We start from the raw sequence: 57,671 nt of genomic DNA on the forward strand, positions 1-57,671 counted from the left end.
CGCAGACCCGGCTGGTCTACCTGGCCGATCGCGAAGCCGATCTGCTTGACCTCATGCGAGGCGCGCGCGATTTGGGCAACCCCGCCGACTGGCTGCTGCGTGCCAAGCACAACCGCGCCCTGCCCGAGGGCGACCGCTTGTGGGATCGGGTGCTGGCGAGCGCACCGCTGGGCGAGATCCGCTTCGTTCTGCCGGCGGGGCGCGGACGGGAGGCGCGCGAGGTCCATCAACAGCTTTACGCGCAACGGGTCACCCTCCCGGACGGGCGCCGCGGCACCCTGGAGGCGACCTGCGTGATCGCCCGTGAAGTCGAGGCTCCAGAGGGCGTCAAACCCATCGAGTGGCGGCTGCTGACCAACCGCGAGGCCACCACCCTGGAGGCCGCCGTCGAACTGATCGAGTGGTACCGGGCACGCTGGGAAATTGAAATGCTCTTTTTGGTGCTCAAGGAAGGCTGCCGGGTGGAAGCCCTGCAACTGGGCACCATGGCCCGCTTGGAGCGCGCCTTGGCGTTATTCCTGGTGGTGAGCTGGCGCATCGCCCGCTTGATGCGCCTGGGACGCACCGTCCCCGATTTGGACGCGGGCTTGCTGCTGGAAACCGAGGAGTGGCAGGCGGCGTACATCCTGGCGAAGAAACCTGTCCCCAAGGATCCGCCACGTCTCAACGAGGTGATTCGACTGATCGCCCGCCTGGGCGGATTCCTCGGTCGCAAGGGCGATGGCGAGCCCGGCTTGAAGACGATCTGGCTGGGCATGCAGCGCATCATGGATTTCGCGGCTGGAATCAAATATGCCAAATATGCCAAATATGCCAGGGAGATGCCGGACACGTAAAGTTGTGTGTAATGGGATGCATTAAACCAGCCGTCATCGCGGAACTGCATTTCGTAACCTTCATGGGTTACAGCCAGAGCATTGTTCATATTATATATCTCCTTGATATTAGTTGATTACTTCTCCCAGATACTATCACCCATGACACAGGAGGATTCTATCTGTAATTAGTGTAAATTATTGATTATTATAGAATATTTCATAGCGCAAGAGCTGCCCAAGAGGCGATTTAACGTCAAATCGCCTCTTGTAGTCGTACCGTGAGCTTTGCAGCAAGAACCTGACGTACTAAGACAGTGCCTATTTGCTGGTTCCCGATTCTTGACCGACTGGGCGGCGCACATCGGGAAACAACTGATGGACAGCATCTAGGCATGATCATTTTCACCTCGCGATGCGTTATCCCCTTTGAAGTGTTATGCACGCAGCTTCGTCTTCGTCTTCGTCTTCGTCTTCGTCTTCTTGACCGAACGGAGGCTGCGAGAACAACTCGAATGGATGCTGATTCCAATCCGGCTTCCACAGCAGATCCAGAACCTGCTTGTGCTTGAAGTCAACGGCAGTCGCGTGACCCGAGCCAGTGACGACGCGCCAGTCGCCATCGGGTTGCCACACCTGACCCAACACACAAGCCACTGGAGCGACGTAGAAGCAGGAATGCCTCGGCACCCACCATTCCGGACTCTCGTATGGTTGCGGTTCGAATAATTGTTTCGATCCGTCAGCCAACTTTTGCAGCATGCCGATGAAGGCGGGGTTGAGATTCAACTCCTCGCCAGCTTCCGCCACTAGGTCGCCATGAAAGGCCAGAACAGCGTAAGGATCATCCTCGTACAACGCCTTTTCAATACGATTCCAGATGACCTCGATATGTCCGTCGGACGGCGTTAGCTCCCAAGCCGCAGGATGCTCACCATCCAGCGCCAGCGCCAAGCACCAAGGTTTATCCAGTTCGTCAGCCGGCCAGTAATGCTCATCGATCCACTTTCGGATGCATCGCTGTAGTACGCGCACGACAGCCGGATGTTCCATCAATGGCCGTAGCTTAGACCACAAGGCATGCGTGTCCACGATAGCGAATTCTTGGGGATCGAGCGTTGCAGCACGACGTGGACCAATGTGACGAATGGGGTAAGTGATTCTCTTTTGAATGGTTTTCATATTGCCTCTTAAGTTATTGCGTCATATACTAAATCGAGTACATGACATTAATGGTTTTGTGATTTGGTTTAGGCGTGCTCACACCAATAAATGAGTCGATTCACCTACGATTCAGTAAAGAGTAACAAGCTCCGCTGGGAACTCATGCTTACGCAGCAAAATTTTTCTCTCTACGGTGATCGTCATTGAATCAAATCATAGTCGGGGCGATACCATCTGGCGGCTATCGACTAGCCTGACTCAGAGATGAGTCAAATCGTGATTGTTTAAAAAAATAGCATATTTATATCCTCAGGGTGATTGAATGACCAAGATTTTCGGCTCTTAATACATAATTAATTCATTGTAATTTTTGTAGTTGCTAATTACATTTAGTTCAAGAAGTAATTGTTTCAAGAGATTAAAAATCAAAGATTTGCTTAGGCTAGCATTGATTTTTATTGCGTTACGAAGCGCCTATGTTTTACATTTACTTGCACAAAACATGAGACGCAACTTTCTTTTCTCGCGCTGGCGCGCAGAATGAGTTTTTTAGCGGCATTCCGCCAGTTGGTTGGCACTCGATGTTGAGCCAATGTGCTTGGCTCTTAGAACGATGTTGCGAATATCATGCTCTGGGGACGATGCCTCGGAACAAAGCTCAACTCGCTATGTTCCTGCTGGCAAGTGTTCATCAGTTGCTCATGTCTGCCAGCAACCCGTCCTCAACTTCATAAAGGTGCGCCAGCACGAGAATAGGCACGACTTTAAATCGTAACCTTCATTTGGCACGATATGCTGCACGCATTTCATCAGAAGTCATGCTGTTTCCTCTGTTTAAAAATTCATTAAGTGCGCCAGCACGAGCTTAGACCCACATTCTTTATAGTGAGTGTGGCCATCAACAACTCATTAAGTGCGCCAGCACGAGCTTAGACCCACATTCTTTATAGTGAGTGTGGCCATCAACAACTCATTAAGTGCGCCAGCACGAGCTTAGCGATTCAAAAGGATTAGCAAAGCAAATGACAAGATAGAAAAAAATAGCTTGACAGGGCTTCTGTTAGGCGAGTACATTTTAATAAGCGCGTAAGCGCTGAATTAAGCCCATTTGGCGCGCCAGCGCGAGAAAAGAAAAAGAAAAGTAATCAAGATGTCATTCTTGAAAATACTTTTTGCATTCCAGATTATTGTCAATAGCTTTTTTACCGCAATAGTTCAGCGCCCCTAGCATTGAATTCGGGTGGGGGGGTTAAAGGGTTAGTGAGGGTTGTTTTTCGTCGGATAAAAAAATGCTGGCGCCCGTGTCACCGAAGCGTCTTGCGCCTTGCGCTTGTGAAGGTTTCAATCCATTGCCGACGGTTCGTCGTGCCCCAACAGCATTCATCACAGATGGCAGAAATAGAGCATGGATATCGAAACGATAAAGACGCAGCTTGAGTTTTATACCCAGACTTTCCCAGAAGACGCGCTACGAGCTGCCATTGCACAACGCGAGGCGATTACTCCCCTCCTATTGGCATCGCTACAAGCCGTAGCCGACTCGCCGGATGAGGTCGCAGGCAAACCCAGCCTGATGCTTCATCTCTACGCGATGTATCTCTTGGCACAGTTCCGAGAGCAGGCAGCCTACCCGCTGCTTGTGAAGTTTTTCTCAACGCCTGGCGAAATATCGCTCGATGCCACGGGCGACGTGATCACTGAAGACTTGGGCCGGATACTCGCCTCCGTGTGTCAGAGAGAGATAGCGCCCATACAGCGAATGATTGAAGACCCTGCGGTCAATGAGTATGTACGCAGTGCCAGCCTGCGAGCGTTGACTGTACTGGTCGTGGAAGAAGAACTACCGAGAGAGCAGGTTATCGATTATTTTCGTACCCTGTTTCATGGCAAGTTGGAACGAGAATCGGACTATATTTTGTCGGCACTTATCAGCGAGTGTTGTGACTTGTACCCAGAGGAACTGCTGCAAGAGATTGAGCGTGCTTTTGACGATGATTTAGTGGACTTGTCTTATATCCGCATGGACAGCGTCCGCAACGCTTTGATGGAAGGCAAAGAGGAGGTCTTACAAAAAACGAAACAGCGTCGAGGCAATTTGATCTACGACACGATTGCCGAAATGCGTTGGTGGGCATGTTTCAAACCGGACACCGATACTCCTGCGACTACATACCGACCGACAACGAAACACGTCATGACCAAAACGGACAAGGTCGGTCGAAATGACCCTTGCCCCTGTGGCAGTGGGAAGAAGTATAAGAAATGCTGTCTGCATTAAGCGACGGCATGGCTATCGGTGGTTGTGCCTTGCTCTAGGCTCTAGGTTCAAGCGCTTCGTTGTGAGTGCGTCGAGGGTGGCGCGTGGCGCTGAGAATGACGAAGATTTGATGTTCGGTCGCAAGAAGCAACCGAACATCCCGTTAGAGTTAGGCGGCCTTCATGGCGTATCGCGATTCAATCAAGGATTCACCCGCACGGTGCCAAAGCACAGCCGTGGTATCGGGCGGATTCCATAACGCATGATCGTTGCTGATGTGGTACTCCAGTACAAAGCGATCCGCCAATTCATCAAAGGACTGAATCGTCCTGTCACTGATGGAGTAAGGCTCTGTAAGAATCACACGCGGTGCTCTATCGCCGACTCGTCGCCAGTAGCTCACATGATCCCAACCAGCATCACGGTGGCAGATTCGAGCATCTGGAATTCGGTCTTGCTTTGAGAGTACGCCTTCCACACTCAGGGTATGCAGCGAACGCTGTCTCACTGGACATGAGATCAGATCGTAGCGATCCATGAAACGGATGACCCGCTGTAAAGCCGCGAGCTTCTTCTCGGCATGTGCCCGGTTCCAATGCAAACGTTCCAACGCTCCCGCGTGTGGGTGATGCTTCGCATAGTGACTGATCGGCTTTTTAGCTTCGATGATCTCAGTCAGAGTCCCAGTGTCGAAGCTGATTTTAACTTCTTGTTTTAACATTTAATATTCTCCTATCCAGATTGATGACGCCCACCACGATAGGGTGGGCGCCTCCCTTGGTTAATGGATTACAGGCGTCTCAGACCCAGGTCTAGGACGAGGTTGGCGTGGTGACGGCCTCTGGTCGTTATCTTCGCGCTCGCTGTCGTTTTTCGCCGAGCGGGAATCAACCCCCAACAACCCTTTAACCCCCCATTTTTCGGCAGTCTGCGAGGCATCAACTCCCAGACACCAACGTTTGGATTTCCGGGATTTCGAGTCAGGGTTGCCCTGTTGCACGATACGCAGCCCATCGACACGGCGTTCCTTGTGTTTGGCAATCCAGGCGCCGAGAATGCGGTTGTTAATCCCTCGGTGGTCGCCGGCAACCGCATGAAGCGCTTCCTTGAGGTCGCTGTATGCTGCCCGCGTCTCCTCCGACGCGAGGTGGATCTCATAGTCAACCCCGACAAGTTGCTCGACCGTCACCGGCTTGGTTCCAAACACATCGTGCCAAGCACGTAGCAGATTGCGCAGATTGGTGGTTTGCGGATCGTCTTCATACGCCCGTTCTGTCGCTTTGAGCGGATCGGCGAAGCGATCATCCCAAGTGGACACCCAACACACCGTCTGTCGCACCAGGTCATCCCAGGTCTCGAACGACGCAGTACGCCCCTTGCCGAGCCGCGGCCTTCCAGCGGTGATGTAAGCACGCATCAGCGTTAAGGCGGCTGCTACCAGCTCTTGTCGACGACTGATGACGGTTTCGACCGGACAGAAATCGAACTCGCGGGCATAGGGCTTCTCGACTTGCGGATCGATCCGCGCAATCAGGATACGTCGACAGGTATCCCCAACCAGCCTCAGACTGTTACCCGTAGTCAGAAACAGCGCACGGTTGGGTAGCGCCAAGGTCTCCGACGCACCTAATACCCGGTCCGAGAAGGTCGGAGCCGTGAGAAAGGCATCGATGGACGCATTTCCGAGAGGATCACGCACGTTATCCCAGAGCAGCACCTTGGTCCCATCACGCAATGCAGCAAACAGCCGTTTCCGGGATTCATCGTCTTGATTCCCAGCCGGTGGCAACGCTGGCACTTTGTGGCCGAGCGTGAGCGCACCGATGGCTTGGGCCAGTAAGGTCTTTCCTGAACCTGCCGTTGGGGCGTCGATGCCAAATCCAGGGGCAGTGGGCAGACTTGCACGCACGGTTGCCGTCAAGATCGCGGCCAACAGCACACCCTGATCGACGTTATCGACCAACGGGAATCTGCAAAACGGCGCCCAGAGCTGTTCCAAGGCGTTGACCGCCTGTTCCGGTGTCGGTGCCGGCGAGATAAACGGCAGATCCGGCGTATTCGCTGCCAGCAGCAGCTTGGAGCCATGGTCATAACCGGGCTCATTCAGCAGCGACCCATCAGAACGCAGCGTCGGTGCCGTCATCACAGCGTCCAGTTTGGGCAGTCCGCGTTCTCCTTGCTTCGCGAGAATGCGCTGCGCCACAAAGGTCGGGGCGTTCTTTGCCTGTTCCACCCACTCGCCTTCCTTCAGTGTCCGCGCGTAGTAGTCCGCGATCCGATCCAGGTGATCCATCATCCAATGTTGATCGACGACTTTTGCGGAGGCTGATGACGCGCCATCGTGCGTAATCCGCGCGAGTGCGTCGCCGTACTCGAACAGATCGCCTCGCTCTCGAAGCAGATCGAGCGTGTTATCGACGGCCTGATCTCGGCTGCCTTCACGAAGCTGAATGCGTCGCGTTGGGCGAAGTAGCTCGAAGCGCCGGCCACCATGGGCATGACTGTACAGATAGGGTTGACCGCCGCTACGCAGGTTGGCCCAGGCAATACGCGCGTCTCCGTGGTAGTCCGGTTCTAGCGGATCAGCAAAGCATTTGCCATGCCATCGCTCCGGATTGTCGAGTAATTCGCGAACCGTGACTTCTTTGTGGTCGCTGGTGTGGAGCAGAAAATCCAGTGGGAGCATCTGCTTTCGTGACGCACAATCCAGCACATCGCGCGCTTCGTCGATGGTGATGCCGCGTTTCTCCGAGAGCTTCGGTGCTTGCAGATCCAGCCATGCGTCACGCGCAAGTGCCAGTGCTCCGGCCATGGCTTCACGCGCCCGTTTTCGTGCCGCCGTCGCTTTCGAGACGACACCCTGATCGGCTTCGGCGATGAGCAGACGGAGATCGAAACGTGCCGCAGGATCGCCATCCACAAAGGCATTGGGAACCCGACGCGCCAAGCCTTCGCCAAGATCCGGACCAGCGGCGAAGTCGAGCCGTTCGGGTTGCCAGACTGCCGCGTCGAATAACGTGCGTTCCAACGCCTGTCCGGCTGCACCCACGTCGATTCGACCAAGCCCATTGGCCCAACAGAGGTTGACCAGCGCCTGTCCGGCTTCTGGGATCAAGGCTGCATCGCTCACGAGCAGATAGAGCCGTTGGCCGCACAGTTCTGTCAGTGCGCGTCCATCCGCCGTCACGATCCCGCTGGAAGCACTGGCGCGCCAAGCGATTCCAGCCGTTGCCAGACTGGGTGCCACACGACGTAGGGCGGCGATCAGTTCCTTTGGCCGGTATTCCGCAGACTTGGCGTCGTGATCCAACATCATGATTCCAGGGCCACGCCGAAAGCCAAAGTAGCGACGGGTGCGGGTGATACATCCGTCGCCTTCTTTGCGATTCGATTCCGTGGTGACTATTGTTGACGGATGGTCTGCCGCGATGCCATAGATGATCGCTTCTGCTGGGGCCAACCGATCAAGCAGCGCCAGGAATTCGTTCATATCATGAACAATCGCGTGTTCGGCATACCCCTTGATGAGCTGACCACCTGGTTGCTTGACGAGTTCATCGTTTTCATCCAGTTCATAATGCTTAGTCAATCGCTTAGGATCAATCGATGCAATATGAGTGAACAGAATGTCGCCTGTTGGATGCGAAGGCTGAACAGGCTCGCTGACCAGCATGTGTTGGTCAGGCGTGGTATCATTATGGTTGTATTGCGTTTGATCATTGCCGCCTGTCCGGGCGGCATCTTTTTGTGTCGTCTCCATTAGCAAGCCTCCTTGCGCTGTTGCGCAAGCCAGGCTTCTTCGTCCGAGACGAGAATGCGTTTGCTGCCACCGACCTTGATGGTGGCGGGCATACGACCGAGCTTGGCGTTCCTGTAGTAGGTTGCCCTGTCAATACGGTACTTGTCGCAGAATTCTGCGACGGTTATGACATTAAAGGGTTGGTCTTTCATAATAAAAGTCACCTGTTTTATTAAATTCGACAGGTGCCTTGTCAGGGCAGGCAGTCGCCAACTGCATGTGCTTTGGCCAGTGGCTAGCTGGTCCAGGGGCTTGATCATCCCCTTTGCGGACATCCCCGGTTGATCAAACCGGATCTTCGTCCCTTCTGCGTACAGCGTTACGACGTAGGAGGCTTTGATCCTCGTTCCCTTATTATCAGCTTGTCGTTTAGCCGGAACCCTGCTTCTGTTTGGTGCATTCCGGTGCAGGCTACGGAATAAGGTTGCATTATAGCACACTATTTCCGACTTGTGAGTATGGTTATTGGCGCGGTAAACAGTTCTTGGATAGAGGATCTTGAAATTTGATGGTTGAGTGACTGGATCGCTGGTCTGGTTGTCAGCGTCTGACAGCCTTTCGGTGCCTGAATGTGGCGGGGGGATATCTTTGGTCATTGCCTTCGCTCGTCATGCCGTTCGCAGAATGCCTCGGCGTTGAGCGAAGGATGATTGGGCAAGTTGGGCAATACTAGACATTAGGAGGCGCGAGAGGAGGGCAACGAATTGCCCTGCCAACAGTGATATAATGTCAAATAATTTAGTGAGTTAATTGTTTGATGCGGTCGTTTTGCTTGGTCATTAGCAATTTCTGTCTGATTGGCTCCAACATGTTCTTTGCATCAAAATATTTCATTGTTCTGATAATGCGCCGTACATGCTCCTTAGAATAGCTTTCTGCATTGCATTCTTTCTTGAGTTTCGGGTTAGCTTCAGTGATTTGTGTTGCAAACCAGTTGATAGATATCTTGGTCTTGTTTGATTTCTGAAGGAACTCTTTATCTTGGTTCATGAAGCGATAGGCTTCGTAGACAGAAAGCGATTTTATTACAGTCTCTATTTTTATCGTCTTGCCTTGAAATTGGTAAAAGTTTTCAGGAATGCCAAGCGACTCGGATGTGATTCTCCCTTGATGGTCGTTGTCCTCGGAAGGCAAGTTCTCAAAAAACCGAGTGATCCGACTCAGTAATCCTGGCTTTGCATCATCGACAGTATCTTCGGTTGCCTGATCTTCCTCTTGGGAACGAGACTCTGCTTGACGCTGATTGACCAGCCATACGACGTTTGCAATTTGCACAGGGAGAGGAATCGGGAGAGCCAACAGGCCAATGGATAGATTCTTGGCTAATCCCGATAGTGTTGGTATAGCTGGCGACGACTCAGTCATTGTTTTTCCATAGTGATAGAAAAGAAATGAATAAGATATTAGTAGCTTGCATGAAGGCGAGTCTGTGAGCTAGTTCACAGCCGCGACGCGAAAGACAGTCAAAAACGGCACGAGCAGGCCGGCAGGCCGGCAGGCCGTAGTCTCTATATTTTCAATTGGTTAGTAGGCTGCAAAAGGTTCCTCGACCTTCAGCAGCACAATTTCCGCAGTTGAGCGCCGTATTCTTTCAACACGTTGCTTGTGTGTTACGGCTAACCCGTTGTAATGCCCAATTTGCCCAAGGATTCTGTGGCCTGAAGCCGGCGCATTCCGCGTCCGGCATTTGGCACCGTGACCGCTTAGCTTCCACATGAACACGCTCGATCTCAACGAAGCCGCCGCTTTCTTGCGGATGCACCCCGAAACGCTACGCCGTCGCGCTGTCGCAGGAGAGATTCCAGGGGCGCGCGCCAGTAAGGCATGGGTATTTCTCGATGAGGATCTGGCAACGTGGTTGCGTGCGCAGTACGCTAATCATGCGCGAGCGGCAGAGCCAAGTACGAGGATCAAGACATGCTCTACCGCCGACCTAACAGCAGTCACTGGTGGACTCGTTTCACCACACCAGACGGCAAAGAAGTACGAAGAAGCACTGGCACGGAAACCAAGAAAGACGCTGAGGAGTATGAGGCAAAGCTGAAGCAAGAGTTATGGCGTATCGCTCGCCTTGGCGAGAAGCCGAAGCACTCATGGCAAGAGGCTGTAGTCAGATTCTGCGAGGAAACCGCGCACAAGCATAGCCACGAAGATGATTTGTGCAATCTGCGGTGGATTGGACCTCACCTGAAACAGCTCTATCTCGATCAGATCGACATCGATGTGATTGAAAAGATTATCAAAATCAGAAAAGCGGGAGGCGCGAAAAACGCGACAATCAACCGTACACTTGCCATGATCCGCGTCATTCTTCGCCGTGCTGAACGCAAATGGCGCTGGATTGATCGCGCGCCAGCGATCAGTCTCCTGCCGGAGCCGAGGCGACGTATTCGCTGGTTAACCCGCGAAGAGGCGAATCGACTGATAGCCGAGTTGCCCGAGCATTTGGCCGACATGGTGAGGTTTAGTCTTGCCACTGGCCTTCGTGAGGCAAACGTGACTGGCCTAGAATGGAATCAAATCGACCTGGAGCGGCGCGTAGCCTGGGTTCACGCAGATCAAGCGAAGGCAAAGAAGGCGATTGGCATTCCGCTGAACCGCGATGCGGTTCTTGTGTTACGACGTTGGCAGGGTAGGCATCCTACGCGGGTCTTCTGCTATCCGCTCAAACGCAATGGGATCGCAGTGTTGATGCCGATTGATAAGGCGGGCACTGCTGCATGGCGCAAAGCCCTACAGCGAGCAGGCATTGAACAGTTTCGCTGGCACGATCTGCGGCACACATGGGCATCCTGGCATGTCCAATCAGGAACACCCCTGAACGTGCTTCAGGAGCTTGGGGGGTGGGAGTCGTCCGAGATGGTGCAGCGCTATGCCCATCTGGCACCGGAACATTTGTCGGAACATGCGTCTCGCATCGAGACACCGCTCCGCACATTTTCCGGCACACAAGAAAACGGCCTACACCAAAACTGATGTAAGCCGTTGATTTTATGGTGCGCCCTGCGCGACTCGAACGCGCGACCACCTAATTAAAAGTCAGATGCTCTACCAACTGAGCTAAGGGCGCCGGGATTGAGCATTATAGTTGGTATTCTTTTTTTTTCAAGCAAGAGATTCAATCGATCACCCTTTCGGGTCGTGCGCGGGAACGGTGGACACTGTACTGAACCGCCGTAAGCGCAGGCTGTTCGTGATCACAAAGAGGCTCGACAGGCTCATGGCCCCAGCCGCCAGCATTGGATTGAGCAGCCAGCCGGTCAGCGGATAGAAAACCCCGGCGGCAAGCGGAATGAGGGCGACGTTGTAGCCATAGGCCCAGAAGAAATTGAGCCGGATGGTGCGCAGCGTGCGTCGCGCCAGCGCGATGGCGTTGGCCGCGCCGCGCAGATCCCCCTGCATCAGAATGACCTCGCCCGCCTCTACCGCGATGTCGGTTCCAGTGCCGATGGCGATCCCCGCGTCGGCTTGGGCGAGTGCCGGGGCGTCGTTGATCCCGTCGCCGACGAAGGCGACCCGCCGACCCGCGGCCTGCAGACGTTTGACCTCGGCCGATTTGTCCGCCGGCAGCACTTCCGCCAGGACATGCTCAATGCCGACCTGCCGGGCGACGGCCGCGGCGGTTTGTCGGCCGTCGCCGGTCAGCATCGCCACCTCAAGCCCGAGCGCGCGCAACTGCGCGATGGCGGACTGGCTGTCGGGCTTGATCGGATCCGTTACCACCAGCACGGCAATCAGCCGGTCGTCGGCGGCGACATAGATGGGGGTCTGGCCCGCCGCGTCGAGACGCTCGGCGACTCCCGCCGCCGCGTCCAGGGGCACCGCCAAACGATCCATCCAACGCCGCGCGCCGACGGCGATCCGCTGCGCCTCGACCCGCGCCCGGATCCCGTAACCGGGGACCGCCTCGATCTCGACGGCGGGCGCGAGCGACAATGTCCGCGCCTTGGCCGCCGCGACAATGGCCGCCGCGATGGGATGTTCGCTGTGACGCTCGACGGCGGCCGCCAGCGCGAGCGCCTCCGCTTCAGGGAGGCCATAGGCGATCAATTCGGTGAGTGCGGGACGGCCTTCGGTCAGGGTGCCGGTCTTGTCCAGAACGATGGTGTCGACCCGCGCCAGGGTTTCCAATGCCGAGCCATTGCGGAACAGGATGCCCATGGCCGCGCCGCGTCCGCTGGCGACCATGATCGCGGTGGGGGTCGCGAGCCCCATGGCGCAGGGACAGGCGATCAGTAATACGCTGACTGCGGTCACAAAGGCGTAGCTCAGGGCGGGCGTCGGACCGAGCCAAAGCCAGACCCCGAAGGTCAGCAGCGCGGCGGCCATAACCAGCGGCACGAAGACCGCCGCGATGCGGTCGGCCACGCGCTGAATCGGCGGCTTGCCAGACTGGGCGTCCTCGACCATCTGAATGATCCGGGCCAACACCGTCTCCGCGCCCACGCGGGTTGCACGATAGAGGAAGGCGCCGGTCTGGTTGATGGTGCCGCCGATGACGTCGTCTCCAGGGCGCTTGCGCACCGGCAACGGTTCGCCGCTGAGCATGGACTCGTCGAGATGGCTGGTGCCCTCGGTCAGGGTGCCGTCGACCGGGATGCGTTCGCCCGGTCGCACCCGAATGAGGTCGCCGGGCACGACCGCGTCGATCGGAATGTCGCTTTCGCCGTTCGCGCGCAGGATTCGGGCGGTTTTGGGTTGCAGCTTCACCAGGCGCTGGATGGCCTGTGAGGTTCGGCCCTTGGCGAGCGCCTCCAGATAACGCCCAAACAGGATCAGGGTCACGATCACGGCGGCGGCCTCGAAATAGAGGTTGGCCGTACCGGCGGGGAAGCGCTCGGGGATAGTCAAGGCCAGCACTGAGTACAGATAGGCCGCGCTGCTGCCCAGCATCACCAGACTGTCCATGCCGGGGCTGAAATGACGCAACTCGGTCAGGCCGCGCGTGAGAAAACGCCTGCCCGCCCAGAACAGGACCGGCGTCGCGAGCGCGAGTTCGAGCCAGTGCCACAGCATCCTGGGCGCGAGCCGGGTCATCAGGCCATCCAATCCCGGCGCCACCATCGGCCCCATGCCGATCAGCACCAGCGGCAGGGTCAAGATGACCGCGAAGCGCAGATCGCGGGTGAGCTGGACCATTTCCTGTTCTTTGCGCTCCTGATCCGTCTCCGCGGTCTCCTCGGGCTCACGGGGCTCGTAACCCGCGGCGCGAATGGCCTGGGCGATGCGCGCACGGCTGATCGTGGCGGGCCGGTAGGTCACGGTCGCGGATTCGGTGGTCAGATTGACCGTCGCCTCGATGACGCCGGGCAGTGCCTGGATGGCGCGTTCCACCCGCGCGACACAGGAAGCGCAGCTCATGCCGCCGACGCTAAGACGTATTTGCCGGGTCATCTCGCTGCGGCCTGTTGCAGGTTCAGCGCGCAAGCGGCAGCGAAACAGGGCGCCGTTTGCCGGATCGACTGAGTGGTCAAGTCTATCTTCACACAGGTCAATCTCCCGCCGATCAATCCGGCAACTCTCATTCGGCTTTCGTTGTCGTTGTCGTTGTCGTTGTCGAATCGAATAACGACAACGACAACGACAACGACAACGACAACGACAACGACAACGACAACGATCATCGCGGATGCCCCCGCTCCAAACCGCCGTGCATTGGTTTGATTTGCGCTCCCTCGCTGGTCGCGATTGGAAGGCATTGACCGGTTATTTGCGGGGAATCGCCTAAAGCCCCAGCGGTCGCCGCCAATATCCGGTCATCTCCAGATAACCGCGCCCGATCTCGTGGTCGGCCTCGAACAGACGTGCCGCGCCCTCCCAATAGACCACGCCGGTGGACCGGCGTCCGTCGAGTTCCTGGTCGTCCATCAGCGGACGCAGCGACAGCCGACGGTCGGCGATGTCGATCCGCCACTCGACCGGATAGTCGGCGCCGGTGCGGGGCGATTGCCAGCGCCGCCCCGGCAGGAAGCGCACCTGATCGGGGGACAGGATTTGCGTTGGCTGTTCGCCCTGTTGCAGCGTGCCGCCGGCCCAGAGGGTCGAACCGTCGCGTCGGCGCATCCGAAACGCCATCAGCGAGCCGCCATCGTCCAGGTTGATGCCGATCCAGTCCCAGCCCTGTGCCTCTTCTGGGAGGATTTCGCTCGACCATTCGTGATCCAGCCAGGCCCGTCCGGTCACGGTTCGATCCGCATCGGCCAGACGCAGCCGGCCGCTGACCGCGAGTTGCGGACGGCTGTAGTAGAAGCTCGCATTGGCAGGATCCGGGGTTTTCTGGCTGAAACCGTCGCGGCCATTGAGCTGCGGGGGGCCATCGGACGTCAGGGTCAGATCCAGTTCGAAGTCATCCGCCCGGATGCGGGTCCGGTAGGCGCCATCCGCCAGCGTCAACGACCAGTCGTCGATCCAGGCGCGGGTCTGTCCGACCGTCGCGCCGGCGAGCGGATCGAGCGCGCGCTCGACCCGCTCGGCGTGCCGCAGGTGTCCGGTGTCCGGATCGGCGATGGCGGCATGGGCGAGGATGAGCTGACGCGGCGCGAAGCGACTCGGGTTGTCCGCGCCGATGCCGGTCCCGACCCGGAAGAAGGTGACCTGAAAACCACGTTCACGACCCTGCTCGTCGGTCAGCCAGCCGGTGATGTACCACCATTCGGTACGCTGCTCGGGATGGGCGCCATGATCGGCGGGAAATATGAGTTGGCGCCCTTCCAGCACGGGCGCGAAATCCTCCGCGCGGGCGGACGCGAGCAGGGCCAGACCGAGCCAGCAGACTGCGGCGAGCAGGATCCGGGTTGCGCGTGCGGTGCCTGTCGTCCCAAAAAGGTTGGTCAGCCGCCAGCAACCAGCCACCAGCCGTTGTGTTGCGGAGGTTTTCGCTGGTCGAAGCCTTTCCCCGATGGGTGCATTCCGGCAAGCAAGGCGCGATGGCCAAGTGTCTGATTCAAACAAGCTGGCCGCTGGAGGCTGGAAGCTGACGGCTCTTTTCAGATTCATCGCTACCAGTCCTCCCGCACCGCCAGTACCGCGTCCTGACGCATCGCCTGAGCGCCGGACAGACGCGCGGCGAGTGCCGCAAGCAAGATCAGCGACAGGCTGAAGATCAGCAGCAGTCCGACCGGAAGCTGCAAATCCATGCTCCAGTGGAAACTCTGCCGATTGACGACCTCGATCAGTACCAGCGCGATGGCCCCGCCCGCGAGCAGTCCGATGACGACGCCGACGGCGGCGGAGAGCGCGGCCTCGGTCGCCAGAAGCAGACCGATCTGGCGACGGCGCAGACCGAGATGACGCAGGATGCCGAATTCCTTGCGACGGCTGGTCGCCAGCGCGGCGAAGGTGGTGCCGATGCCGAACAGACCGATCAGAACCGCCACCGCCTCCATCAGATAGGTCACCAGAAAGGTGCGGTCGAAGACGCCCAGGATCATGGCGCGCAGCGTGCCGGGCAGGATCATCTCGCTGAGCTGTTCGCCGAGCGTGGCGCGAATCGCCGTCATCACCGGCTCGGGCGCGGTTCCGTCGGTCAACGTCAGCCCCAGATCATTGGTGCGGGTATCGCCGGTCAGGGCGCGATAATCGGCGATCTCGATCACGACCGAGCCCTGCTGACGGGCATAGTCGCGCCAGATGCCGGCCACCCGGAAGGGGTGGCTCCGCGCGCCCAGCGGCAGCGAGAGCGGATCGCCGACGCCGAGCCGCAGATGATCGGCCATGGCCTCCGAGATCCAGGCGGGATAGGGCTGATCTGGCCCGGTTGGCGGTTGCAGCGTCCCGGCGACCAGCGGCAGTCCGCCACCGGCGTCGACCTGACGCGCGATCAGCGCGATCGCGCCGCCGGTTTCCCCCAGGCGCAGGGTCTCGAACCGAACCGGACGCACCGCCGCGACGCCCGGCAGCGCGGCCACCCGCGCCACCGACTCGGGATCGAGATAGCCGCTCGCGGTCGCGTCGGAGGCGCGCAAATAGAGATCGGCCGGCAGCATCCTGGTCAGCCAGTCATCCACCGAACCGCGGAAGGAATCGACCATGATCGCCATCGACACCGCCAGCGCGACACTGGCGACCACGCCCGCGCCGGCCACCACCGTCTGTCCTGGCGCGGCGGCGAGACGGGTGCGCGCGAGCCGCCACAGGGTCGAGCGTCCGGGGCGCAGCATGGCCATCGCCGCCACGGTCGCGCCCGGCAGGCTCAGGATGGCGCCGGCCAGGATCAGCAGCACCGCCAGATACCCGAACACCGGCACGCCGGCGATGGACGGCAGCAGACAGATCAGCGCCGCCAGCAGGAGCGCGCCGAGCGCCATGCCCCAGCGTGGCCGCGCCCGATAGACCTCGGCCTCGTCGCCCGCGCGCAAGCCGCGCGCCGGCACCATCCGCGCCGCCTCGCGCGCCGGCAGCCAGGCGCCCGCCAGTCCCGCGAACACCCCCAGCGCAAGATATATCAGCGTCAGGACCGGCTCGACGCGGACCTGGGGCGCGATCCCACGGAAAAATCCCGCGCCCAGATCCCCGCCGATCACGGCGAACGCGAGCGCGGCGAGCAAATAGGCCAGCAGACAGCCGAGCAGTCCACCGATCAGCCCGAGCACGGCGCCCTCGGCGAGAAGGCCGTGCCAGAGACTGTCGCGATCGAGTCCGAGCGCGCGCAGAAAGGCGAACTCCTGACGCCGGCGCACGACCGCGAGCAGTTGCGTCGAAAACACCAGAAAGCCACCGGTCAAGAGGGCGATGGCCGCGAGCATGGTGAGGTTGACCCGATAGGCGCGCGACAAACCCAGCACCTCGGAGGCCGCGTCGTCGGGGGTCAGGACCGCGACGCCGGGCGGGAGCAGCGCCGCCAGTCGCGCCTGCGCCAGCGCGCGGGTCACGCCGGGCGCGAGCCGCAGATCGACGCGGGTGAGCTGGCCGATCCGCTCGAAGGTCTGCTGGGCGGCGGCGATGTCCATCACCGCCAGCGCCTGACCGACCCCGGCGGCCGGCACCGTGCCGGCGATGCGCAGGGTCCGTTCACGCGTTCCGACCTGCACCCGCAGCCGGTCGCCCGTTTTGAGCCCAAGACGCGCCGACGCGGCCGGGCTCAGAAAGAGCGCGTCGGATTGGAGCGCGTCGAGCCGGTCGCCCGCGGCGGGCGCGGCCTCGTCCGGGTTGGCGCTCACTGGAAGCAGCGAGGGCGTGACCGCGCCAATGCGAAAAAGATCGATGCCGAGGATGCGCAGGGGCTCGTCCCGCGCGGGCAGCCGGGTCTCGATCTCCAGCAACGGACTGGCCTGGTCCACCTCCGGACGTTGGGCCAGCCGTGCATAGAGTTCGTCGCTGAAACCGGCGCGCGAACCCAGCACCTGGAGATCGGCCGCGCCGTTGAGCAATCGGATGCCGCGCCCGAATTCGTCGAGCGCGGCCGCATGGATGAGTTGCACCGCCAGCCCCAGCGCCACGCCCAGCGCGATCGCCAGCAGCGAGAGCGAGGTGGCCAGACGGCGACGCCAGAGGCTGGCCAGAAAGACATGACGCAGGGTCGCGTTCATGCGACGACCGGCGCGGCGATGAGCCCACCCTGGGTCAGGTGCAGGATGCGGTCGGCATGGCCCGCCGCCACGACGGAATGCGTCACCAGAATGGCGACGGCACCGGCGGCCTGGATGCGCTCGAACAGCAGTTCGAGCACCCCGGCGGCGCGTCCGGGATCGAGGTTGCCGGTCGGCTCGTCGCACAGCACCAGCGCGGGCTCGTGCACCAGCGCGCGGGCAATGGCGACCCGCTGCATCTCGCCGCCCGAGAGATGACGCGGCCAATCGTCCGCGCGCGGCGCAAGTCCGACCCGTTCGAGCATGACGCGGGCGCGCGCGTCGGCGGTCCGGTCGTCCCGGTCGAGCAGCCAGAGCGGCAGGGCGACATTCTGCGCCAGGGTCAGGTGCGGCAGCAGATGAAACGCCTGGAAGACGAATCCGAAATCCCGCCGGCGCAGCCGCGCAAAGCCGTCCTCGTCGAGCGTCGTCAGATCCGTCTCGCACAGCCGGATGCAGCCGCCGTCGACCGACTCCAGACCCGCGATGCAATTGAGCAGAGTGGACTTGCCGACCCCGGATTCGCCCATGATGGCGACGGATTCGCCCGCCGCCAGGGTCAGCGAGACCCGCTCGAACAGCGGACGGTCGAACGCGGCGTCGAAGCGCTTGGTCAGGTTCTCGATGAACAGCATTGCGTGTCTCGGTCGGTCGGTCGATTCGGTGTCGTCACATCTCAGAGCGCTGATGTGTCGGGTGGACTTGCTGATCGATCCCCGCCTCGGGTGATTTTCGCGATGAGTCGGTTCAAGCATCATCGGGTCGATGCGTTCGCTGAACAAGGGACGACCCGCGAGGGCTTGATCCTGCCCCTGTTTGCCGGACAGCGACTGACCGATCCGCTGTGTTGCACATTCATGTTTCCTTCATCGACGGTTGGTATTCTCCCAGTTCCCGCTTAGGCAAAGACGCTTGGTCGGACACGACCGACCGATCCTCCAGCACGCCGACGTTCCGTGATGGAGTTTCCTCAACGAGATCAATCCGACATGCGAACCCTCAGCCTGCGCCTGAAACTGTTGCTGGCCACCGGGATCATCCTGGTATTCACGGCAGGCACGATCATCGCGGTGGCCACCCTGATCTTCCGCGACTCGATCCAGACCGCCACCGATTCCATGACCGCCAACCTCTCGCGACAGGCCGCGGAGATCATGGGCGAGACGGCACTAGGCACCAGTCAGGAAATCCGCCGGCTGCTGGCCGTCACCATCGCGAGCGCCTCGGTCCTGCAGCAGCAGATCACCAGGTCGGCGGTCGCCGCGAGCAGCGATGCACCGCCCTATGAGCGGGAACAGCTTAAACGGCTGGTCCTTAATACCCTACAGAGCAATCCCTTCGTCAGTGCCGCCTACGCGCAATTCGAGCCGAATGGCTATGACGGCCGGGACAGCGAATACGCCGGAAATCTGTCCCACAGTTCGAAGACTGGCACGATCGAGGTCTATTTCGTGCGCGAAGGCGAAAAGCTGATCTTTCAGGAGACGGAGGATCCGAGCGAAAAATATATCGAAACGCTCAACGAATATGGTCAGCGCGAGGCCGAATGGTATCTCTGTCCGAAGGAGCGTCAGCAGACCTGCATCGTGAATCCTTATCTCTACGAGATCAGCAAGGGTCACGAAGAACTGATGACGAGCATCACCCTGCCGCTTATCGTCGAGCAGCGATTCATCGGCGTGGTCGGTATGGACATCAACCTTTCGGCCCTCCAGGCCGCCGCCGAGGCGATTGCCAAACGGCTGTTTCACGACAAGGGCGATCTGACGTTGGTCAGTCAGGGGGGGCTGATTGCCGCCTCCTCGCGCTTCCCCGATCAGTTAGGCAAGCGGCTGCGGGATGTTGACCCGGAGCTGGCGGCGGCCATCGCGGTGCCCGGCGATAGCAAGAGCGGCGAACTCTGGCTCCACAACCTGCCGATCGAGATTGCGAACGCGACCTGGACCCTCTCGATCGCGGTTCCGCAAGCGGAGATTCTCGCCGACGCCAACGCCCTGGAGCGCGAACTGCGGACCGATGCCCGTACGGCGACCCTCAAGCTGACGGCAGGCGCCCTCGTCATGACCGTGCTTGGACTCCTGGTCATGGTGATTCTGATGCGGACCATCACGCGCCCGCTGGGGCAGCTTGCCCACGGCATGCGGGCGCTGGCCTCGTCGGAAGGCGATCTGACCGCGAAGGTCATGGTGCATCATCACGTCGAATTGATCGATCTCAGTAAGAGCATCAATCGCTTCGTCGACAAGCTGCGCCAGATGATCCTGGTCATGAAGGAGCAAAGTCGGACCCTGTCCGGGCATTCCGCCGATTTAGGCGACTATGCCTGTCAGGTCGGACAGGCCACGGCGACCCAGAATACGCAGATCGACAGCGTCGCGACCGCCATGACCCAGATGTCGAGCACCGCCAGCGAAGTGGCGAATCTCGCCAACCAAACCGCCGAGGCCTCGCGCGAGGCCGCCGAGCACATCGACCAGACTCAGCAGGCGCTCAACGGCACCAGGGACAAAGTCGGGCTGCTTTCGAACTCGGTCGACGAGGCGTCCAGCCAGATGCGTCAGGTCGCCGAGCGCAGCCGGTCGATCGACGGGATTTTGGAGACGATCCGCGAAATCGCCGGGCGCACCAATCTGCTGGCGCTCAACGCGGCGATCGAGGCCGCGCGGGCGGGCGAACAGGGGCGGGGCTTCGCCGTGGTCGCCGAGGAAGTCCGTCATCTGGCCACGCGCACCCAGGAATCGACCAAGGATGTGGACGAACTGATCAAGGGGCTTCAGGGCGACGTGAAACAGGCGGAGCAACTGCTCGACAGCAGCCGCGGCGAGATGGAACAGACCCTGACCTTCACGCATCGCAGCGCGGAACTCCTTGATCGCGCCGTCCTGGATGTCAAGCGGATCGACAGCCATGCTTTACAGGTGGCCACCGCCGCCGAGGAGCAGAGTCAGGTCAGCGAGCATATCAACCGCAGCATCACCGCCATCGGCGATGCCGCTCGGGATCTGGCGCATTTGGCGCAGGTTTCCGAGACGGCGGCCCAGGCGACCCATGGCGCCATCCAGACACTCGACGATCAGCTCAATCTGCTTAAGGCATGAATGAATGGAGACCAAAACCGTCTTTGTATTCGCCGTTATGGGATTGACGAACGCGGCCCATGCGGACTGGTCCGCGACCTTCACCGGCGCGAGCGATTATCTTTTCAATGGCGTGACGCAAACCGATCATCAGCCGGCGGCGCAGGCCAGTCTGGACTGGTCCGGAGCCGGCGGGATCTACGCCGGCGCCTGGGCCTCGAATGTCGATTTCGGCGATGACACGACTGCTGAAGTGGATGGCTACCTCGGGTATAGCGTCGAATATCGCCCCGGTTATTCGATCGATGCCGGGGTTCTTTTTTGACGGTCAACCGTCGAACCCTGACGCGGACTCCTCGAACGGCGAACCGATCAGAGAGCCGCGTGCTTCGCATCCAGTCGTTTCTGCTGTTCTCGCTTCTGCTTGCCGTGTCCGCGGCGGGAGCGGCTCACGCCAAATCCGCCGCGACGCTCTCGCTGACGGAGGCCGAGCGCGCCTTTCTCCAGGCCCATCCGGTGGTGCGTGTCAGCAATGAACTCGACTGGCCGCCCTACGATTTTTTCGAGCACGGGATGCCGCAAGGCTATTCGGTCGATCTCATGAACTTGCTGGCGGCGCGGATCGGTGTCACCTTCGAGTTCGTGCAGGGCGCGACCTGGGACGAACTGGTCGATCGATTGTGCGCCCGCGAAATCGATCTGCTGCAACCCGCCGACAAGCCCCCGAAGGTATTGGATTGCGCGAGTTTCTCGCCGCCGATCATCCAGGGCGCCAACCAGTTTTTGACCCGCCGGGATCATCCGGCGATCCATTCCATTGTCGATCTGTTCGGTTCCATGGCGGCCCTGCCTAAGGGCTGGGAGCAGACCGAATTGTTGAAACAACGCTTCGGCGACAAAATCAGCATCATCGAAACGGCCAACATCGGCGATGCCATCGCGGCCGTAAGCCACGGGCAGGCCGACTTTACCACCGACTTTTCCAACGTTCTGAACTACCACATTGCCCGCTCGGGCTATGTCAACCTGACAGTTCAGGGGGTATGGAGTCTGAAAGACCAGGGCACGGATTCCATTGCGCTCCATATCGCGACCCGCAAGGACTGGCCGACGTTTCAGGCGATCATCGACAAGGCGCTGGCGTCGCTGACACCGGACGAAATCCGGAGCTTGCAGGACAAGTGGTTCGGCGAGTCAGGCAACCAGGCGGCTCGCCTCGCCCTTTCCCCCGAGCAGCGCGACTATCTCCGTCGCAAGGGACCGCTCAGAATGTGCGTCGATCCCGCCTGGATGCCTGTGGAACGCATCACCGAGGATGGCATCCACGAAGGCATCATCGCCGATGTGTTCGCCCGTCTCGCCGAGATGCTTGAAACGAACATCGTGCTGACGCCAACCGCGAACTGGGAGGAATCCCTCGCCTCTGCCAAGGAGCGGCGCTGCGATCTCTTGTCCGGGGCGATCTCGACGCCCTCGCGTCAAACCTTCCTGGACTTTACGACGCCCTATCTCTCGTTCCGCTCCGTGATCGCGACTCAGACCCATCAGGTGTTCATCAACGATTTCGAGTCCGTGCTGGACGAGACCTTCGGCATCGTCCGGGGCTATGCCCTGATCGACGCCTTACGGGCGCGCTATCCCGGCATTCGTCTGCGGGAAGTCGCCAATACCGAGGACGGATTCAGGCAGGTTCAGGAAGGCGGAGTGTTCGGGTTTATCGACGCGCTGCCGACCATTGCCTATCGCATCCAGACTCAGGCGCTCTTCGACATGAAAATCGCCGGGCAACTGGAGGACAGTCAGACTCTCTCCTGGAATCTGTCCATCGCCACCCGCGGCGACGAGCCGTTGCTACGGGAGATTTTTCAGGCCGCCATCGATGCCTTCCCTCAAGCGCAGCGTCAGGACATCGTCAATCGCTGGCTCTCGACCCACTACGAGAAGGTGTTCGATTATGTCCTGATGTGGAAAATCGTCGGCGGGGTTGTCGCCATTGCCGGCACGATGTTGTGGGCGGTGCTGGCCTGGAACCGGCGGCTGGCGAAGCTCAATCGGGAACTCGGGCAGGCGCGTGCGCACATTGCGACACAGAATTACGGATTGGAGCGGCGCGTGACCGAACGCACGCGGGATCTGCGCGAGACCCTGGCACAACTGGAGCGGGCGCAGACCGACCTGGTACAGTCGGAGAAGCTGGCGGCGCTGGGCGATCTGGTCGCCGGCATTGCTCACGAATTGAATACGCCGATCGGCAACGCCGTCATGCTGGCCAGCACCCTGGCCGACCAGGAGTCCAACTTTAGGGAGCGGATGGCGGCAGGGTTAAGCCGTTCCGCCCTGCAACGCTTTATCGATGCCGTGCGCGACAACAGCGACCTGCTCCAGCGCAGTCTGGGGCGTGCGGCCGAACTGATCGGCAGTTTCAAGCAACTCGCCGTCGACCAGGCGAGTTATCAGCGACGTGCATTCGCCCTGGATGAGGTGGTTCGGGAGATCGCCCTGACCCTCCAGCCGCGCCTGCGGCAGTCGCCCGCGACCCTGGACGTGAGTGTCGCGCCAGACCTGCGGCTGGACAGTTTCCCCGGGCCGCTCGGCCAGGTTCTGATGAATTTGATCCAGAACGCGCTGGTGCATGCCTTCGACGGGCGTTCGGCGGGCCGCATTCGCATCGAAAGTCGTCCCGCCGCTCCCGGTCATGTCGGCATCCGGGTCAGCGACGACGGTTGCGGGATCGACCCGGCCAATTTGGGCCGGATTTTCGACCCCTTTTTCACCACCCGGCTGGGTCAGGGCGGCAGCGGACTGGGGCTGCATATCGTCTACAACCTGGTGACGGGGCTGCTCGGCGGCATGATCGCGGTCCACAGCGTTCCCGGCCAGGGCACCGCGTTCGACATCGAATTGCCCTTGATTGCGCCCCTCGCCATGGCGGGGGCTGCCAACGCGAACGGAGCGGGACGCGAACCCCGCCGCGCGACCGGGCCTGCCTCTCACGATCAGTCGCATGAGATAACCGCATGAGCGATGCTCCTTCATTGGATGACGACGACGTCGTCCAGTTTATCGATGACCCTTCGGACCAGGCACCTGCCGCATCCGTCGAGCCCTGGCGCATCCTGATCGTCGACGATGAGGCCGATGTCCATGAGGCGACCCGGCTGACCTTGCGCGACCTGACGATCGAGGGCCGTCCGCTCGCCTTTCTCCATGCCTATTCCGCGCGGGAGGCTTACGCCATCCTCGCGCGCGACCAGACGCTGGCGGTCGTTCTGCTGGACGTCGTCATGGAGTCTGACGACGCCGGGCTGCAACTCGTCCGGCGGATTCGCGACGAACTCGACAACCCGTCCGTCCGCATTATTCTGCGCACGGGCCAACCCGGCTATGCGCCGGAGATCGAAACCATTCGTGCCTATGACATCAACGATTATCGAAGCAAATCCGACCTGACGCGGGTCCGCCTCTTTACCAGCCTCACCGTGGCGATCCGCTCCTACTGGCAGATCCGCCAGATCGAGATGAGCCGGCGCGGTCTGGAACTCATCGTCGCGGCCAGCACCGGCCTGAACCGGCTGCGCGCCCTGCAACAGTTTGCCGAAGGGGTGGTCACCCAGGTCTGCGCCCTGCTCAATATCGCCCCGGAAGGTCTGATCTGCGCCTCGTCCTCCGGCTCGTTCACCGATGAGTCATCGCTCGTCATCGCCGCCGCCGGGCGGTATCGGGAGACGATTCATCGTCCCCTGCCGGAATTGCCCGAAGCGCCGGTCCGCGACGCCCTGCAGCGGTGTCTGGTGGAACGGCGGCATCTCTTCACGCACGGTATCTGTCTGTATTTCAATGTCAGCGAGACCCGGGGCATGGCGGCCTATCTCGATATCGCGCGCGAACCCTGCCCGATGGATCGCCATCTGCTGGAGGTATTCTGCGCCAACGTCTCGGTCGGCTTCGAGAACGTCCTGTTGCACGGCCAGCTTTACGATCTCGCCTATCACGATCAATTGGTGCGTCTGCCCAACCGCAACCGGTTCATTCAACTCATCGAGGAAAAGTGCACCGATCCGGACATGACGCTGGCGCTGCTGGATCTCGACGACTTCGCCGAGATCGCCCTCGCGCTCGACCATCGCTTTGGCGATCTGGTGCTCCAGGCGGTAGCCGTCAGGCTGGGGCAAACCTTTGGGCCGCAGGTCATTCTGGCCCGGGTCGCCGGCGATGCCTTTGGTCTGCTCGGACCGCGGGACGCGCTCAATCCGGACCGTCTTCAGCAGGTGTTTGCCGACCCCCTGACGGTGCACGGCGAAACCATCCGCCTCTCGGCCACCAGCAGCCTGATCCGATTGAACGGAAACCCGGCGCGGGGCGGGGAACTGCTCAAGGACGCCAGCATCGCGCTCAAGCAGGGCAAGCGGTTCGGTCGCGGCAAGGCGAGCTATTTTTCGGACGCCCTCGGCCATGCGGCGCGCGAGCGCATGCGGATGCTGAGCGACCTGCGAACCGCCTTCTCCGCCGAGCGGCTCTCGCTCCTTTTCCAGCCCCAAATCGACCTGGCCAGCGGCAGAACGGTCGGCGCCGAAGCGCTGCTGCGCTGGCAAACCGACGCGGGACAGTGGATTCCCCCGGACCAATTCATCCCGCTCGCCGAACAGTCGGGCCTGATCGTGCCGATTGGCGAATGGGTGCTCCGAACCGCCTGTCAGCGGCTCCACCGTCTGACCGAGCTGGGACACGCCGGGTTTCGGATGGCGATCAATGTCTCGCACGCGCAGTTTCGCGAACCGGGCTTTGTCCCCATGCTGGAGCGCGTGCTCGCCGACTGCCAGGTCGCCGCCGCGCAGGTCGAGCTGGAATTGACCGAGTCGATTGCCATGGAGCACATCGACGCCATCACCGCCAAACTGGCCGAGATCCGGCGACTGGGCGTCGCGATCGCCATCGACGATTTTGGCACCGGTTATTCTTCCTTGAGCGTGCTCAGGCAACTCGACGTCGACCGTCTGAAAATCGACCGCTCCTTTGTGCACGAACTGGACCCATCGCATCCCGAGAGCGGCATCGCGCAACTCATCGTCGCCCTGGGGCATCAGTGCAACCTCATCATGATCGCCGAAGGGGTGGAAACCGAAGCGCAGCGCCGTTGCCTGCTGGCGATGGGCTGCCAGGAGGCCCAGGGGTATTTGTTCGCCCGGCCAATGCCGATCGGGCAACTGGAAGACTGGATGGCGGAGGGCAGCGCCACGAGCCGGTCGACGACATGAGGCAGGGCCAGGGGCTCTGACTGTCGCCTCACGGAATCGGACTGCATGCTCAATCCGGCTTGACCGCGGTGAGCAGGGTCACCGGCATGGCCGGGCGCCAGCCGTCGAAGCGGCCGAGCGGCGAGGCGTGGGCGATGGCGATGCGGGTCAAGTCGCCGCCGATGCGCGCGCGCAGACCGACGAGAAACGCCTCGCTTTGTACCGTGACCGCGTTGGCGACGAGGCGTCCGCCCGGCTTGAGTGCCTGCCAGCAGCGGTCGGCGACGCCGTCGACGGTGAGTCCGCCGCCGATGAAGACGGCATCCGGCGACGCCAGCCCTTCCAGCGCTTCGGGTGCGCGTCCGGCGACCAGATCAAGCTCGGGGACGCCCAGGCGGGCGCGATTCCGCTCGATGAGCGCGCGTCGGGAGGCGTCCGATTCGATGGCGATGGCGCGGCAGCCGCGCTCGGCGCGCATCCATTCGATGCCGATGGAGCCGCAGCCCGCGCCCACGTCCCACAGCCGTTCTCCGGGCAGCGGCGCCAGCCGGGCCAGGGTCGCCGCTCTGATGTCCCGCTTGGTGAGCTGGCCGTCGTGCGCGTAGGCGTCGTCCGGCAGCCCGCAGCGGCGCGACCAAGGCAGGGCGTCCGGGCCGGCGCGACACGCGACCGCGATCAGATTCAGCGTTGCGCCGGGCGGGTGCGTCCAATCCACCGCCAGCCCGTCCAACCGTCGCTCCGCCGGTCCGCCGAGCCGCTCGAAGACGCTGAGCCGGCTGTCGCCGAATCCGCGCGCATCGAGCAGGGCGGCGAGCTGGGCGGGCGTGTGGGCGTCGGCGGAGAGAACCAGAAGACGTGCCCCGTCTGTCAGGTACAGATTGACGCGTTCCAGCGGTCGACCGTGGGCCGGGACGATCCGCGTTTCCTGCACGGGCCAGCCCATCCGCGCGGCCGCCAGCGAGACCGACGCAGGGGCGGGCAGGATGCGCATTTCGTCGGGAGCGATACGCTCCGCGAGGCTGCCGCCGATGCCGTAGAACATGGGATCGCCGCTCGCCAGGACGCAGACCGGGCTGCCGCGCAGGGCGAGCAATTGATCGTAGGCCGCGCCGAAGGGGCTCGGCCAAGGCTGGCGCCGCTGTCCGGCACGCTCAGGAACCAGGGCGAGATGGCGCTCGCCGCCAAAGAGGACGGTGGCCTCGGCGACGGCGCGGCGTGCCTCCTCGCCCAGGCCGGGAAGACCGTCCTCCCCGATCCCGACGATGGTGAGCCAGGCGGTCATCGCGAACGATCCTGCCGGTGGGCGCGGCGCCCGGTCGGCGGAATCCGAGCGAGCATGGAGCGGAAATGGGAAGGAGGCTGCATAAAAATCACCACCGTGGATGGGTAGAGTGACCGCGGCACGACGTTGAAGACTGGGCACGAAAGCCCGTCGGTCACGAAACCCATCGAACCGCTGAACTGGAAGGTAGACTTGAACGCTCCCGGTATCCCTGGAGCCTTTATACATGGTGCAAACCCGCTGCCTCGGCGCGTGAGACCGATGGGTTTCGCGGTGCTCTACCCATCCTACGCTGGCTTGTATCGGCGTCGCTCGCAAGCGGGCTCCTACGTCAAATTGAGAATTGTTGCAAGTAGATGCCAGATTGAAATGGAATTATACTGACCGGCTTATTAAAGCATATCCCTCCCGATCCTCATTCCTCCGGCCAGGACTCCGCCTCGGACAGCCCCGCTGACCCGAACGATTCCACGTTGCCGCGCGACAGAGACTTGCCATGATCGATTACAACCGCGATGCGCACGGCATCTATCGTCAATCCTTCGCCATCATCCGCGCCGAGGCGCGGCTGGAGCGCATCCCGGACGATCTCGAAGCGCTGGCGGTTCGGGTGATCCATGCCTGCGGAATGCCCGAGGTGATCGAGGATCTGGCGTTCTCCCCCGGCGCGGGCGCGGCTGGGCGGGCGGCGCTGGAGGCGGGGGCGCCGATCCTCTGTGACAGTCGCATGGTGGCCGAGGGGATCACCCGCGCCCGTCTCCCCGCCGATAATCCAGTGATCTGCACCCTCCAGGATCCGAGCGTCCCCGCGCTGGCGAGCGAACTCGGCAACACGCGCTCCGCGGCGGCCCTGGAACTGTGGCGCCCGCATCTTGCGGGCGCCGTCGCGGTGCTCGGCAATGCCCCCACGGCCCTGTTCCGCCTGCTGGAGATGCTCGACGCGGGCGCGCCCCTGCCAGCCCTGATCCTCGGCTTTCCGGTCGGCTTCGTCGGCGCGGCCGAATCCAAGGAGGCGCTCGCCGCCGACAGCCGGGGCGTCCCCTTCGTGACCCTGCGCGGGCGACGCGGCGGGAGCGCCATGGCCGCCGCCGCCGTCAACGCGCTTGGGCGGGGTCACTCCTGAGCGGCATGAACGAAGGACGACTCTTTGGCCTGGGCGTCGGTCCGGGCGATCCGGAACTCATCACCCTCAAGGCGCTGCGCTATCTGCGCGCGGCGCCGGTGGTCGCCTACTATGTCGGCAAGGACAAGCGCGGCAACGCCCTGACCAGCGCCCGGCCGCATTTGCGCCCGGACCAGATCCTGCTGCCGCTCGTCTATCCGGTCACGGGCAAAAAGCCCGCGCCGCCCTACGATTACGAGGGCGCGATGCGCGCCTTCTACGACGAGGCCGCCGAGCAGGTCGCGTCCCATCTGAAGGCTGGACGCGACGTGGCCGCGCTCTGTGAGGGCGATCCCTTCTTCTACGGCTCCTTCATGTATCTGCACGACCGTCTGGCGGAGCGCTTCGCGACCGAGGTGGTGCCGGGCGTCTGCTCGGTGGTCGCCAGCGCCTCGGTGTTGCGCACGCCGCTGGTCTATCGCGACCAGCGTCTCCAGGTGCTCTCCGGGACACTGCCCGAGGAACGGCTGACCGAGCTGCTGTCCGGGGTCGAGGCCGCGGCCATCATGAAGCTGGGCAGCAATTTCGAGAAGGTTCGGCGGGTCATCGTCAAGCTCGGGCTGCAGGCGCGGGCGCGCTACGTCGAGCGCGCGACCATGGACGGCGAGCGCATCCGCCCGCTGGCCGAAATCGCGCCCGAGAGCGTGCCCTATTTCTCGATGATCCTCATCCCCGGCGAACGGTGGCGGGGCTGATGGCGGTGCAACCCTTTCAGTCCGCGCGACTGCTCGCGGAGGCGTCCGGGCGGGCAGTGGCCGAGCGTCTCCAGTCGCGCGTCCAGGGCCTGACGCTGAACGCGAGCGATCCGGACGAGACCGCGGACGGACTCGCGCGGCGGCTGCATGACACCTGCCGGGAGCGGCAGCCCTGTGTCTTCGTCGGCTCGCTGGAATGGCTCGTCCTTGCTCTCGCCCCGGCGCTGGTCGGGATGGACCGCGACCAGCTCGCGCCGGTCGTCGCGGTCACGCCCGACGGCGCGGCGGCAATCCCCCTGCTTGGGCTTGGCCGGGGCGCCGAGGCGCTGGCGCGGTCCGTCGCGGACGCGCTGGGCGTGCTCCCGGTCGGACTGGCAACCGAGGGGCTGGGCACAGCCGTTCCGGCGCCCCGGTCGGGTCGGCTGGCGGTGATCGGGATGGGTCCGGGCGCGGCCGATCTGATGGCGCCCGCCGTCCGGGAGGAACTGGATCGCGCCCAGGACATCGTGGGCTATACCACCTATGTCCGGATGGCCGGCCCCTTCCGACCCGACCAGCGTCTCCTCGATTCGGACAACCGCCGCGAGATGGATCGCGCCCGGCTCGCCTTCGAGCTGGCCGCGCAGGGGCGGCATGTCGTGGTCGTCTCCTCCGGCGATCCGGGCGTCTTCGCGATGGCCGCCGCCGTGGTGGAGGCGCTCGACCAATCCGACGACCCGGCCTGGCGGGAGGTCGATCTGGCGATCCTGCCCGGCATCTCGGCCGCCCAGGCCGTCGCCGCCAGGGCCGGCGCGCCGCTCGGCCACGACTTCTGCATGCTGTCGCTTTCCGACAATCTCAAACCCTGGTCCCAGATCGAGCGCAGGCTGGAACACGCCGCGCTCGCCGATCTCGTCATCGCACTCTACAACCCCAGTTCCAAGGCGCGACCCTGGCAGTTGACGCAGGCGCTCGATCTTCTACGGCGTCACCGCGCCCCCTCAACGCCGGTCGTGCTCGGCCGTGATGTCGGGCGTCCGGACGAGTGCGTTACCGTGACCACGCTGGGCGAGGTCCAGCCCGATCAGGTGGACATGCGCACCCTCGTGATCCTGGGCTCGTCGCAGACCCGCCAGTTCCCGCGCCGCGATGGCGGTGCCTGGGTCTATACGCCGCGCTGGTATCCGACCCCGTAGGAGCCCGCTTGCGGGCGATTGGCGGGCGGGTTCGGTCGCTGAATGTTGCTGTTTAAAGCGCCTGCCGACAACAGTCGTCCAGAAATTGCCGCATCTGCTCCATGAGCGACGCATGGATACCCCGCAAAGTCTCTAATCCTGCCGCTTTCTCGATCCGATCACCTTGTGCATGATGTTTGAGTAGCTCCTGGGCCGAGTCATGCAACTGCCGATGAATCTCCGCAATGGACTGAAAGCCTGGTCGTGAGCCATAACTTTCCGTGCCCTTGAGCGCGATCCATTGGCCTAAATGACAAGCGTGAAAATCTAACCGCGACCTGCTCAACCCCTCCGCCCGAAGGTGCTCTTCGAGCGCGCGCATCCAGGCACGGTGCTCGACAATGGCGAACAACAGAGGAAGCTCCTCGCGGCGCAGCGGCGGCTGACGAGTCCAGAGTCGATCCGGCCGCCAGTCACGCACCCACTGCGGTATCGACTCGCCCGACATGGGTCTGGCGATGACATACCCCTGAGCCAGTTCGCAGCCGAGTTGCAGCAGGATCTCGCCTTGCTCCAGACTCTCCACCCCTTCGGCGAGCGCCTGGTGGTGAAAGGCGGCGGCCAGGCCCAGGACACTCTCGACGATCGCCAGATCTTCCGGATCGTCGAGCATGTCGCGCACGAAACTTTGGTCGATCTTGAGCAGACTGACCGCCAGGCGTTTCAGATAGGTCAGCGAGGAATAACCGGTGCCAAAATCGTCCAGGGCACAGAGCACGCCGATCTCCCGGCAGGCATCGATCACGGTCGAGACACGGGTCAGATCTTCCTGCGCACTCGTCTCCAGCACTTCCAGCTCAAGGTCGTTCGGGACGATGTCCGGATGGGCGAGCAGGAGGGCTCGCAGACACGCGACAAAGTTTGTCTGCCGCAACTGGCGGGCGCCGATATTGACACTGACGGGGAGATTCAGACCGCCCGCGCGCCAGTCGTCCATTTGGGTTAACGCCGTCTCGATGACCCATTCGCCGAGATCGATCGCCAGCGGGTGATCTTCGATCACCGGCAAAAACAGCGCCGGGGCCAACAGGCCACGTTCCGGATGTTGCCAACGGACCAGTGCCTCCACACCGATGACCGCGCCAGTCCGCATGTTGACTTTCGGCTGATAATGCAGGATGAATTCGCTGACCGTCAGGGCGCGACGGATTTGCTCCAGGTTGGCGTGATGACCACGGATACTCTGGTCCTGCTCGGCGTCAAAGAAGCAATAGCGATTTTTGCCGGACAGCTTGGCCTGATACATGGCCAGGTCGGCCTGGCGCAGCAGTTGATCCGCGTCGACCTCCTCGGACTGCGGATAGAAGGTGACGCCGATGCTGGCCGAGACCTGTAGGGTAAGACCGTCCACATGCACGGGCTGGGCCGTGGCAATGAGCAAGCGTTTGAGCATCGGCACGCTGCCCGTCTCATCTCCCAGATCGACCAGCACGGCGACGAATTCGTCGCCACCAAGACGGGCCAGGGTGTCGCCCTCGCGCAGACTCTGCTTCATGCGCCCCGCCACGATCATCAGCAATTGATCGCCAGCTTCGTGCCCGTGGCTGTCGTTGATGGCCTTGAAACCGTCCAGATCGAGATAGGCCACCGCCAGGCGTTGCGCGCGCCGCTTGGTCTGCGTCATGGCCTGAAGCAGACGGTAGGAGAGCAGCACGCGGTTGGGCAGCGAGGTCAGCGCATCGTAATGGGCAATATGTTCGAGCTGGCGTTGATGCTCCTTGAGCGCGGTAATGTCGGAAAACAGGGCGACATAGTGCTGGGGGCTGCCCTGCGTATCGCGCACGGCGCTGATGGTTTGCATCTCGGCGTACACTTCGCCGTTCTTGCGACGATTCCAGATTTCGCCGCTCCAGTGGCCAACCTCGATCAGGGTGCGCCACATCGACTCGTAGAACTCGCGCCCCTGTTGTCCCGAGGTGAGCAGGCGCGGATTGCGCCCCAGCACCTCTTCGCGGGCGTAACTGGTGATGCGGGTAAAGGCATCATTGACATCGATGATCGTGCCTTCGGCGGTGGTGATCATGATGCCTTCGCTGGCGTGGGTGAACACGCTGGCGGCCAATCGCAGGCGGGATTCAGCCTGTTTGCGATCGGTGATATCGACGTTAAAGCCTTGAAAGTGCCTAAATTCTCCGTTGCGGTCAAAAATCGGGACCGCATGGCACCAAAAATCGCGGTACTCCCCCCCGGTGTTGCGGAGCCGAAAGTAGTTGTCGTGTGTGGCCTTGGCTGCGTAGGCGGCTTGCCAGACAGCGCCCGCGCTGGCCTGGTCGTCAGGATGGACGAATGGCGCCCACGTCTCTAACGTCAGTTCTTGATCCGTTCTGATGCCGGTGAAATCGTAGTAAGCCTTGTTGAGGTAACTGTACCGGGTGCCATCAAATGCCCAAATGTGAATACTGGCGTTGTCGAGCACATCGGCAAGCGCCTGACGGCTTTCTTCCAACGACTGCTCGCGACGCTGGAGCTTTTCGGCCAGATTTCGGGCGATGCGGATGTTGGCGCGCGTGTTGACGAGCGACAGCATCAGGCCAAACAGCAGGCCGCTGAGGACCAGTCCGCCGCTCAGGGTGGCCCAGGCCCAGGCATCGCGAATCCCGGATGTTTGCGAGGTTTGATCAAAGACCAGCAGCCAGCGATGGCCGTTGAAATCGAGATGCCGTACCTGCTGGCGCCGCGCGGGAGAGGCGTGCGCCTGCCCCAATCCCCGGCTGTCGAACAGCAGCGTCTCGGGGGTCGCCAGGGCACCGTCGTGGATGCGCAGATTGATCGACTGGCCTTCGTGATGCGTCCAATCGCCCAAAACCCCGATCATGAGATCGTTCATCCGGTAGGGGCTGTACGACCAGCCAAAGATGGCCGCCCGTCGCTGCTCGACGTTTTCCAGGGGCCAGCCGTTGCGATAGACGGGGACATACATGAGGGTTCCCGCCTGCACCTCGGCGCCATTCTCCTGCACCAGCACGACCTTGCCGGACAAGGCCGCCTGGCCGGTATCGCGCGCCTGTTCCAGGGCGGCCCGGCGCACCGGCTCGGATAACATATCGTAGCCGAAGGCGCGCAGATTGCGGTCGCGAAACGGCTCCAGATAAATGATGGCGGTGTAGCTGGCGCGTTCGCCCGGCGGGTGAACGCGATAGTCGGGAAAGCCTTCCGCGCGGATGCGGGCGACATGGCTGGCGAGCTGATCCGGCGCGATCACTTGCGCAAACCCGATTCCCTGCACACCGGGCAGGCTGTCCTGCGCCCGCAGGGTTTCGACATAGAGCCGCCACTCTTGACGGTCGACCATCCCCGACGCCGCGAACAGTGCCGCGCCGCCGCGCAGAATCAGCGCATAGGCGCCCAGACGCTCACGGATCTTCAGGGTCACCTGGTCGCAGTCGAAGGCGAACTGACGGACGGCGTCCGCCTCGATCCCCTGCTTGACTTGAACGCTGACAAAGAGCGTCGCCAAGAGCCCGCAAACGAGCGCCACCCAGGCGAACCAAGATTCTTTAGACGTTCTCTGCATTAGCGGTCCGCTTGCTGTTCTTCAGGGTGATTTCCGTGCTTCACTGCTCAAGTTTCGAGACCGGGGGCCTCCTCGTTGTCGTTGTCGTTGTCGTTGTCGTGATCGTGGTCTCGACATGGCGAAGAATCGACAACGACAACGACAACAACGACCTGAGACGGTCTTGGGACTTTCGCACAGTTGCACGAGTAGAGCTGGTTTCAAACCCGCCCTTGTCCGGCGATCACGTTCGATGGTGATCGCTTGTCCTCAGGAAATCACCCCCGTTCCCGCACCCACTCCTTCAGCCCTTCCAACAAGGTGTCCCTCAGGTCATGGAGTTCTGGCAGTCTGGCCAGCGCCTCCGGATTCCGCCCCCGCGACCGCAGTTCCAGCAACTCATCGACCACCCCATGCACTTGCTGGTGCATGGCATCGATGCGCTGGAAGTCGGACTCCGCGCCATCGCCCGACACCGCCGCGGCCCGCATCCAGGCCGCGAAACGACATTGGCGCGCATCCAGCAGCGGGGGCGGCGGTACGCCATGCTCACGCTTGAGATGGTCTTCGATGGCAGCAATCCAGGCGCGGTGCTCGACGCTGGCATAGAGCAGGGGGCGATGCTCGCGGCGCGCGGCCGGCAGCTCGGCCCAACGGGCCGGGATCCGCCAGGCGGCCAGCCAGCCGGGCAGTTCATGGGCCGGCATGGGACGCGCGATGCCGAAGCCCTGAGCCAGGTCGCAGCCGAGTCTCAGCAGCATCTCGCCATGCTCCAGGGTTTCGACCCCCTCGGCGATGACCTGACGATGGAAGGCGTCAGCCAAACTCAGGACGCTCTCGACGATGGCCAGATCCTCCGGGTCATTGAGCATGTCGCACACGAAGCTCCGGTCGATCTTGAGTTGGGTGACCGCCAGGCGCTTCAGATAGGTCAGCGAGGAATAGCCGGTGCCAAAGTCATCCAGGGCAAAACTCACCCCCAGTTTGCGGCAGGCATCGATCACCTGGGAGGTGCGAACCAGATCCTCCAGTGCGCTGGTTTCGAGAACCTCCAGCGAGAGAGCGGATGGCGCGACCCCTGCTGGGTGCTCCGCCAGCAGGGCGCGCAAGCGTTCGACGAAATCCGCCTGCTGTAACTGACGGGCGCCGACATTGACGCTCACCGGAAGATCCAGGCCGAGCGCCCGCCAAGCGTCGATCTGCGCGAGGGCGGTCTTGATGACCCACTCGCCAAGCTCGACCGCCAGCGGGTGATCCTCGATCGCCGGCAGGAAGAGCGCCGGGGCCAGCAGACCGCATTGCGGGTGCCGCCAGCGGATCAGGGCCTCGGCGCCAATCACCGTCCCGGTGCGCAGATTGACCTTAGGTTGGTAATAGAGCACGAACTCACGCGCGGCCAGGGCGTGACGAATTTGCTCCAGGTGTTCGTGATGGCCACGGATGCGCTGGTCCAGTGCCGTGTCGAAGAGGTAAACGCGATTCTTGCCGGACTGCTTGGCCTGATACATGGCCTGATCGGCCTGACGCAGCAGGAGATCCCCATCGACCGCACCCGCCTGCGGATAGAAGGTGACGCCAACGCTGGCCGACACCCACGCGACGAGATCGCCGATCCGCATCGGCTCGGCCACGCTGGCGAGCAGACGGTCGAGCAGCGGCACGCTGGCGTCGAGGTCGCTGAGATCGATCAGCACGATGACGAATTCGTCGCCGCCCAGACGCGCGAGGGTATCGCCTTCGCGCAGCATCCCCTGCATCCGCGCCGCCGTGGCGATCAATACCTGGTCGCCCGCCGCGTGTCCGTGACGGTCGTTGATGACCTTAAAGCCGTCCAGATCGAGATAGGCCACCGCCATGTGCTGTCCCCGCCGCTGCGTCTGCGCCATCGCCTGATGCAGACGGTCGGCCAGCAGCGCGCGGTTGGGCAGCGCGGTCAGCGCATCGTACTGGGCCAGTTGTTCGAGCTGGCGTTCGTGCTCCTTGAGCACGGTGATGTCGGAGAACAGAGAGACAAAGTGCCGGATGTCGCCCTGGGGGTCGCGCACCGCGTTGATGGTTTGCCACGCGGCGAACAAGTCGCCGTTCTTGCGCCGGTTCCAGAGTTCGCCGCTCCAGTGGCCGTCCTTGCGCAGCGAGCGCCACAGCGCCTCGTAGAATTCCTTGCCCTGGCGACCGGAGGTCAAGATGCGCGGATTCTGGCCCAGCACTTCTTCGCGGCGATATCCGGTGATGCGGGTAAAGGCGTCATTCACGTCGATGATCGTCCCGTCGGCGGCGGTGATCAGGATGCCTTCGCTGGCGTGGGTGAAGACGCTGGCCGCCAGTTGCAGGCGGGATTCAGCCTGTTTGCGATCCGTAATATCGACGTTAAAGCCTTGAAAGTGAATAAATTGTCCGTTGCTGCGAAAAATCGGGACCGCATGGCACCAAAAATCGCGGTACTCACCCCCGGTGTTGCGGAGCCGAAAGTGGTTGTCGTGTTCGGCCTTGGCCGCGAAGGCGGCCTGCCAGACCGCGCCCGTGCTGGCCAGATCGTCGGGATGGACGAATTGCGCCCAGGTCTCTAACGTCAGTTCTTGATCCGTTCGGAGGCCGGTGAAATCGTAGTAAGCCTTGTTGAGGTAGCAGTACCGGGCGCCATCGAATGCCCAAATGTGAATACTGGCGTTGTCGAGCACATCGGCAAGCGCCTGACGGCTTTCTTCCAACGCCTGCTCGCGCCGCTGGAGCGTGTCGGTCAGCGTTTGGAGCCGGTTCAGTGCATCTTCCCGTGCCGCTTCCAGGATCTTGCGCTCGGTAATGTCCTGGCCAATTGCCAAAAGACCCACGGTGCGTCCGTCGTTGTCCTTGAGGGTTTTGTCGTACCACTCCACCAGAATCGTTCGGCCGTCTTTTGCGACGATCGGATTCACGCTTCCGCGGGTCTGGCAATCAGCGACGGCTTGCTGGAAAAGGGACTCGACGGCCGGTCGGTCGTCCGACTTCATAAACGTCTCAAACCAATTCAGCCCCTTGACTTCCTCCAAACCATAGCCGACCAGTTGCTCCATGTAGGGGTTGAAGTGGACGATGCGTCCCTGGGTGTCCAACACCAGAATGATGGCTTGGGCGGAGTCGATCAGGCTTTCGGTAAAGTTGCGTTGCTCTTTTAGCGCGTCTTGAGCCCGTCTCCGCTCGGTGATGTCCTCCGCGGCGCAGACCACGTATTCCACCGTGCCGTCCGCGCGCAGTTTGGGCGATTTCAGGATGGAGATGAGCCGTCGCTCCCCCGCGACATGCGGCACCCACTCCTCGCTGAGGACCGGTTTGCCCGTGGTGAAGACCGCGACGTTGCCCTGGCGGCAGACATCGACGACATCCTCGGGGAAGAAGTCGTACATATTCTTGAAGGCCATGTCCTCGACCTGCAGGCCGTTGAAGTCGGCGTGAGCCTTGTTCACCGCGCCGTAGGTGTGGTCGTCGCTCAGGTACCAGATCTGGGTCTGGATGGAGTTCAGCAGGATGCGATTCTCCTCGTCCGACCGGGCGATGGTCTCCTCCGCCTGTTTCCGCTCGGTCACATCGTTGGTGAAGCCGTGCCAGAGCACCGCGCCGTCGGCCTCGCGCTCGGGCAGCGCGTTGCCGAACAGCCAGCGCACCGTGCCATCGGCGAATTGCACCCGATACTCGGCCTGCCAGGGGGTCAGGGCTTGCGCCGAGGTCTGGATGGAGGCGACGACAGCAGCGACATCATCGGGGTGGATCAGGGCGAAGACCGGGGAGGCATCCTCGCGGACGTCCTCCGGGCTGACGCGATAGATGTCGCGGATCGCGTCGCTGACATAGGGAAAGCAGGAACGGCCATCGGGACACAAGCGATATTGGTAAATCATGCCGGGAATTCGGCTGGCAATCTTCTGGAGCCGATTCAACGCCTCTTCCCGTGCCGCTTCCAATGCCTTGCGCGCGGTCACGTCGCTCAGGATGACGCGGCCGCCGGGCGCCTTCCCAGGGTGCTTCGCCAGAGCCTGCTCGCGGGTGGCTTCCAGCCGCGCCCAGAAGATCGCGCCGTCCGGTTTCACCATCCGCAGCTCGCAGGCCAGCGGCTCGCCGACGGGCTCCGGCATGTCCCGCTGGGGTGTCGCCGCGATCTCGAAGAGCTGCTTGCGGTAAAAATAGTAGTGGTTCTGATCGTCCTTGAGGACGAACCGGGAGAGCGGCTGTTTGATCAGCACGCTTTTGGGCACGCCCAGCAGGAGCGCGGCGGTCAGGTTGGCCTCCAGGATCAGCCCCGTCTCGGAGAGCGTGCAATAGCCCACCGGCGCCAGATCGTAGAGGTCAAAATAGCGCGCCCGCGCGGCGTCGATCTCCGCCTGCGCCCGGCGCAGTTCCTCGTTCTGCATCGTCAGCTCGATCTGATGCACCCGCAATTCATGGAGCCGTTTGCAGAGGTCATCGGGCGTCAGGGTCGCGAGGTCTTCCGGCGACGGCACCGCACTAGCCCGGAGCATCGCCTCAGCCCGCTGGCGCAGTGCCCGCGCCGCGTCCGCCACGGGAGGATCGGGCGGGTTAACCTTGCGAGTCAAGACGACTCTCCTTCGCGTGATTGCTCTTGGAGCCTTGCGTCCGTTCGGTGGTCGCGATCGCGTACATCTGTCCCGCCTCGTTGATCAAGGCAGTGGCGGTCATCCAGACCTCCAGAAGCGCGCCTTCCTTGGTGAGCCGTTGGGTGCGAAACGGCTCCAGAATTTCCGCCTGGCTCAGTTGGCGGACCCTGGTCAGGGCGTCCGCGCGCAACCCCTCCGGGATACGGTCGCGGACGTTCATCCGCAGCGCCTCGGCCTCGCTCCAGCCAAACATCCGCTCCGCGCCAGGGTTCCAGGCCAGAATACGGCCCTCCAGATCCTGCACGGTGATGGCATCGTGCGCGTCGCGCACCACCACGGCCAGTCGCAGCAGATCCTCGGACCGCCGCAGCGCCTCGCGGGCCTGCATGATCTCGGTGAGATCGACAAAGGTGAGCACCGCGCCCTCGATCACGTTGTCGAGCGTGCGGTAGGGATGGATGCGCATCCGGTACCAGACGCCCGCCGTGGTCTGGACATCGAGTTCCTTCGGGATCAGGGTATCCAGCACCAATTGAGTATCCGCCACCAGACGATCGTAGCCCACTAGGTTGGAGAGGATGTGGCCCACCGGCCGACCGATATCGCTCAGGATCAGGTTGATGATCTGGGTCGCGTCGGGGGTGAAGCGCAGGATGCGCAGTTGATGGTCGACAAAGACGGTGCCGATGCCGGTGCCGGCCAGCAGATTGTTCATGTCGTTGTTGGTGCGCGACAGGTCGGCCACCTTGGTTTGCAGCTCGGCGTTGACCGTGGCCAGTTCTTCGTTGACCGATTGCAGCTCTTCCTTGGAGGTCTCCAATTCCTCGTTGGTGGACTGCAATTCCTCGTTGACCGACTGCATTTCCTCGTTCGAGGATTTTAGCTCCTCGTTGATGGTCTCCAGTTCCTCGTTGGAAGACTGGAGGTATTCCTCCTTGGACCGCAGTTCCTCCTTGAGCGCGGCAATGCGCGCGTCGGTGTCCGCGCCGGCGTCATCCATTCCGTCGTCGGCGGCGCACGCCGGTTCAAGCTCGCCGGGTTGCGCCGGCTCCAGGACGACCAGATACAGCGGCGTCTCGGACGTCGTGGCGGGATCTGGCGTCACCGGGCAGACCAACAGGTTGACGCGGGTGAAATCGCCGTTGGTTTTCACGCGCACACCCGCGCGGCGCACGTTTCCCCGGTTCACCGCCGCCTGGCGTAGGGCGGTGGTCAGGTCGGGCCGCAGACCTTCGCGCGCCATTTTGAGGAGATTGCTGACGCCGGTTTCGCCGGGGGGCGGTTCCAGATAGAGACCGGTGCGCCCGTGCAGATAGAAGATGTCGCCCCGTGCGTTGACCAGCGCGGCGGACAGGGCGACCGCTTGCAGCAGCGTCTGTTCGGTCAGTTCGCGCAGCGGCAGTTTCAGCGAGAAGGCCGCGGTTCCGGGCACCCGAGGAGGCACCGGCTTACTGGCAGTCAGGGGCGGCACGAACCGCTCCAGGGGCAGGCGCCGCGCATAGCCATCGTCCTTGCGGCGATAGAGCTTCAGCTTGCGATCCAGCACCTCAAACAGATCGGGATACTCGCCCACCGTCTCGGAGGTTCCCAGAAAGAGAAAACCGCCGGGATTCAAGGCGTAATGGAAGAGCGGAATCAGCCTTTTCTGCACCTCCCCGCCGAGATAGATGAGGAGGTTGCGACAACTGATGAGGTCGAGCTTGGAGAACGGCGGATCCTTGATCAGGCTGTGTTCGGAAAAGACTAGCAGGTCGCGAACGCCTTTGTGGACGCGATAGATGTCGCCGCCGGGCTCGGCGGTGAAAAAGCGCGCGAGGCGCTCCGCCGAGAGGTCGGTGGCGATGCTGGCCGGGTAGAGCCCGACGCGGGCGGTGGCGATCGCCTGGGCGTCGATGTCGGTGGCGAAGACCTGCACCTTGAAGCGCTGCCGCATCGCCTCCTGACGTTCGGCAAGCAGGATGGCGAGCGAATAGGCTTCCTCGCCGGTGGAGCAGCCCACCGAACAGACGCGGATCGCGACCTCCGCCGACTTGCCGGCAAAGAGTTTGGGGATCACCGTTTCTTCAAGCGCCTGGAAGGCGGCGGGGTCGCGGAAAAAATTGGTGACGCCGATCAGGAGATCGCGAAAGAGCGCGTCCGACTCGGCGGGCATCTGCCGCAGATACTGCACATAGTCATCGATGGTGGCGATCTGATGGACGGCCATGCGCCGCTCGATGCGGCGCTGGATGGTGCTGGGTTTGTACTGCGAAAAGTCGTGGCCGGTCTGGGCGCGCAGCAGGACGAAGATCTTGCGCAGATGATTGCCGCTCTGGGACGGCGGGACCGCGCCCGGCCGTGGCGGGCGGCCGAAGGCGTGGACCGCGTAGGCGATGAGTTGGGCGGGCATCTCGGCCGGCGGCAGCGCATAGTCCACCAGTCCGGTGGCGATGGCGCTGCGCGGCATCCCGTCGTACTCGGTGGAGTCGGGGGTCTGAGCCATGACCATGCCGCCCTCGCCCTTGATCGCCCGCACGCCCAGGGTGCCGTCGCTGCCGGTGCCCGAGAGCACGATCCCGATGGCGCGCGCGCGCTGGTCCTGGGCCAGCGAGCGGAAAAAGAAATCGATCGGCAGGCGCTGGCCGCGCGGGGCGGAAGGCTCCAGGAGTTGCAGCGCGCCGTTGAGAAAGGCCATGTCACGATTCGGCGGGATGATGTAGGCGCAGTTGGGCCGCACCACCATCCCATCCTCGACCTCGGACACCCGCATCCGGGTCGAACGCTGGATAAGATCGGTGAGGATGCTCTTGTGATCCGGGGCCAGATGCTGCACCAGCACGAAGGCCATGTCCGGATCGGTGTCGGCGGGCATGCCGGAGAAGAAGGCTTCAAAGGCCGCCAGCCCCCCGGCCGAGGCGCCGATGCCGACGATCGGGAAACCGTCCGGGGAGTGCTCGGGCGTCTCCGTCTCCGGGGCGGCGTCGGGCTTGGCGTCACGCGGTGTCGGCGTGGTCTGCGTTTTCTGCTTCATCGCCCATCCCCTGTGTTTGAAGCTGTATTTAGGTGGTTTCCTGAAAACAACCGACCCGCGGAGAGGCTGTTAATCCTGTCCATTTAAAGCATTGATTCCGGTAGAAACGTTCCCGGAAATCGCCTTACCCCTCGGCCAGACAAACGCGATTGCGTCCCTCGTGTTTGGCCCGATACAGGGCAGTATCGGCCGCCATGAGCATGGCGTCCACATCCTCGCCGGCGTTCCAGAGCTTGACCCCAGCGCTGAAGGTGATGGGCACCTGACCCGCTTTGGTGGGGACCGGACGCTCCGAGATGGCCGACAGCAAACGCTGATAGAGCGTCCTGACATCGAGTTCTTGAATGCGTGGCGTGATCACCACGAACTCCTCTCCGCCGAAACGGCCCAGGAAGTCATAGGGTCTGAGATTGCTTTCCAGGGTCCGGGCGAAGCGGCAGAGCACTTCATCGCCCACCGTATGACCGTAGGTATCGTTGACCAGCTTGAAATGGTCGATGTCGCAAATCCCGACGGCCAGACCCTCGGGGTGCCGCTGCTCTCGGGACAGTTGACGCGCGAGCGCGTCCAGGATGGCCCGGCGGTTCAACACGCCGGTCAGCGGATCGTGCGTGGCCTCGTGCGCCAGCGCGTCGCGCGCGGCGAGAAACTTGGACTGCATTTCGACCAGGCGGCGACCGACCTCAATGCGCGCGCCCAACTCGCCGGGATCGAACGGCTTGGCCAGGTAATCGTCGGCCCCGCCATCCAGCCCGGAGACGATGTCGGCCTTTGCCCCCTTGGCGGTCAGCATGATGAGATACGGCGGCTGATCGGTCGGCAACGAGCGCACACGACGCACGACCTCCAGCCCATCCAGCTCCGGCATCATCCAGTCGAGAATGGCCAGGGCCGGCGCGTCGGGATGCTTCAAGACCTCCCAGGCAGCGGCGCCGTTGACGGTCTCGATGACGTCATGACCGATCTTCCTCAGCATCTCCGCCAACACGACGCGGGATGTCACATCGTCTTCGGCGATCAGGATACGCATCGCCACCTCCTCCAACTCATTGACTCGATGCCCGCGTCGCCAACATCAATGGCGGCGACGTCCGGATGACTGCGGCTGAACAGGATCGCGATCACAACCACTCCCGGTCGGTCAGGAGCGGGAAATCCTGAACCATCGAGTGCCTCAATCCGTCGAACTCCGTTTCCAGTTCGACCAGACGGTCTCTGGCCGTGTTCAAATCTCCGGCCTTGGCCGCCTGCTCCATCGCGAAGGCCACCGCCCGCAAGCGTTGACCACCCACATTGGCCGACGCACCCTTGATGGTATGCGCCTGCCGCTCGGCGCTTGGGGCGTCTCCAACCTCCAGAGTGCCCCGTAGCGCCGCGATCTGTCGTGGTAGATCGGTCAGGAAACATTTGGCCACAGTGCGCGCCAGGTTCTCGTCGTCCATCAGTCGGGACAGTAAATCAGCCCGGTCGAAAACCGACACATCCACATCCAGTATTCGAACGGAAGACGTGACGGTTTGCTCGGCCACCTCCGACGCTTGACGGGTCTCGGACATGGATTCCCTCGGCAACCATTGTGCGAGCACCTGCGCCAAAACGGTTGGAGAAACCGGCTTGGACACATAATCGCTCATACCCGCGTTCAGACAATGTTCCTGGTCACCCCGCATCGCATTGGCGGTCATGGCGATAATCGGCAGCCGATGATTCCGGACGGCGGACGCCGGATCGCGAATGATCCGCGTGGCCTCCAGTCCGTCCATGACGGGCATCTGCACGTCCATCAGAACCAGATCGTAGGGAATGGTCGCGAGCGCCGTGACGGCTTCCGCGCCGTTTGCCACGGCGTCGGCGTGCAACCCCATTTTTTTCAGAATGCCCAAGGCGACCTGCTGGTTGGTAATGTTGTCCTCCGCGAGCAAGATGCGCGCCGTATGCCCGGCGAACAGGTTGAGGGTCTCGCGCGCCCGGTGGCGCATGGCGATTGGCCTCGGGCTCGCCTCCATGGCGACGTGATCGGCCAGTGCCAGTAAGAGAACCGCCTGCAACTCTTCGTGCCGAATCGGCTTGGTGGCATAGGCCGCGAATCCGATTTCCTGGAAACGCCGGGCGTCGCCACGCATTCCCAGCGAGGTCAGCATGACCATCCGGGTGTCGGCAAGGCGCGGGTCCGCCTTGATGGTTCGACCCAGGGTCTCGCCATCCATGTCGGGCATCTGCATGTCGATGACGGCCAAACGGAAAGGATCCTGCTCGTCCAGCGCCGTCGAGAGACGCTGGAGCGCCTCGGGGCCGTCCCGTGCCTCCGCCGGCCGCATGCCCCAGCAGGTCAAACGCGTGGTCAGGATTTCGCGATTGGTGGCGTTGTCGTCGACGATCAGGACATGCACGCCAAACAGATCCGCCGGTAAGGGCATCGGGGTATTCGCAGACTCGGGTTGCTTGGCAAGACGCGCCGTGAACCAGAACTCCGAGCCCTTGCCTTCCTCGCTGTTGACGCCGACCTCGCCGCCCATCAACGCGGCCAACTGTTTGGAGATCGCCAGGCCGAGACCGGTACCGCCGTATTGCCGCGTGGTGGAGGCGTCGACCTGACTAAACTTGTCGAACAGCAGTCCGAGTTTGTCCGGAGGGATGCCGATCCCCGTGTCGCGGACCGCAAAGCGGAGCAGGACACCGCTCGTCTGCTCCTCCAGAACCGACACCCGAACCGATACCTCTCCGGAGGGCGTGAACTTGATGGCGTTGCCGGCCAGATTGGTCAGGATCTGGCGCACACGGCCGGGGTCGCCACGCAGAAACGCCGGAACCTCGGGATCGGCGGCACACAGAAATTCAAGCCCCTTGTCCTGGGCGCGCACGGCCAGCGTCGCGGCAAAATCCTCCAGCGAACTCGACAGATCGAAGTCCAGTTCTTCCAGGTCAAGTTTTCCGGCCTCGATCTTGGAAAAGTCGAGGATGTCGTTGATCAGACGCAGCAGGGATTCGCCGCTGGCCCGCACGACCTCGGCAAAATGACGCTGCTCGTCGTTGAGATCCGTCTCCAGCAGCAGACCGGTCATGCCGATGACCCCGTTCATGGGCGTGCGGATTTCGTGGCTCATGTTGGCCAGAAATTCGCTCTTGGCGATATTGGCCAGCTCGGCCCTGGCCGCCTGCTCCTGGGCGAACGCGGTCTGTTGCGCCAGATGTTCGTTCAGCCGCTCCGCCTCTTCCTTGGCCCGACGCAGGGCGTCGTCGGCCAGTTTGCGCTCGGTGATGTCGGTATGCGACCCGGCCATCCGGAAGGGATTGCCGGCCTCGTCGCGAATCGCCGCCCCGCGGGCATGGATCCAGCGATCGCTGCCATCCTTGTGCCGCAGCCGAAACTGGATGTCGTAGTGTTGGAGCGAGGCGTGCAGATAGTGCTCGACATAGGCCATCACCGTCGGTTTGTCGTCGGGATGCAGAAGCCCTTCAAAGGTCGCGAAGACATTGGCCAGTTCCTCGTCCCGGTAGCCGAGCTGGGCCTTCCACTGGGGCGAGAGGAAGAGACTGTTGTCGCGTAGATTCCAATCCCAGATGCCGTCGTTGGAGCCCTTGACCGCCAGTTCATACTGTTCGCGGCTCGCCCGCAGGTCTGCCTGCTGGCCGAGAATCGCGCGATCGGCGCGGCGTAACAGCACCAGGATCATGCCCAGAATCACCGCGAGCAACACCCCGCTCCCCGCGCCGCCCAGCGTCAGCAGGCGCGCAAAGGCGTCCTGTTCGGCACGGATATTGCGGATGATCAGGAGGTCGCCAACCTCGCTGCCCGCGGCGTCGGTTAGGGGCGCCACGGACACCCGCCAGGGGTTCCCGTCGAAGACGATCTCGTGGTTCGATTCGCCGTGGGCATGATTGCCCTCTGGGGCATGGTTGGCAAAGGGCGCGAAGGCATCGGGCAGACGGCCCTGAGAGGCGTGGATCAAGACGCTGTCGGGCAAACGATCCCAGTCGGCCTCGCGTCCGAGCAGGCGCATCCCTTCTTCCCAGGTCCGACGGTCGAGAAATTCCTTGCGAATCGACACGGCCAGTTGGCTGCCGGAACGCAGATGGAGCGATTGGAGCACCTCCTCGATCTCCTTGCCCAACTCGACATAACCGACGAGCGTGCCCGCGTCGAAGACCGGCTGAACCACCCGCAAGGTAAAGGTGCCAAGTGGCCCAAGCTCCAGACCCGAGGCGGTATGGCCGGTACGCTCGGCCTCCAGCGCGCTGAAGCGACCGATGCGGTCGCCGAATTTCTCCGGCTTGTGAACGCGCAGCAAACAGACGCGGTGACGGTCGAAAAAATAGAAATGCGTGAGATGGTAATCCCGGTGCAGCGTCTGATAGAGAGGACTCCAGTCAGCGAGGAGTTGCTCGATATCGCGCTCGCCCGCGTGCTGACCCAAGGCCGCGCGCACCCTGGCATCCGCCGCAATGGGCTGGATGGCCGCGGCCAGACCGGCGGCCTGCTGCTTCAAAGCGGCCCGCAGGTCGCCAGACACCTGGGCGAGCGTATTGGCGGTGGTCACGTTTAGCTGCTGCCGATGCTGCTGCCACAGCAGCGCGACCGCGCCTGCCATCAAGAGCAGCACCATCGCCGTCAGTGGCGGCAACAGACGCCGCAGCACCGGTTTGGGCCGTGAATCGATCCTGCGCCTGGAGACCAGCGCGGTCGTCAGGCCGATCAGTAACACCAGCATCAGCCCCACCGGAATGGCCGCGCGCGCGGCCAGATTCCAGCGCCAGTCACGCGCGTCGATATCCATCCCCAGGACGGCAAGCATCTCGCCGGTGCCTTTATAGGCGCCGGCGCAAAGGATCAGATCGTCCACCCGTTCGACATAGGTGGTCTTGGGCTGAAGTTTGCGGGTGGTGGGATTGACGTACTGATAATCGACCCAGCCGCTGCCCTCGGAGAGGGCGATCCGCTGAATCTCCCGCCGGAAGAACGTCCCCCCGGACCAATCCTTCTGATCGATCAGGTTGCGGCCAACCAGTTCCGGTTTGACCGGATGCGCCAGCATGGTCATCTCGGAATCGTAGACAAACGCATAGAGACTGTCCTGTCGAAAGGCGCCTAGCGGGTCGTTCACTTCCCGCATGAAACGCTCGCGGCCCTGTTCGCGGTAGAAGTCCGCGGCTTTGCGCACCATGGCCTGGGCATCGGCCGGCGTGACGGAATCGGAAAGTCCCGTCGCGGTATCCTGGATTGGCACCAAGGCTGAGATCCAGGTGCCCCAACCGTCGGCAATCGGGCCTTCCACCAACTCGGTCTTGTCATCGAAGACCGCGAGCAAGCCGGTCGATGCATCCTCGTACACTTGCCCTGGCGGAGAATAACCCTCCGCGCCGGCCGTTTCGCTGTTCACGAAGAAAAACACCGCACCATCGGGCTTGCGGCCCATGAGATAGGCAAACCGGAATTGCGGATTGGCCGAGCGGACGGCGATCATCTGTTCCTTGAGCCGCAGGTAATCGGGATTATCCAGATCCGCCGCCGTGCCGGTGAGCGCCTGGACGCCCTCGACATTCACCGTCCGCGCCACCAGGCGGATTTGCTTGAGCAGTTCCTCACGCAGCTCGTGATCGGCGCGCAGCACGGTCCACCAGGAGAAGATCGCCCCAATAATCACGATCGTCACGACCGCGCCGGCCATCCAGGAAACCCCTGCCTGACTTTGACCCCTCGCGTACACTTTACTCATCGGCACTCATCTGACCATGACAACTCGTGGATGGATCCTTCGGCGATCGCGTCTTCGCGGCGCGGTCCCTGGCCGCTCCCGCGAACTGCCGACAGCAGTCGGCGGGAAAATGCTTTATTCTGTTTGCTTTATCCTCAAACCGTGCGGAAGAGATGTCAAATGGCCAAACCTAACTACGCGTTTGCAAAGCGTCAGCGAGACCTCGCCAAAAAGCAGAAGAAGGAAGAGAAGCAACAGCGGAAGACCGTCGTCAGCGAGGAGCAGCCTCCAGAGACGCAACTGCTCGACCACGACGACAGAACCGATCGCTCCGAAACCGCGTCGCCATCGCCGGCGTCGGACGAGGCGTGAGTCGATGGACCAACGACGCCTGCCAGTCTTGGACGAGCGGTTAAAACAGATCGTCCATGACCCGCGGCGCCGAGCGTTTGACGGTCGTGGCCGGTTTTCGTTTGGCAGGGCTGGCCGATGGTCCAGCGACCTTGATCGGCTCGGGACCGAGTAGCATCAGGCGGTTTTCCTCCTTCACCATCTCCAGGATCCCGCTCTTGGATTTGGTTTCGGTCCCCCGATTCGGGTCGACGCGAACCTGCACCAGACCGGGCGGCGGCTCAAGCGTGGCGATCGGCTGATCCTTGAGTGCCGTGCGCATGAAATCGACCCACATTCCCAGCGCGGCCTTGCCGCCCTCCTCCCCCCGACCAAGCTTGCCGAAGTCGTCGAAGCCCATCCAGGCGATGGTCACGAAGTTGGCCTGATAGCCCGCGAACCAGGAATCGCGGATATCGTTGGTCGTGCCGGTCTTGCCGACAATATCCTCGCGATTCAGCTTTTTGGCGCGCGTCCCCGTGCCACGTTCCACCACTTCGCGCAGCAGCGAGGTCATCTGATAGGCGATGCGCGGATCGATCACCTGCTCGGCGGGATTGGCCGGTTGGAGTCCCTGGGTGCTGGCCGTCGCCGCGCCGGTTCGGTACCAGCAATCGGCGCAGGCTTGCGACGGATTGGCCTCGAAGACGATCCGCCCGTTGCCATCCTCGACGCGCGCGATGAAATAGGGGATGACGTGATAACCGCCGTTCGCAAAGACCGCATAGCCCTCGGCGAGTTTCACCGGCGAGAGTGCGCCGGTGCCGAGCGCCATCGAGAGTCCCAGAGGCAGGGCTTCAAGTTCAAAGCCAAAGCGGCGGAGGTAATTCTGGGTCTCCTCGACGCCGATACTCTGCAACAGATTGATACTGGCCAGGTTGCGCGAAAGCGCCAGAGCCTTGCGCATGCGGATCGGACCCAATTCCTTGTGGTCGGAATTCTTGGGATTCCAGCGCTCGTTGCCGGGCATCTTGACCGCCTGGTCCTTGAGCAGACTGGCCGGTGTCCAGCCCTTGTCGAGCGCGGCGGCATAGATGAACGGCTTGAAACTGGAGCCGGGTTGACGGCGCATGTCCACGGCGCGGTTGAATTTTGTCTCGTTGAAGGTGTAGCCGCCGACCAACGCGCGCACGGCCCCATCGCGCGGGGCAATTGACACCAGGGCACCGCCGACGAGCGGGATCTGACCCAACTCCCAGCCGCCTTTTTTCGCCGGACGGAGACGAATGAGGTCGCCCGCGAGCACGGCATCGGAGGATTTACGCCGCGGACCGTTCCAACGGACAAGATTGCGCTGGGTTCGCGCCCAGGAGAGACGGCCCGCATCCAGCGTGACGCGCTGACCCTGGCCAAGATAAATCTCCGCCCCGGCCGAGGTAACCTTCGTCACCAGCCCTGGCTCCAGCTCCGGGATCCGGACCGCTGTCGCCAGAGACTCGTCCATTCGCTCCTCCGACATCCCGGCCAGATTCACGACCGCCTCGGGACCGCGATAGCCGTGCCGGCGGTCATATTGACTCAGCGACAGCCGCAGGGAATCCTGAGCCGCCGTCTGAAGCCAGGATTCGACGGTGGTCGTCACCCGATACCCCTGGCTGACCGCGTCCTCGCCGTAAAACCGCAGCATTTCCGAGCGCACCATTTCGCCAATAAAACCGGCGTCCAGCTCCGGTTGACGGCGGTGTAAGCGCGCGGTATCTGGCTCGTTCACCGCGATCTCATAGCGGTTCGTGTCGATGTAGCCGAGTTCGTGCATCCGGCCCAGGATGTAATTACGCCGTTCCAGCGCGCGGGCCGGATTCGTCACCGGATTATTCTTGGAGGGCGCCTTGGGGATGCCCGCCAGCATCGCCGCCTCGGCCTCGGTGAGTTCGTCGAGGGCCTTGTCGTAATACAGCGAGGCGGCGGCGGAGATCCCGTAGGTGCGATGTCCGAAGAAAATCTGGTTCAGATAGAGTTCCAGGATTTGGTCCTTGGTCAGGGTCTGCTCGACATGCAGCGTCAGCAGTACCTCCATGAGCTTGCGCTGAAACGTCTTTTCCGGCGACAGGAAAAAACTTCGGGTGACCTGCATGGAGATGGTACTGCCGCCCTGGGCCTTTTCGCCGGTCGCGACATAACTGAGCAAGGCCCGCCCCATGCCGACGGTATCGACGCCGCCATGCTCGAAGAAGCGGCTGTCCTCGGTGGCGAGAAAGGCATTGATGACCAGCGGTGGAATCCTGTCGATGGCGACCGGGCGGCGACGCTCGATGCCAAATTCCGAGATCAGCGCACCATCGGCGCTGAAGACCCGCAGCGGCTCCTGAAACTGGACCGTGCGCAGACTCTCGACATCCGGCAAGTCGGGAAGGGTCACGCTGATGAAGGCGGCCAGACCCAGCAAGCCCAGGGCCAGCAGTTGCAGGGGCATGCCCAGGAGCCCCAGAAAATGGCCCAGCCAGCCAAAAAAGGAACGCGGCGCACGTCCGACCGGCAGCGACACACGGGGTTTTCGCCGGGATCCCGCACTCGCCTGCCGGGACGCATCCGGTTCGGCTGAGGTGTCGGGCGGGTTTTGCGGGAGAGACTTCGACGTCACGCGGTTGGGTTGTGGTTCCAAATTTCACTCCGCCCGCGTCGGACCAGCCGATGAAAATGGGGCTCTTGAGAGGATGGATATCGCCATGGTATGTCGCTGGGATTGTACATCAAGGTCGATGTCACCCGAATTCCAAACGCACGCGCCGTTTCCCGGACATCGTCTACAGCCGTTTCAGATACTCAAGTCCACCGAGTTGCCGCATCTGACGTCCAATCCAGACGGCGCGTCGTCTGACGCTTGCGGATGGCGCGTCCAGGCGATAGAGGATCGGATTTGGCAGCACGGCCGCAAGCAAGGCCGCCTCCTGGAAACCGAGATCCGAGACATGGCGGCCCAGATAACGCCCGCTGGCGGCGCCAACGCCATAAGTATCGGGGCTAAATTGGGCGATGTTGAGATAGACCTCCAGGATCCGCTGCTTCGACCAGAAGGTTTCAAGCAGGATGGTGAACCAGACCTCCAACCCCTTGCGCAGATAGTCGCGGCCGGACCAGAGAAAGAGATTTTTGGCCGTTTGCTGGGTGATGGTGCTGGCGCCGCGCAACCGCCCCCCATCCTGGAACGTCGCCAACGCCCGGCGAATTTCCACCAGATCGAAGCCATGATGGGTGGGAAAGCGCTGATCCTCGGCGGCAATCACGGCCAGCGCCACGGGGGGCGGGATCAGCTCCCAATCGACCCAGCGATGGAAGACGGCTGGCGCGTTGCCCGACGGAACGCGACTGGCGATCCAGTGTGTCACCATGACCGCGGAGGTTGGCGGATTCACCCAACGCAACAGAAAGACCGCCGCCATCGACAGCAAGATGAAACCCGCGACAAGAGCCATCCCCCCTTTCGCAACGGTGCGCAGTCTGCGCTTCCATGGCACCTCAGACCGCATGGCGGATCGCCCAAGCAAGATCGGCGGCCTGGCGGTTGCCGGCGACATCATGGACACGAAAAATCCGGGCACCGGCCATGACGCCGATGGCGGTCGTGGCGCAGGTCGCCGGCATCAGCGCGGCGGGCTCGCTCCCACCGCAGAGGTCCGCCATGAAACGTTTCCGACTGGTACCGAGCAGAACCGGAAAGCCCAGACGAACCAATTCGCCCAGCCGCGCCAGCAGGGCCAGATTGTGCTCCGCCCGTTTACCGAAACCAATCCCCGGATCGAGCAGGATCCGGTGCTCGCGAATTCCCGCGTGTCGCGCGGCGTCCGCGCGTCGCGCGAGAGCGTCGCAAACCTCACGCACGACATCCACGTAGCAAGGATTGACCTGCATGTCCTGCGGTCGTCCCTGACGATGCATCAGCACGATGGGGACGTCGCGCTCCGCCGCCAATGGCAGCATCCGGGGGTCATCGACGCCCGCCGAGGTATCGTTGATCCAGCTTGCGCCCGCATCGATTGCCGCGCTGGCGACCTGCGCCGAGGTCGTATCGATACTGATGGGAACTGCGGGCGCGATCTGCTCGCGCAACTGACGGATGACGGCGATCACCCGCCGTTCCTGCTCCGCGGCGGGGATTGGCCGCGCACCGGGGCGGGTCGATTCGCCGCCCACATCGATCAGGTCCGCGCCTTGTTCGAGCATGGAAATGCCCTGAGCAACCGCAGCATCGAGATCCGAATAACGCCCGCCGTCCGAGAAGCTGTCCGGGGTGACGTTCAGAATGCCCATGATCCGCGGTGGAGACTCCGCCGTGAAATGAGGGGCCGAGGGTGAAAAAGTGTTCATGGATCGCCTTCCATTTGATAGTCTTTGACGCCCCATCAAGGGAGCGCGCATGATCCTGGTGCATCGCCGCTCAAGTTCTGAGACCGGGGCCTCCTCGTTGTCGTTGTCGTTGTCGTAATCGCGGTCTCGACATGGCGAATATTCGATTACGACAACGACAACGACAACGACCTGAGACGGTCTTGGGACTTTCGCACAGTTGCAAGCCACACGGCGAAGCATGCCACGCGGGCAGGATTTCCGTGTATCGCCGCGGACTGAACCGGGATCGGAGCGACACCGAGTCCTGCCGACAGCCACCGAGATCATTCTGTCATGTGTAAAACAAAGCCGTACCGATCCGCCGTGCTGGCCATCGCTGTCTTGATTGCCGGTTGCGCCACCGCGGGCGGCCGAATTGGGCCATTGCCCACGGTGAACCGACCCGCGGAGGCCGGCACGTTGAGCTTGTTTCGGGACGGCTCGCTGGTGGGATGGTTTGCGCCCATGCGGGTGAGGATCGATCAAAACGATCTCTATCGGCTCGGTCGCAACCAGCGCTTCAGCCTGAACCTTGACCCAGGCGATTATCTCCTTGAATATTCGATCGGCTTTAACACTTGCAGCCGATCGATCCACCTGAAACCCAGACAGACCTTGCGCCTGAGGTTAGTCGCGAATTGCATGATCTATGAGGAATGAACCATGCGCTTCGAGCGGATCGTTCGATTCATCCAGCCCTCGGCGATCCGCTGCCCGCGGATATATCTTCATACGCAACGGGACGTTTTCCACCACCACTACGGGAGCGACAATCGATGATCGCGAAAATGGAAGCGGACGAACGCCGGTTTGCCGCGCGCGTGTCCTGGGAATGTCAGGCACGCCTCTTGCCGTTGGCCCTGGAACCGCAGACCCCCACGCTGGGCATACATCATGCGATCGGGCATGACATCAGCGAGGGAGGCGTCCAAGTGCGCAGCAGTCGCCTGTTTGCGCTCAAATCGAACCTGCTGGTGGAAATGCAAGCCCCCGACCATCCCGAGGGGATTCAGGTCGTTGGCTCGGTGGCCTGGATTTCGCCGACCTGTTCGGAAAATCTCTGGTGTCTCGGCATCGAGTTCTCGGATGTCGGAGACAACGCGCTGAACAGCATCCGCGCCCTGATGCGCCTGCCGACGACTCGACTGAGCAAAATTGAACCAGACACTCGTTGAGCGAGCCGACTTCGACAGTTAGGCCGTCGCCTCACAGGTTATCCACAATTCCAACCACAGGGGATGTGGATATCAACCGCCGATTTCCAGGATTTGCGCCACATCGCAGAGGCTCTCCGCATTCGGAACCCATGCGAGAGGCGCAAGGATTATGTCGGTTCCTGTTTGCACAAGTGCGCATAGATGTCGAGATACTGTTGGGCCGGCAGGCTCCAGGAAAAATCGGCGCGCATTCCGTTGACGCGCAATTGCCGAAAATATTCCGGAAAACGCCACCAGAGACCGAGCGCGCGGCTCATGGCGCCTTCCAGTCCCGCCTCGGTTAGATCGTCGAACAAATAACCGTTGCGAATCTCGAAGGGTTTATCCGAATAGTTGGCATCGAAAACCGTGTCCGCCAGCCCGCCGACGCGTCGCACGATGGGCACCACGCCATACTTCATCGCGATCATCTGCGCCAGGCCGCAGGGTTCGTAGAGGCTTGGAATCAGGATCAGATCCGCGCCGGCATAGATGAGGTGGGCCAGCGTCTCGTCGTATCCCAACTCCAGATGACAATCCGGGTTTGGATCCGTCTCCTCCTTCAGACGCGCAAACCGCGCGGCAATGACGGGATCGAGCGCCGCGCCCAACAGAACCACCTGACTATCATGCGCCAGGGCATACCGAATGCCATGCAGCATCAGCTCGACGCCCTTCTGAAAGTCCAGTCGGCTGACAATCGCAAGGATGGGTTTTTCCACTTCCCGCAGCCCCAGGCGGGTGCGCAACGCCTGACGGTTGGCCGCCTTGCGCGGGAGACTGTTCACCCCATAATTGACCGGGATGAGCGGATCGACCGCGGGGTTCCAGACCAGACTGTCGATCCCATTCAGCACGCCCCCGAACTTGTGCGCGTGCGTCTTCAGCAGAGGCTGCAATCCCATCCCCTGATCGGTATCCTGAATCTCCCAGGCGTAACGCGGCGAAACCGTGTTGACGAAATTCGCATACACGATGCCGCCCTTCAACAGATTCGCGACCCGACCGTCGCGCGGATCGAGCAGACGGTCGGCGACCAGCAAACGCCGCGGATCGAGACCGGCCTGACGCAGGATGGATTCGTCGACCTGGCCCTGATACCCGAGATTGTGCAGGGTATAACAGACGCGGGTGCGGGTGAGCCCAAGCGCTTCATAGACTTCATAGAGCAGGACCGGAATCAACCCGGTATGCCAATCGTTGCAGTGCAGAATGTCCGGCCGCCGTCCGGATTGCAGCAGGAACTCCAGGACCGCGCGCGAGAAAAAGGCGAAGCGCTCCGGGTCGTCCGGCTCGCCATAGATCCGGCCCCGCTGGAAAAAACCGTGCGGTGATCGAGGATCGATGAACAGGCAGTTGACGCCATCCATTGCGCCGCCAAGCACCCGGCAGGAGAGCCACTGATCATGAAATGGCACCCGCAGATTCGGGTCGATTTCGCGCAGGCCGGCGACGGACTCAAGCCGTGACAGAGCGTAATACGGCAGAAAAACGTCCACCGCGTTTCCTCGAACGGCCAGTTCGCGGGATAAGCCTTGAACAAAGTCGCCAAGACCACCTGCTTTTGCGATGGGCGCACACTCGGCGCTCACCATAGCGATATACATGCGCCCGTTTCCCCTACGTTTAAGTATGTGATCGATTGTTGCGTGGGGCATCCAGTTCCGGCGGCGGATGGAGCATCAATGCCTGTTTCAACAGGGTCGGCTCATCGACCTTGACCACGAATTGAAAACGCCCGCCTGGACCGACATGATAGCGTCGACCGAACAGATCGATCTCCGTGTTGGGCGCGGCCCAACCGTGGATGTGAAGTTCGGCCTCGATCAGTAGCTCGGCACACTGAGGCGACGATCGACCATAGATCAGAGTCGGGATCCGGGATGTGCCAGCGATCGCAGGTTCGCTGGATTCCTGGGCGAGGGTGGCGCTGGCAGCGGTCGCTGCCTTGTCATTCAGGAGATCCCGTGCGAGGCGGGTCGCGAAGACCCGGTTGTGCGTAACGGTCGGTTGTCCTGGTCCGGCCGCCTCTTCAACGCCGTCGGGATTGGATTCGCTCCACGCCACGCCGCGTATGGCAACCGAAAAATTTTCCTCGCGCGGCATCCGGGCGCAAGCCTCCGACGGCCATCCGGAATTCCGTCCAGCACCCGGAACCGGCGCTGGAAACTCCGGCGTGAGTTCGCCCGGCGGAAGATCCAGGGTTGGATCCAAGATAGGCTGGACGTCTGCCCGCTCCCTGACCGCCGGAAATTTGAGCCCAATACCGGCGGCATGCTCAAGTCGATTCGAGCGCGCCAGGAGAAGCCAGCCACCGGCCGCATTCGCCAGTCCAAGTTCCGCCTCAAAGCGAGCGGCGTCCGGTCCGACCCGGAATCCGGTCTCGCCCTCTCCCCGGTTGCCGGCGAGCCAGGGGCGACGCTCTTCGACATCCTCGGACGTGCCGTCATCGCGTAGCCGCCGCAGACGCAAAACCGGCAATGGCTGACCGCCATTGACTGGAAAATCATGACTGGCGCGAACGTAATCATTGTTTTGCAGATGCCAGCGCACCCGCACCTCATTGGCCGCGCCCTCAAAAAGCACGAGCTGGGTCGCCTTGATCTCCAGCGGAAAAATGGGGGTAAGCGGCGCTGGCGGCGGCGCTAGATCGGGCGCAATCAGGGCCGGACGGATTGCAAAACGGACCGCCAAGGAATCCCGCCCGTCCTTGGAAAGCTCGCTGATCGAGACATCCGAGGCAGCAGGAAGACGATCCGCATGAATGGTGATGGTCATGTCTCCCGGTTAAGAAACTGTGGCGCCCCAAACCAGCGTCAAGGGCCTGAGCCGGAGAGCGGTTCCACCAGATCGGATTGCGCCTCGCGCGCGTCGGTCGCCAAGGTTGCGACCGCCGCCGACGAGGACGCTCTGTCAAACCCCTCCGATGGCATCGCAAATCCCATTTCCAGGCTCGCCTCAACTTCGCGCAAGGCCATCTCGGCCGCTGCCGTGCGCGCATACAGATGAGGGATCCAGGCATCGCTCCAAAACAGAAAACAACTGGTCTCAGCCTCCAGAATCAAACGCCGTGCGCGGAACATCGCCTCGCTCGCCACCCGAAAGGCGTCGGGTTGACCGCGGCACAGATCCCAGTAGCGCGCGCTCAGTCGTTTCACCTCGGCGACCGCCTGGCGCTGCCGCTCGCTGCCAAACCACTGAGAGAGATCCTCGCCCGAAGTCGAGCCCACATTCCAGGCTCCGGTCTGGATCCGCGCCTGGGTTAACGGTCGGATCTGGGCGAGATAATGACTCAGGCAGATGGGCTTGATCGGATAGTCGGCCGTGCGACACCGATCCATATAGGGCGCGAAAAAATGACCGAAAAAGCCAGATTCCTCATGGAGCTGGCGAAACCAGCCGCCGTTTTCTCCGTCCGACCAGGTTGTCACCAGACGGCGTTCTCGTGGACGCGGCGAACCGGCGATACGCCACCGGACTTCATCCTGGAACCATTGCAGATCGATGCCGCTTGACTGTGCGTTGGAGACGTCTCGATCTCGCGGGACCACGCTGATACAGCACCCATCGTGGCAGGCGACATAGGGCCGAAAGATGTCGCTGATGCCATCCTCGGGGCGGACATGCACACCATCGACCACGACATAGTCGTAACCGGCCTGAACCAGAGCCGGAATCATGTCCATGGTGAAGGCCATCTCCGGCGGCCAGAATCCGCGCGGGACGCGCCCGAACACCCGCTCCATGATGGCCATGCCGCGTTCGAGCTGCTCAAGCCAATCCGCGCGCGGAATGAGCGGGAAGATCGGATGATAGTATCCCATGCCGATCAGCTCGATATTCTCGGCCTCCCGATACTGTTCGAGCATCGCCGGAAGATCGACGAGATGCCGATAACGGTCGACGATGTCCGGATCGATCAGCTGTTCCAGCAGGACACCGGAGAACCCGATATGCAAACGCGCCACATCCCGATACGTCAAGGCATACCGAACGACCCGCTCGTAGCAGCGAACGATCTCCTCCGCCTCCCAGGGGTTGACCTCGATCAGCAGGCGCAGATTGCCTGGCGGCTGATGCAGATGCAGCCCAATTGCATGGTGGATGATAGTCCCAGTCATGGCTCCTCATTCAGTCAGACGCCGTGCGGCCGACTCGGCCAGAGGCGGGAGGCTTCGCAACCGGCGGAAATCAGGAAGCCAGAAATCGCTTTTACCCACCAACATGCATGGCCACATGCCAGCTTGGCCAACATAAAACAAAGGGCATGAAGCGGTCAAAGGCTTAATGCGAAACGCAGATCATTAGATTGCGATCCGCCAATCGATGCGGCAACAACCGCACCCGGCCGTTTCGCCATGCCGGTTGGCATGACCGCCCTCGATGACTTAAGATCCATGACAATTATCAATACGAAGCGCGCCGGACGACCACTGCATGGGGTCGCATAGGCGGTCGCCACCATGGGATAGAGAGACCGTGAAAGACCCAAAACGTGTTCCCCGTCGCTTTTCGCTGCTCGCCTTGGTGCTCGTGTTCCTGGCGGGTATCGCTTTCGTGGGCACGGCCAACTACGCCATCACCGCCACCAACACCCTGGAATTCTGCACCTCGTGCCATACGATGCAGACCAATTACCAGGAATATCAGGAAACGCTCCATTTCAAGAATCCCTCGGGCGTCCAGGCCACCTGCGCCGATTGTCATGTCCC

At 62.0% G+C, this 57,671-nt stretch carries 36 protein-coding genes, 1 tRNA gene and 1 pseudogene (1 of these 38 running past the window's edge); 16 read left to right on the forward strand and 22 right to left on the reverse strand.

Features of this window, described 5'->3' with window-relative positions:
* Positions 1-836: IS4 family transposase (locus tag CCR95_RS09725; protein WP_201093909.1), on the forward strand; the 836-nt coding region annotated here is incomplete at its 5' end.
* A 399-nt stretch (positions 837-1,235) separates the two neighbouring features.
* Here the strand turns inward: CCR95_RS09725 and CCR95_RS09730 are convergent.
* Entirely contained in the window at positions 1,236-1,997 is a 762-nt protein-coding gene (locus tag CCR95_RS09730; protein WP_201093911.1) for a hypothetical protein, read from the reverse strand.
* A 1,387-nt stretch (positions 1,998-3,384) separates the two neighbouring features.
* Here CCR95_RS09730 and CCR95_RS25260 point away from each other — a divergent pair.
* Complete coding sequence (locus CCR95_RS25260) at positions 3,385-4,257, forward strand: DUF1186 domain-containing protein (RefSeq protein ID WP_242523158.1); 873 nt, start codon at positions 3,385-3,387, stop codon at positions 4,255-4,257.
* A 148-nt stretch (positions 4,258-4,405) separates the two neighbouring features.
* Here the strand turns inward: CCR95_RS25260 and CCR95_RS09740 are convergent, their stop codons facing one another.
* From CCR95_RS09740 to CCR95_RS09755, 4 genes are all read right to left on the reverse strand, one after another.
* Positions 4,406-4,957: a hypothetical protein gene (locus CCR95_RS09740; protein WP_201093913.1), complete on the reverse strand. Its 552-nt coding sequence runs from the start codon at positions 4,955-4,957 to the stop codon at positions 4,406-4,408.
* Between the two features lie 60 nt (positions 4,958-5,017).
* Complete coding sequence (locus CCR95_RS09745; RefSeq protein WP_201093915.1) at positions 5,018-7,996, reverse strand: hypothetical protein; 2,979 nt, start codon at positions 7,994-7,996, stop codon at positions 5,018-5,020.
* A complete protein-coding gene (locus CCR95_RS09750) occupies positions 7,996-8,631 on the reverse strand; it encodes a helix-turn-helix transcriptional regulator (RefSeq protein ID WP_201093917.1) in 636 nt (211 codons plus the stop codon). The genes CCR95_RS09745 and CCR95_RS09750 overlap by 1 nt, the downstream gene beginning before the upstream one ends.
* 142 nt (positions 8,632-8,773) lie before the next feature.
* Complete coding sequence (locus CCR95_RS09755; protein WP_201093919.1) at positions 8,774-9,400, reverse strand: hypothetical protein; 627 nt, start codon at positions 9,398-9,400, stop codon at positions 8,774-8,776.
* Positions 9,401-9,749: 349 nt separating this feature from the next.
* Here CCR95_RS09755 and CCR95_RS26330 point away from each other — a divergent pair.
* Both CCR95_RS26330 and CCR95_RS09760 read left to right on the forward strand, forming a co-directional pair.
* Positions 9,750-9,893 (forward strand): annotated as a pseudogene (locus CCR95_RS26330) (helix-turn-helix domain-containing protein); the annotation flags it as partial.
* Positions 9,894-9,952: 59 nt separating this feature from the next.
* On the forward strand, positions 9,953-11,011 hold the full coding sequence (locus CCR95_RS09760) for a tyrosine-type recombinase/integrase (RefSeq protein WP_201093921.1): 1,059 nt from the start codon (positions 9,953-9,955) through the stop codon (positions 11,009-11,011).
* An 18-nt stretch (positions 11,012-11,029) separates the two neighbouring features.
* Here the strand turns inward: CCR95_RS09760 and CCR95_RS09765 are convergent.
* Positions 11,030-11,105, reverse strand: a tRNA-Lys gene (locus CCR95_RS09765).
* A gap of 56 nt (positions 11,106-11,161) precedes the next feature.
* Positions 11,162-13,429, reverse strand: a complete 2,268-nt coding sequence (locus tag CCR95_RS09770) for a heavy metal translocating P-type ATPase (protein ID WP_201093923.1) — start codon at positions 13,427-13,429, stop codon at positions 11,162-11,164.
* A gap of 14 nt (positions 13,430-13,443) precedes the next feature.
* Between CCR95_RS09770 and CCR95_RS09775 the strand changes: the two genes are divergently transcribed.
* On the forward strand, positions 13,444-13,737 hold the full coding sequence (locus CCR95_RS09775) for a hypothetical protein (RefSeq protein WP_201093925.1): 294 nt from the start codon (positions 13,444-13,446) through the stop codon (positions 13,735-13,737).
* Between the two features lie 22 nt (positions 13,738-13,759).
* Here the strand turns inward: CCR95_RS09775 and CCR95_RS09780 are convergent, their stop codons facing one another.
* The 3 genes from CCR95_RS09780 to CCR95_RS09790 all read right to left on the reverse strand — a co-directional run bounded on the left by CCR95_RS09780 (position 13,760) and on the right by CCR95_RS09790 (position 18,236).
* Positions 13,760-14,887 (reverse strand): lipocalin-like domain-containing protein, encoded by a 1,128-nt coding sequence (locus CCR95_RS09780; protein WP_338115375.1) that lies wholly within the window; start codon positions 14,885-14,887, stop codon positions 13,760-13,762.
* A gap of 146 nt (positions 14,888-15,033) precedes the next feature.
* Positions 15,034-17,562 (reverse strand): FtsX-like permease family protein, encoded by a 2,529-nt coding sequence (locus tag CCR95_RS09785; protein WP_201093926.1) that lies wholly within the window; start codon positions 17,560-17,562, stop codon positions 15,034-15,036.
* Positions 17,559-18,236, reverse strand: a complete 678-nt coding sequence (locus CCR95_RS09790; protein WP_201093927.1) for an ABC transporter ATP-binding protein — start codon at positions 18,234-18,236, stop codon at positions 17,559-17,561. The genes CCR95_RS09785 and CCR95_RS09790 overlap by 4 nt, the downstream gene beginning before the upstream one ends.
* A gap of 354 nt (positions 18,237-18,590) precedes the next feature.
* On the opposite strand from CCR95_RS09790, the gene CCR95_RS09795 reads away from it, so the two are divergent.
* The 4 genes from CCR95_RS09795 to CCR95_RS09810 are packed head-to-tail and all read left to right on the forward strand — an operon-like array spanning position 18,591 to position 25,933.
* On the forward strand, positions 18,591-20,699 hold the full coding sequence (locus CCR95_RS09795; protein ID WP_201093928.1) for a methyl-accepting chemotaxis protein: 2,109 nt from the start codon (positions 18,591-18,593) through the stop codon (positions 20,697-20,699).
* A 4-nt stretch (positions 20,700-20,703) separates the two neighbouring features.
* On the forward strand, positions 20,704-21,003 hold the full coding sequence (locus tag CCR95_RS09800) for a TorF family putative porin (protein WP_242523160.1): 300 nt from the start codon (positions 20,704-20,706) through the stop codon (positions 21,001-21,003).
* 59 nt (positions 21,004-21,062) lie between these two features.
* Complete coding sequence (locus tag CCR95_RS09805; RefSeq protein ID WP_201093929.1) at positions 21,063-23,699, forward strand: transporter substrate-binding domain-containing protein; 2,637 nt, start codon at positions 21,063-21,065, stop codon at positions 23,697-23,699.
* A complete protein-coding gene (locus tag CCR95_RS09810) occupies positions 23,696-25,933 on the forward strand; it encodes a GGDEF/EAL domain-containing response regulator (protein ID WP_201093930.1) in 2,238 nt (745 codons plus the stop codon). The genes CCR95_RS09805 and CCR95_RS09810 overlap by 4 nt, the downstream gene beginning before the upstream one ends.
* Positions 25,934-25,982: 49 nt before the next feature.
* Here CCR95_RS09810 and cbiE read toward each other — a convergent pair whose 3' ends face one another.
* A complete protein-coding gene (gene cbiE / locus CCR95_RS09815) occupies positions 25,983-27,194 on the reverse strand; it encodes a precorrin-6y C5,15-methyltransferase (decarboxylating) subunit CbiE (protein ID WP_201093931.1) in 1,212 nt (403 codons plus the stop codon).
* Between the two features lie 496 nt (positions 27,195-27,690).
* Between cbiE and CCR95_RS09820 the strand changes: the two genes are divergently transcribed.
* Genes CCR95_RS09820 through cobJ form a run of 3 tightly spaced genes read left to right on the forward strand, consistent with a single transcriptional unit; the run spans position 27,691 to position 30,226 of the window.
* Positions 27,691-28,317 carry a precorrin-8X methylmutase gene (locus tag CCR95_RS09820; protein WP_201093933.1) on the forward strand — a complete coding sequence of 209 codons (627 nt, stop codon included), beginning with the start codon at positions 27,691-27,693 and terminating at the stop codon, positions 28,315-28,317.
* A gap of 5 nt (positions 28,318-28,322) precedes the next feature.
* Positions 28,323-29,051 carry a precorrin-2 C(20)-methyltransferase gene (locus CCR95_RS09825; protein ID WP_201093935.1) on the forward strand — a complete coding sequence of 243 codons (729 nt, stop codon included), beginning with the start codon at positions 28,323-28,325 and terminating at the stop codon, positions 29,049-29,051.
* Positions 29,051-30,226, forward strand: a complete 1,176-nt coding sequence (gene cobJ / locus CCR95_RS09830) for a precorrin-3B C(17)-methyltransferase (protein WP_201093936.1) — start codon at positions 29,051-29,053, stop codon at positions 30,224-30,226. Before CCR95_RS09825 ends, cobJ begins: the two co-directional genes overlap by 1 nt.
* A 52-nt stretch (positions 30,227-30,278) precedes the next feature.
* Here the strand turns inward: cobJ and CCR95_RS09835 are convergent, their stop codons facing one another.
* The 5 genes from CCR95_RS09835 to CCR95_RS09855 form a co-directional block, all read right to left on the reverse strand.
* A complete protein-coding gene (locus tag CCR95_RS09835; protein ID WP_201093937.1) occupies positions 30,279-33,779 on the reverse strand; it encodes a CHASE domain-containing protein in 3,501 nt (1,166 codons plus the stop codon).
* Between the two features lie 257 nt (positions 33,780-34,036).
* On the reverse strand, positions 34,037-38,323 hold the full coding sequence (locus CCR95_RS09840; RefSeq protein ID WP_201093938.1) for a PAS domain S-box protein: 4,287 nt from the start codon (positions 38,321-38,323) through the stop codon (positions 34,037-34,039).
* Positions 38,307-41,354 carry a chemotaxis protein CheB gene (locus tag CCR95_RS09845; protein WP_201093939.1) on the reverse strand — a complete coding sequence of 1,016 codons (3,048 nt, stop codon included), beginning with the start codon at positions 41,352-41,354 and terminating at the stop codon, positions 38,307-38,309. Before CCR95_RS09845 ends, CCR95_RS09840 begins: the two co-directional genes overlap by 17 nt.
* Positions 41,355-41,478: 124 nt before the next feature.
* A complete protein-coding gene (locus tag CCR95_RS09850; RefSeq protein WP_201093941.1) occupies positions 41,479-42,384 on the reverse strand; it encodes a GGDEF domain-containing protein in 906 nt (301 codons plus the stop codon).
* Between the two features lie 91 nt (positions 42,385-42,475).
* Positions 42,476-47,068: a response regulator gene (locus CCR95_RS09855; protein ID WP_201093942.1), complete on the reverse strand. Its 4,593-nt coding sequence runs from the start codon at positions 47,066-47,068 to the stop codon at positions 42,476-42,478.
* A 159-nt stretch (positions 47,069-47,227) separates the two neighbouring features.
* Here CCR95_RS09855 and CCR95_RS09860 point away from each other — a divergent pair, with 159 nt between their 5' ends.
* A complete protein-coding gene (locus CCR95_RS09860; protein WP_201093943.1) occupies positions 47,228-47,419 on the forward strand; it encodes a hypothetical protein in 192 nt (63 codons plus the stop codon).
* A 40-nt stretch (positions 47,420-47,459) separates the two neighbouring features.
* On the opposite strand, the gene CCR95_RS09865 is transcribed toward CCR95_RS09860, so the two are convergent.
* From CCR95_RS09865 to folP, 3 genes are all read right to left on the reverse strand, one after another.
* Positions 47,460-49,922 (reverse strand): PBP1A family penicillin-binding protein, encoded by a 2,463-nt coding sequence (locus CCR95_RS09865; protein ID WP_338115376.1) that lies wholly within the window; start codon positions 49,920-49,922, stop codon positions 47,460-47,462.
* A gap of 259 nt (positions 49,923-50,181) precedes the next feature.
* Entirely contained in the window at positions 50,182-50,850 is a 669-nt protein-coding gene (gene mtgA / locus CCR95_RS09870; RefSeq protein ID WP_242523161.1) for a monofunctional biosynthetic peptidoglycan transglycosylase, read from the reverse strand.
* A 43-nt stretch (positions 50,851-50,893) separates the two neighbouring features.
* Positions 50,894-51,742 (reverse strand): dihydropteroate synthase, encoded by an 849-nt coding sequence (gene folP / locus CCR95_RS09875; protein ID WP_201093946.1) that lies wholly within the window; start codon positions 51,740-51,742, stop codon positions 50,894-50,896.
* Positions 51,743-52,057: 315 nt separating this feature from the next.
* Here folP and CCR95_RS09880 point away from each other — a divergent pair, with 315 nt between their 5' ends.
* Both CCR95_RS09880 and CCR95_RS09885 read left to right on the forward strand, forming a co-directional pair.
* The gene (locus tag CCR95_RS09880; RefSeq protein ID WP_201093948.1) at positions 52,058-52,423 is read left to right on the forward strand and encodes a hypothetical protein; all 366 of its coding nucleotides are present in this window, start codon (positions 52,058-52,060) and stop codon (positions 52,421-52,423) included.
* A 116-nt stretch (positions 52,424-52,539) separates the two neighbouring features.
* Positions 52,540-52,938: a PilZ domain-containing protein gene (locus tag CCR95_RS09885; protein WP_201093950.1), complete on the forward strand. Its 399-nt coding sequence runs from the start codon at positions 52,540-52,542 to the stop codon at positions 52,936-52,938.
* Positions 52,939-53,087: 149 nt separating this feature from the next.
* On the opposite strand, the gene CCR95_RS09890 is transcribed toward CCR95_RS09885, so the two are convergent.
* The 3 genes from CCR95_RS09890 to CCR95_RS09900 are packed head-to-tail and all read right to left on the reverse strand — an operon-like array spanning position 53,088 to position 57,080.
* A complete protein-coding gene (locus CCR95_RS09890; protein ID WP_201093952.1) occupies positions 53,088-54,566 on the reverse strand; it encodes a glycogen synthase in 1,479 nt (492 codons plus the stop codon).
* A gap of 19 nt (positions 54,567-54,585) precedes the next feature.
* Entirely contained in the window at positions 54,586-55,737 is a 1,152-nt protein-coding gene (locus tag CCR95_RS09895; RefSeq protein WP_201093954.1) for a hypothetical protein, read from the reverse strand.
* A 38-nt stretch (positions 55,738-55,775) separates the two neighbouring features.
* Positions 55,776-57,080 (reverse strand): polysaccharide deacetylase family protein, encoded by a 1,305-nt coding sequence (locus CCR95_RS09900; protein WP_201093955.1) that lies wholly within the window; start codon positions 57,078-57,080, stop codon positions 55,776-55,778.
* Positions 57,081-57,438: 358 nt separating this feature from the next.
* Here CCR95_RS09900 and CCR95_RS09905 point away from each other — a divergent pair, with 358 nt between their 5' ends.
* Positions 57,439-57,671, forward strand: partial view of a NapC/NirT family cytochrome c gene (locus CCR95_RS09905; protein ID WP_201093957.1) — the 5' end (the start) only. It continues 349 nt past the right edge of the window; 233 of the gene's 582 nt are visible here — the first part of the coding sequence; its start codon is at positions 57,439-57,441; its stop codon lies beyond the right edge, outside the window.

It is taken from the genome of Thiocystis minor, assembly GCF_016653465.1.
GTDB lineage: Bacteria > Pseudomonadota > Gammaproteobacteria > Chromatiales > Chromatiaceae > Chromatium > Chromatium minus.

What these genes read in the sequence shown, in the direction of transcription:
- cbiE (WP_201093931.1), bottom strand. Translation starts at nt 27,194, where the DNA reads ATGACCGCCTGGCTCACCATCGTCGGGATCGGGGAGGACGGTCTTCCC.
- CCR95_RS09790 (WP_201093927.1), bottom strand. Translation starts at nt 18,236, where the DNA reads ATGCTGTTCATCGAGAACCTGACCAAGCGCTTCGACGCCGCGTTCGAC.
- CCR95_RS09800 (WP_242523160.1), top strand. Translation starts at nt 20,704, where the DNA reads ATGGAGACCAAAACCGTCTTTGTATTCGCCGTTATGGGATTGACGAAC.
- folP (WP_201093946.1), bottom strand. Translation starts at nt 51,742, where the DNA reads ATGAACACTTTTTCACCCTCGGCCCCTCATTTCACGGCGGAGTCTCCA.
- CCR95_RS09890 (WP_201093952.1), bottom strand. Translation starts at nt 54,566, where the DNA reads ATGTATATCGCTATGGTGAGCGCCGAGTGTGCGCCCATCGCAAAAGCA.
- CCR95_RS09880 (WP_201093948.1), top strand. Translation starts at nt 52,058, where the DNA reads ATGTGTAAAACAAAGCCGTACCGATCCGCCGTGCTGGCCATCGCTGTC.
- CCR95_RS09795 (WP_201093928.1), top strand. Translation starts at nt 18,591, where the DNA reads ATGCGAACCCTCAGCCTGCGCCTGAAACTGTTGCTGGCCACCGGGATC.
- CCR95_RS09820 (WP_201093933.1), top strand. Translation starts at nt 27,691, where the DNA reads ATGATCGATTACAACCGCGATGCGCACGGCATCTATCGTCAATCCTTC.
- CCR95_RS09740 (WP_201093913.1), bottom strand. Translation starts at nt 4,957, where the DNA reads ATGTTAAAACAAGAAGTTAAAATCAGCTTCGACACTGGGACTCTGACT.
- mtgA (WP_242523161.1), bottom strand. Translation starts at nt 50,850, where the DNA reads ATGGCTCTTGTCGCGGGTTTCATCTTGCTGTCGATGGCGGCGGTCTTT.
- CCR95_RS09900 (WP_201093955.1), bottom strand. Translation starts at nt 57,080, where the DNA reads ATGACTGGGACTATCATCCACCATGCAATTGGGCTGCATCTGCATCAG.
- CCR95_RS09845 (WP_201093939.1), bottom strand. Translation starts at nt 41,354, where the DNA reads ATGAAGCAGAAAACGCAGACCACGCCGACACCGCGTGACGCCAAGCCC.
- CCR95_RS09850 (WP_201093941.1), bottom strand. Translation starts at nt 42,384, where the DNA reads ATGCGTATCCTGATCGCCGAAGACGATGTGACATCCCGCGTCGTGTTG.
- CCR95_RS09770 (WP_201093923.1), bottom strand. Translation starts at nt 13,429, where the DNA reads ATGACCCGGCAAATACGTCTTAGCGTCGGCGGCATGAGCTGCGCTTCC.
- CCR95_RS09835 (WP_201093937.1), bottom strand. Translation starts at nt 33,779, where the DNA reads ATGCAGAGAACGTCTAAAGAATCTTGGTTCGCCTGGGTGGCGCTCGTT.
- CCR95_RS09785 (WP_201093926.1), bottom strand. Translation starts at nt 17,562, where the DNA reads ATGAACGCGACCCTGCGTCATGTCTTTCTGGCCAGCCTCTGGCGTCGC.
- CCR95_RS09760 (WP_201093921.1), top strand. Translation starts at nt 9,953, where the DNA reads ATGCTCTACCGCCGACCTAACAGCAGTCACTGGTGGACTCGTTTCACC.
- CCR95_RS09885 (WP_201093950.1), top strand. Translation starts at nt 52,540, where the DNA reads ATGATCGCGAAAATGGAAGCGGACGAACGCCGGTTTGCCGCGCGCGTG.
- CCR95_RS09860 (WP_201093943.1), top strand. Translation starts at nt 47,228, where the DNA reads ATGGCCAAACCTAACTACGCGTTTGCAAAGCGTCAGCGAGACCTCGCC.
- CCR95_RS09730 (WP_201093911.1), bottom strand. Translation starts at nt 1,997, where the DNA reads ATGAAAACCATTCAAAAGAGAATCACTTACCCCATTCGTCACATTGGT.
- CCR95_RS09825 (WP_201093935.1), top strand. Translation starts at nt 28,323, where the DNA reads ATGAACGAAGGACGACTCTTTGGCCTGGGCGTCGGTCCGGGCGATCCG.
- CCR95_RS09895 (WP_201093954.1), bottom strand. Translation starts at nt 55,737, where the DNA reads ATGACCATCACCATTCATGCGGATCGTCTTCCTGCTGCCTCGGATGTC.
- CCR95_RS09745 (WP_201093915.1), bottom strand. Translation starts at nt 7,996, where the DNA reads ATGGAGACGACACAAAAAGATGCCGCCCGGACAGGCGGCAATGATCAA.
- cobJ (WP_201093936.1), top strand. Translation starts at nt 29,051, where the DNA reads ATGGCGGTGCAACCCTTTCAGTCCGCGCGACTGCTCGCGGAGGCGTCC.
- CCR95_RS09810 (WP_201093930.1), top strand. Translation starts at nt 23,696, where the DNA reads ATGAGCGATGCTCCTTCATTGGATGACGACGACGTCGTCCAGTTTATC.
- CCR95_RS25260 (WP_242523158.1), top strand. Translation starts at nt 3,385, where the DNA reads ATGGATATCGAAACGATAAAGACGCAGCTTGAGTTTTATACCCAGACT.
- CCR95_RS09755 (WP_201093919.1), bottom strand. Translation starts at nt 9,400, where the DNA reads ATGACTGAGTCGTCGCCAGCTATACCAACACTATCGGGATTAGCCAAG.
- CCR95_RS09855 (WP_201093942.1), bottom strand. Translation starts at nt 47,068, where the DNA reads ATGAGTAAAGTGTACGCGAGGGGTCAAAGTCAGGCAGGGGTTTCCTGG.
- CCR95_RS09750 (WP_201093917.1), bottom strand. Translation starts at nt 8,631, where the DNA reads ATGACCAAAGATATCCCCCCGCCACATTCAGGCACCGAAAGGCTGTCA.